Origin of the sequence: Streptomyces mangrovisoli (genome assembly GCF_000974985.2) — a bacterium.
Taxonomy (GTDB): domain Bacteria; phylum Actinomycetota; class Actinomycetes; order Streptomycetales; family Streptomycetaceae; genus Streptomyces; species Streptomyces mangrovisoli.
The window spans coordinates 1-44,430 of the sequence record NZ_LAVA02000118.1 but is presented as its reverse complement, the minus strand read 5'-3'; the positions used below and the strand labels follow the sequence as shown (position 1 = coordinate 44,430).

Genomic DNA, 44,430 nt, shown 5'->3' with positions numbered 1-44,430 from the left:
CGCCGTCAACAAGATGGACCTCGTCGACTACCGGGAGTCCGTGTTCGCGGCGATCGCCGAGGAGTTCACGGCGTACGCGACGGAGCTGGGTGTCCCGGAGGTCACGGCGATCCCGATCTCGGCACTGGCCGGCGACAACGTGGTGGAGCCGTCCGCCACGATGGACTGGTACGGCGGCCCGACCGTCCTCGAGCACCTGGAGACGGTCCCGGTCACCCACGACCTCAGCCACTGCCACGCCCGGCTGCCCGTGCAGTACGTGATCCGGCCGCAGACCGCCGAGCACCCGGACTACCGGGGCTACGCCGGCCAGATCGCCGCCGGTTCGTTCCGGGTCGGCGAGGCGGTGACGGTGCTGCCGTCCGGCCGCGGCTCGCGGATCTCCGCGATCGACCTGCTCGGCGAGCCGGTCGACGTGGCGTGGACGACGCAGTCGGTGACGGTCCTGCTGGAGGACGACATCGACATCTCGCGCGGCGATCTGATCGTGCCGACCAAGGACGCGCCGCCGACCACGCAGGACGTCGAGGCGACCGTCTGCCACGTCGCCGACCAGCCGCTCACGGTCGGGCACCGGGTGCTGCTCAAGCACGGCACCCGCACGGTCAAGGCGATCGTGAAGGACATCCCCTCCCGGCTCACCCTCGACGACCTGTCCCTGCACCCGCATCCGGGACAGCTCGCCGCCAACGACATCGGCCGGGTGAAGATCCGCACCGCCGAGCCGCTGCCGGTCGACTCCTACGCGGACTCGCGGCGCACCGGCTCGTTCATCCTGATCGACCCGAACGACGGCACCACGCTCACCGCGGGCATGGTCGGCGAGTCGTTCGCCTCCCCCGAGCCGGTCCGGGACGAGGCCGAGGACGACGGGTGGGACTTCTGACATGACCACCACGGACTTCTACTCGACGTTCGCGAAGGAAGGCGGCCGCGTCGGCAGCGGCGCCCTCGGCAGCGGGCAGGGCGGGGTCGCGCGATGTGCGCTGTGACGTACGCGCACCGCTTGCGCGCCCTCACCCCCCACCCGCACCGCCGAAGACCTGCCGATCTCCCGGCCACGACCTGAGAGACCGTGACCGCCGGGCCAACGAGAGGAACGCCTCCCGTGCCTGCCAACCGCCTTGCCGGTTCAGCCGCCAGTTCAGCCCGCTCGAAGTTCTTCCGCCGCGGCATAGCCGCCGTCGCCGCCCTGCCCCTGCTCGCCCTCGCCGCCTGCGGCTACGGGTCGGACGCCAAGAACGACACGGACGCCAAGCAGAAGGTGGCCGCCGGGTCCACGAAGATCGACGGCCTGGACTCCGTGAAGATCGGCTACTTCGGCAACCTCACCCACGCGACCGCGCTGGTCGGCCGTGAGGAGGGCCTCTTCCAGAAGGAACTCGGCGCCACCAAGGCCGAGTACGCCACCTTCAACGCCGGCCCCGCCGAGATCGAGGCGCTCAACTCCGGCTCCATCGACATCGGCTGGCTCGGCCCCTCGCCGGCCATCAACGGCTACACCAAGTCCAAGGGCACCAGCCTGCGGATCATCGGCGGTTCGGCCTCCGGCGGCGTCAAGCTGGTCGTGAACCCGAAGAAGATCAAGTCCCTGAAGGACATCAAGGGCAAGAAGATCGCCACGCCGCAGCTGGGCAACACGCAGGACGTGGCGTTCCTCAACTGGGCCGCGGAGCAGGGCTACAAGGTCGACGCGCAGAGCGGCAAGGGCGATGTCACGGTCGTCCGCAGCGACAACAAGGTGACCCCGGACGCCTTCAAGGCCGGTTCCATCGACGGCGCGTGGGTGCCGGAGCCGACCGCGTCCAAGCTGGTCGCCGAGGGCGGCAAGACGCTGCTCGACGAGTCCTCGCTGTGGCCCGACGGCAAGTTCGTGATCACGAACATCGTCGTGTCGCAGAAGTTCCTCAAGGAGCACCCGAAGGCCGTCGAGGCGGTGCTGAAGGCGTCCGTCGAGACCAACAAGTGGATCAACGCCAACCCCGACAAGGCGAAGGCCGCGGCGAACAAGCAGCTGGAGGCCGACTCCGGCAAGGCGCTGCCCGCCAATGTGCTGGACCCGGCGTGGAAGTCGATCCAGATCACCAATGACCCGCTGGCCTCCACCCTCAACACCGAGGCGGACCACGCGGTCAAGGCCGGGCTGCTGGACAAGCCCGAGCTGAAGGGGATCTACGACCTCTCGATCCTGAACAAGGTCCTCACCGCCGAGGGCGAGAGCACGGTCAGCGACGCCGGACTCGGCGCGAGCTGACCCGACCCCACGAGATCCCCAGGAGGTGACGACCATGGCCACGACCCTTGCCAAGGCCGCTGAGGCGGTCGAGACCGCCGCGCGGCTGGAGCACGTCTCCAAGTCCTTCGCCGGACCGGGCGGGCAGCAGCTCGTCCTGGACGACATCAGCCTCGATGTCGCGCCGGGCGAGTTCGTCACTCTCCTGGGGGCCTCGGGCTGCGGCAAGTCCACGCTGCTGAACCTGGTGGCGGGCCTGGACCGGCCGACCGCCGGCTCCATCACCACGGACGGGCGCCCCGCCCTGATGTTCCAGGAGCACGCGCTCTTCCCGTGGCTGACGGCCGGCAAGAACATCGAACTCGCCCTGCGTCTGCGCGGGGTGCCCAAGAACGACCGCAAGGACAAGGCCGAGCGCCTGCTCGAACTGGTGCGGCTCAAGGGCGCGTACGGCAAGCGGGTGCACGAGCTGTCCGGCGGTATGCGCCAGCGCGTGGCGCTGGCCCGCGCGCTCGCGCAGGAGAGCAATCTGCTGCTGATGGACGAGCCGTTCGCGGCTCTGGACGCCATCACGCGGGACGTACTGCACGACGAACTGACCCGCATCTGGGGCGAGACCGGGGTGTCGGTGCTGTTCGTGACGCACAACGTGCGCGAGGCGGTGCGGCTCGCGCAGCGGGTCGTGCTGCTGTCCTCGCGTCCGGGCCGGGTGGCCCGCGAGTGGACGGTCGACATCCCGCAGCCGCGGCGCATCGAGGACGCCCCCGTGGCCGAACTGTCCCTGGAGATCACCGAAGTCCTGCGTGGGGAGATCCGCCGCCATGGCCAGCACTGAGACGACGACGGCGTCCGGCGCCGAACCGGCCGACGCCCGGACGAGCGACACCGCGGCGAGCGACACCGCGACGAACGGCGCCCGGACCACCGGCACCCGGCCGGCCGATGCCGAACTGCCCGGCATCGAGGCGGGACTCGACGCGCTGGAGACCGAGCAGAGCGGCCGGCCGTCGCTGCGGCAGACCCTGGTCGGCAAGGTCCTGCCGCCGGTCACCGCGATCGTGGTGGTCCTGGTGGTGTGGCAGGGCCTGATCACCTTCAAGATCGTCGACGACCCGACCAAGCTGCCGTCCCCGTCCGACGTGGCCCAGGCGTTCCACACCGACTGGCTCAAGGGCGACCTGCTCGGCTACATCTGGACCAGTGTCTCGCGCGGCCTGCTGGGCTTCTTCTTCGCGCTGCTCATCGGCACCCCGCTCGGCCTCCTGGTGGCGCGGGTGCGGTTCGTGCGCGCGGCGATCGGCCCGATCCTGTCCGGGCTCCAGTCCCTGCCGTCGGTGGCCTGGGTGCCGCCGGCCGTGATCTGGCTCGGCCTGAACAACTCGATGATGTACGCCGTCATCCTGCTCGGCGCGGTCCCCTCGATCGCCAACGGCCTGGTGTCCGGCGTCGACCAGGTGCCGCCGCTGTTCCTGCGGGCGGGCCGCACGATGGGCGCGACCGGACTCAGGGGCACCTGGCACGTCACCCTGCCGGCGGCGCTGCCCGGCTATGTCGCCGGCATGAAGCAGGGCTGGGCGTTCGCCTGGCGCTCGCTGATGGCGGCGGAGATCATCGCCAGCTTCCCCGATCTGGGCGTGGGCCTCGGCCAGTTGCTGGAGAACGCCCGCACCGCGAGCGACATGGCGATGGTGTTCGAGGCGATCCTGCTGATCCTCTTCGTCGGCATCGCGATCGACCTGCTGATCTTCAGCCCGCTGGAGCGGTGGGTGCTGCGCAGCCGCGGCCTGCTGGTGAAGAGCTGAACCATGCGCGCGCAGCCCGTCCTCCTCGTCATCGCCCACGGCAGCCGTGATCCGCGGCACGCCGCGACCGTGCACGCCCTGGTGCGGCGCGTACGGTCGCTGCGGCCCGGACTGCGGGTGGAGACCGGCTTCCTCGACTTCAACATCCCTTCCGTGCAAGGGGTGCTGGAGTCGCTGGCGGCCGAAGGCGTGCGGGACGTGGTGGCGCTGCCCCTGCTGCTGACGCGCGCGTTCCACGCCAAGGCGGACATCCCGGCGGTGCTGCGGGCGGCGCCGCGGCGGCTGCGCGTCCGCCAGGCGGAGGTGCTCGGCCCCTCGCCGCTGCTGCTGTCGGCGCTGGAACGGCGCCTGTGGGAGGCGGGGCTCACGCCCGCCGACAAGTCCTCGACCGGGGTCGTGCTGGCCTCGGCGGGGTCCACCGACCCGGAGGCGATCGCAGTGATCGCAGACATCGCGCGGGAGTGGCGGCACACCGGCTGGTGCGCCGTGCGGCCTGCGTTCGCCTCCGCGGCCCTGCCCCGCACCGAGGACGCCGTACGGGAACTGCGGGAGATGGGCTGTGCGCGGGTGGCGGTCGCGCCGTACGTCCTCGCGCCCGGGTTCCTGCCCGACCGCATCGCGCGGGGCGCGGCGGGGGCCGATGTGCTCGCGGACGTGCTCGGCCCGGCGCCGGAGGTGGCGCGGGTCCTGCTGGAGCGGTACGCGGCGGCCTGCGTCCCGGCTCTGCGTGCGGGCGTGGGACCGCTGGACGCCCTCGGAGCGTGAACGCCTGCGGCGGGCTCGGCGATTGAACCCGGCGGGGCCTTGCTCGGTGGCTCCGTGCGGGTGCGTCCCGGCCGGTCGCGCAGTTCCCCGCGCCCCCAAGAGGATGGTGCCCTGCGGGTGCGTCGTGGCCGGTCGCGCAGTTCCCCGGGCCCCTTGAGGTCTGCCCCCGTCACGGTGTGACATCTCCGCCGCTCCCGACGCAGAGAGAACGGACCCGTGGCCCGGCGTCACAGGGGAACGCCGGGCCACGGGCGCGCCTTTCAGGGGCGCGGGGAACTGCGCGACCAGCCACGACGGACCCGCGCGGTCTACGACTCCGCGGCGTCCGCGCGGCGGATCAGTTCGGCCAGCGGCAGCGAGCCGGGAGCGCGGCGTTCGCGCGCGAAGGTGTCCGCGAGGCGTTGCAGCAGTTCGTTCAGCGGGGTCGGCACGCCGTGCAGGCGGCCGAGCAGCACGATCTCGCCGTTGAGGTAGTCGGCCTCGATGGTGCCCGTGCTGCGCGCCAGGGACTGCCAGGAGGACCCGCCACCGCGCGGTGCGCCGTCCAGCGGGACGAGGGTGACCTTGTCGCCGCGGGCGGCCCGCTGCTCGGCCTCGCCCGCGTACACGATCCCGGCGGCGTCCAGGACGGCCGCGCCCTCCGCCCGTACCCGCGCGAACAGCGCGAGGCTCTCCTCGTCGCCGAGCGGGCCGCTGATCGCCTCGATCGCGTTGCCCAGGTTGCCGAGGAGCTTGGCGTACTGCCACCGCGCCACGTCCGGCACCACGGGCGCCTCGAAGCGGGCCTTCTCCAGGTCGGCGGCGATCAGCCGGGCCGTCTCGTCGGTGCCGTAGGGGAAGCGGCCGAGGTGCAGGATGCCGGTGAGGGGGGTGCCGGCGGCGGAGACCACGCCGGACTCGACGAAGCCCGCGGGCAGCCACACGCAGACGCCGTACACGTGCCGGAAGCGGCGCAGCGCGAGGCGCTGGCTCTCCACGCCGTTCTGGGCGCACAGCACCGGCAGCCGCTCGCCCGCCGTGCCGCCGCCCGCGACCGGGGCGCTCGCCCAGGCGTCCAGGGCCCTCTGGGTGTCCTGGGTCTTCACCGCGAGGACGAGCACGTCGTCCGCGCGCAGTTCACCGAGCGGCTCCGGGCCCGCCACGACGGGCAGCTCGTAGGTCAGTTCGCCTTCGGGCACCCGAAGGCGCAGTCCGGCCTCGCGTAAGACGGTCCGGTGCTCGCCGCGGGCGACGAGGACCACGTCCTGCCCCGACTGGGCCAGCCGTCCGCCGACGGCGCCGCCGATCGCACCTGCCCCGATGATGATGTAGCGCATACGACGAGCCTCGCACAGCTGTACGCACCGTTGATCCGTGCCGACGGAAACTGTTGACCTCGACACCCAGGACAAATCCGAGAGTTGGCGGTCAAGTTGCCTGATTTGAAAAGAAGTTGACGATCCGTCAATCGACGGTCAGCTCGGCCAGCCTGACGACCGTGTTCCAGTTGCGGGTGGTGGCGATCAGGCCCTTGGTCAGCCGGGCGCGGGAGAGCTGCTCGGCGAGCTTGGAGCGGCCGAGGCCGTCGGGGGCGTAGAGGTAGAGCGCGCGGTCGCCGAGGCGGAACTCCTCCGGCAGGTACGCGGACCGGTCGAGCTGCGCGTACCGCTCCTCGGTGACCGGCGCGTCGAAATAGGTCACGTGCAGCTGCTTGGGCTCCAGTTCGGCGGCCGGGAACGGACAGGCCGCCACGGTCGCCGCCAGATAGGCGTGGTCGCGCACGATCACGTCCACCGCGAAGCCGAACCGCTTCTCGATCGCCGCGGCCAGCGCGGCGGCCAGGGACCGCTCGTCGCCCTCCTCGGCCGTGAACACGGCCTGCCCGCTCTGGAGATACGTCTGTACGCCGCCGTACCCCGACTCGGTGAGCAGTGCGCGCAGTTCGGCCATCGGGAGCTTCCTGCTGCCACCCACGTTGATTCCGCGCAACAGCGCCGCATAGGTCGTCACCCGGCCACCTTAGATGGGCCGTCGTGCCCCGTGGGGGTGGGCACGACGGCCGCGCCCGCGAGGCGGACTGCGCGAAACTCTCGCCGATGTGACGGCCCGTCGGCAAGCACTACACGCAGCTGTGACTTGTTCAACAAACTTTCGTAATCACAAAGAGGATCTCTGCCGACGGACCGGACACCGGCCCGTCGGCACGCCGGGACGCGGCTCGCGCCACCCTGATCGTCGGCCCCGAGAAGCCCCGATAGGTGTAAGGGGCCACGGTCCTCCCCAGTGCGGAGGGCACGCGGTCCGGACGGAGGAGCCCGGCCCGCCGCGGCTCACCGGAGAGCACGACGAGACGGCCGCGCACGGCCCCTACCGTCGAAGCGGAAGGTGGTGGCAGGGGCCGCCGCCGCGACAAGGGGGGCAAGCCCGTCATGGGGAACCAACAAGCGCGGGTACGAGGGCTCGCCGCCCGGGCCGGCGGCTGGAGCGCACGGCACCGATGGGCGGCCGTCGGCATCTGGGTGCTGTTCGTCGTCCTGGCCATGGGGCTCGGTTCGGCGGCGGGCCGGGTCGACGTCGACGAGGCCGACCAGCTCAAGGGCGAGACGCACACCGCGGCCCGGATCATCGACGACGCGGGGATCAAGGAACCGGCCGGGGAGACGGTCCTGATCCAGGCGAAGGACGGCACGACGAAGGCCACCGACGCCGGGTTCCGCTCCGCCGTCGCGGACGTGGTGAAGGCGGTCGGCGCAACCGGCAAGGTCACCGACGTGACCTCGCCGTACGACACGAAGACGATCTCCAAGGACGGGCGCAGCGCGCTCGTGCAGTTCGACATGCGCGGCGACTCGGAGACCGCGTCCGACCGGGTCGCACCGGTGCTGGACGCCGTCGCGGGGGTGCAGAAGGCGCACGGGTCGCTGCGGATCGAGGAGATCGGCAGTGCCAGCATGGCCAAGCAGTACGACGACGCCTTCGGGGACGACTTCCAGAAGGCCGAGCTCTCCGCCGTGCCGGTGGCCCTCGGCATTCTGCTCATCGCCTTCGGCGCGCTGGTCGCGGCCCTGCTGCCGGTCGCTCTCGCGATCACCGCGATCGTGGCCACGATGGGCCTGATGGGCCTCGTCAGCCATCTCCAGCCGATGAGCGACACCGCCAACTCCGTGATGCTGCTGGTCGGCATGGCGGTCGGCGTCGACTACTGCCTGTTCTACCTGCGCCGGGAGCGCGAGGAACGCGAGGCCGGGCGGGACGCCGGGTCTGCGCTGCGGATCGCCGCCGCGACCAGCGGCCGCGCGATCATCGTCTCGGGCGTCACGGTGTGCGTGGCGATGGCGGGCATGCTGTTCACCGGGCTCGCCGAGTTCGAGGCGATGGGCCTGGCCTCCCTGATCGTCGTGGCGGTCGCCATGGTCGGGTCGGTGACGGTGCTGCCCGCGCTGCTGTCACTGCTCGGCGAGCGGGTGGAGAAGGGCCGCATCCCCTTCCTGCGCCGCCGGCGCCGCGGCTCGGGCCCCTCGGAGAGCCGGTTCTGGTCGGCGGTGCTGCGGCGCGTGCTGGCCCGGCCGGGGGTGTCGGTGGCGCTGGCCGCCGGCGCGCTCCTCGCGATCGCCGCGCCCGCGCTCGGCATGAAGACCTCGCAGCTGACACTGGACCAGGAGTTCGGGAACAAGCTGCCGATCGTGCAGACCTACAACCGCGTCAACGACGCCTTCCCCGGGGGTTCCGAGCCGGCCGAGGTCGTCGTCAAGGCCAAGGACATCTCGGCGCCCGAGGTACGGGAGGCGCTGGCGCGGTTCGAGGACGCGGCGATCAGCTCCGGCGCCTCGCGCGGCCCGATCGACGTCAAGGTGCACGCGGCGCGGAACGTGGCGCTCGTGTCGGTGCCGCTGGTCGGCGGCTCCGACATGGACAAGGCCGGCAAGAGCCTGGAGAAGCTGCGCGACGTCGTGCGGCCCGCCACGCTGGGCAAGGTCGACGGGGTGCAGGCGCCGATCACCGGCAACGTCGCCGGTGACCACGACTTCAACGACCAGTTGCTCGGCTCCGTGGTGCCGGTCTTCGCGTTCGTGGTCGTGTTCGCCTTCCTGCTGATGCTGCTGTCGTTCCGCTCCCTGACCGTCGCGATCACCTCGATCGTGCTGAACCTGCTCTCGGTCGCCGCCGCCTACGGCATCCTCGTCGCGGTCTTCCAGCACGGCTGGGGCGCCTCGCTGGTCGGCGCGGAGGGGGTGGGCGCGATCGTGACGTGGCTGCCGCTGTTCCTCTTCGTCATCCTGTTCGGGCTGTCGATGGACTACCACGTGTTCGTGGTCTCCCGGATCCGGGAGGCGCGGCTGCGCGGGCGGTCCACGCGGGACGCCATCCAGCACGGTGTGGTCACCACGGCGGGCGTCGTCACCAGCGCCGCGGTCATCATGGTCGCCGTGTTCGCGATCTTCGGGACGCTGTCCATGCAGTCCATGAAGCAGATGGGCGTGGGCCTCGCGGCCGCGGTGCTCATCGACGCGACGGTCATCCGGGGTGTGCTGCTGCCCGCGGTGATGGCACTGCTCGGCGAGCGCAACTGGTATCTGCCGAAGTGGTTGCACCGGCTGCCGGATCTGACCCACGACGAGTCGCCGGAGGCGGCGGCCCCGGCGGGGTCGCCTTCGGCGGGACCGGCGAGCGAGGCCGGAGCCTACGCGCCGACCTCACCGTGACCGACCGCGCGGTTCCCCCACGCCCCTGAAATCCGCGGCCGAGTGGGGCCCCTTCGCGCAGTTCCCCGCGCCTCTCGAGGGGCGCGGGGAACTGCGCGAGCGGCCACGACGGGCCCGCGGGCAACCACCGACCGGAACCGCCCCGCAAAAGAGGGGCGCGGGGAACTGCGCGAAAAGGCCCACCGGCCCGCGAGCGGATACCCGGGGTGGCCCGACCCCTACCCGGCCGCCGCTGATGCGAGACTGGGCGGTGGATCTTGCAGGGACCGACACGGAGGCAGGCGGCGGCGATGGACGAGGCACGGGCGCGGGGCGTCCTGGCGGCGGCAGGCGTGCTGCCCGGACCGGCGCGGGACGCACAACTGCTCGCCCTCGGTGAGAACGCCGTGTTCGCCGCCGGCGACCTGGTCGTCAAGATCGGCCGCGACGCCGAGCTCCTGGACCGCGCCCGCCGCGAGCTGGAGATCGCCCTGTGGCTGGCGAAGGCGGACGCCCCGGCCGTCCGGGCCGCCCGCGACGAGCCGCTGCTCGTGGACGGGCACCCCGTGACCGTCTGGCACCGGCTGCCCGACGCCGTACGGCCGGCCGAACCGCGGGACCTGGCCGAGCTGCTGCGCGTCGTGCACGCCCTGCCCGCGCCGCCGTTCGCCCTGCCGCGCCGTGAGCTGCTGGGCGGGGTGGAGCGCTGGCTGCGGCTCGCGGGCGACGCGATCGACCCGGCGGACGCGGCGTACCTGCGCGAGCGCCGCGACGGCTTCGCGGCGGCCGCGGCACAGCTCGTGCCCCACCTGACGCCGGGCCCGATCCACGGCGACGCGCTGCCCCGCAACGTGCACGTCGGGCCGGACGGCCCGGTCCTGGTCGACCTGGAGACCTTCTCCGCGGACCTGCGCGAGCACGACCTGGTCGTCATGGCCCTGTCCCGGGACCGCTACGGCCTGCCCGCCGAGGCCTACGACGCCTTCACCTCGGCCTACGGCTGGGACGTCCGCGCGTGGCCGGGCTGCTCCGTGCTGCGCGGCGCCCGCGAGACGGCGAGCTGCGCCTGGGTCGCCCAGCACGCGCCGAGCAACCCGAAGGCCCTGACGGAGTTCCGCCGCCGGGTGGCCTCCCTGCGGGACGGCGACGAGACGGTCCGCTGGCACCCGTTCTGACCCGGACGCCGAGCACGGACCCGGACGCCGAGCACTGCACGGGCCCCGAGCACCGCACGAGTCCCGGGTGCGGGACACGCGCCCCGGTGTCGGACCGATTCGGACGCTGTCAGGCCGGTTCGGTCGTGAGTTCGCGCAGCGGCCACATGCCGTCGACCACCGCCGTCTCGTCGCCCTTGCGGCGCAGGAAGGCCTGGAAGTCGGCCGCCCAGGCCGCGTACCACTCGATCTGGCGGCGGTGCAGTTCCGCCGGGCCGAGGGCCGCGACCTTCGGGTGGCGGCCGGCTATCGCGGCGGCCAGCCGGGCCGCGGCAAGGGCGTCGGCCGCCGCGTCGTGCGCGGACTCCAGCGCCACGCCGTACTCCCCGCAGACCGCTTCGAGGGTGCGCTTGCCGCGGCGGTAGCGGTCCACCGAGCGGTCGATCGTGTACGGGTCGACGACGGGGGCCGGGTCCAGGCCGCCCAGCCGGTCGCGCAGCGACGGCAGCCCGTGCCGGCGCAGCTCCGCGGCGAGCAGGGTGAGGTCGAAGGCCGCGTTGTAGGCGACCACGGGGACGCCCGTGCGCCAGTACCCCGTGAGGACGTCGGCGAGGGCGTCGGCGACCTGGTCGGCCGGGCGGCCCTCGGCGGCCGCGCGCTCGTTGCTGATGCCGTGCACGGCGACCGCGTCGGCGGGGATCTCCACGCCGGGGTCGGCCAGCCACTCGCGGCGCCCGAGCGGCGCTCCGTCCTTGAACTCGATGACCGCGGCCGTGACGATGCGCGCCTCGCGCGGATCCGTCCCGGTCGTCTCCAGGTCGAAGCCGATCAGCAGCTCTCGGTGCCAGCCCATGGCGGCCCCCCTTTCCGTGGTGCTTTCCCCCAGTGCGCTCCACGATCCCATGCGCCACTGACAATCAGAGGACCGCATTCCGCTTCCGCCGCCGAAACGCCGCCTTCCGACCGCCGAAAGCGGATATTTCAGGACACCGGTCGCGCATCCGTCCACATCAGCTCGAACTCCTCGCGGTAGGTGGGGAAGAGCACGCTGTCGTCGAGGGCGCGGGGGTCGTCGGACTTGACGACCTTGCTGCCGTTGCGCAGGACCATCACCGGCACCTCCATCCCCCTGCTGCGGCGCAGGTACGACTGGACCACGGCGATGCCGTCCCGGCCGTCGCCGTCGACCAGGTAGGCGGTGAAGCGGGGCGTGTCGTCGTAGACCTGGATCTCGAAGGCGCCGGGGTCGCGCAGCTGGGCCCGCACCCGCCGCATGTGCAGGATGTTCATCTCCACCGAGCGGCTCAGCTCGCCGCGCTTCAGGCCGAGTTCGCGCTCGCGCCGCTTGACCGCGCTGGAGGCGGGGTTGAGGAACAGCAGCCGCACCCGGCAGCCCGCCTCGGCCATCCTCACCAGCCGGCGGCCGGAGAAGTTCTGCACGAGCAGGTTGAGTCCGATGCCGACGGCGTCGAGCCGCCGGGCGCCGCCGAAGATGTCCTCGGCCGGGAACTGCCGCAGCAGCCGCACCCGGTCGGAGTGCACGGCGACCACGTCCGCGTACCGGTCGCCGACCAGATCCTCGACGGCGTCGACCGGCAGCCGGCGGGCGGAGGGCACGTCGCCGCCGGTGCCGAGGATCTCCAGCAGCCGGGCGGAGGCCCGCTCGGCCTGGTTCAGCACGGCCTCGGACAGGGCGCGGTTGCGGGAGACGACGTTGCGCGTCACCTCCAGCTCGTCCAGGGCGAGTTCGACGTCGCGGCGCTCGTCGATGTAAGGCGCGAAGCACGGCCAGTGCTGCACCATCAGCTCGCGCAGCTGCGGCAGGGTGAGAAAGCTGATGACGTTGTCGTCGGCCGGGTCCAGCAGATAGCCCTTGCGGCGGCTGACCTCGCGCACGGCCACCGCGCGCTGCACCCACTCCTGCCCGGCCGGTCCGGCCGCGGCCACCACCCACTCGTCGCCGTGGACGGGCTCGTAGACGGGGCGCAGCACGGCGGCCACGACCGCCCGCAGCCGCTGCTCGACGAGGTTCAGCCATATGTAGGCCCGGCCGGCCCGCTGGGCGCGCGTACGCACCTCGAGCCAGGCGTCGGCGTCCCAGTCCAGCTCCGGTCCGATGGAGCCCGCGTCCATCGGCCGGGCCAGGGACACCGCGCCGGGCGGGATGTTCGCGGAGCTCCCCTCGTGACCATCGTCACCAGGGGGCAACTCCAGCCCTCCCGAGCCCACCCGTGCACCGCCTTCCGCTCCCCCGAGCACTCCCCGTGTCAACGATCAAGGAAGGGTACTCCGGGAGCGGCGGGCGGTGCAGCCGGATGGACAGGGTGACTCTCAACTGCCGCCGACGACATGCCCGTTCTGATCGGCCAACTCGGCCGGAGTGAGCGGATTCATAGCGGTCACATCACGTGGGGCGATGGCGAAACCCTGCCAGTGCACGGGCATCGGCTGCTGGTCCTCGTCCCGGGCGATGTGGTGGAACCCCACGTTGACCCAGACCACCGGATGGGTGAGGGTCTGGCCGTTCACCCACTTGTCGACAGATGTGCCGTGTCCCGTACCGCAGTTGAGGGGGTTGCCGCTGGCGTACTGCTCGCACTTGTTGTACTGGGTGAAGTACACGTCGTGCTTGGTGAAGGGACGGCCGGGGTACTTGGCGGTCGGGCCCGGCACGATCTCGTACGACCTCGGGTGGCCGTCCTTGTTCTTGCCGGCCGTGCTGACCACCCGCCACCAGCGCATGTCCTTGGCGTCGCCCGCCAGTTCCTTGGTGACCGGGGTGAGCGTGGTCCTGTTGGTGGGGGCCTGCTGGCCGTGGACGGGGGCGCTGACGACGGAGTCGTACTGCTCGACCTTGGTCTTCGAGGAGCCGTCGAGGCCGAAGTCGAGCCGCCAGAAGATGTTGTGGCTGTGACTGGTGGCGTACGCCTTCGCGCCCTTGCCGAGCGGCCAGCCGCGGCCGTCCCCGGCGTCGTAGTCGCCGGGCGAAAGGCTGCCCGTGGCGCCCGCGTTCATGCCGATGGTGCCGTCGTCCTGGAAGCGCCACTCGGTGATGTACTCGTACCAGCCGACCTTGTTGACCGTGTAGAGGAGCAGGTCCTTGCCCTGTGCCTGGTAGGTCTTGCCGCCGGTGTCGGACAGCAGGTGGTAGGCGTGTCCGCGCGAACGGGTCGTGGCGCAGAGGCCTTTGACGTTCGGTGAGGTGGAGTAGTACGGCTCGGCGACCTTGACGGTCTTGATGGTGCCGCCGGGGCATTCGGCGGGCGTGAGGTTGACCAGGCCGTTGCCGAAGTTGTAGTCCGTGACGTCGTTGTACTCGACGCTGCCGTCGTCGTAGGGCACGTCGATCTGGGCGAGCTTGGCGCTGTTGAGGACCTTGATGGGCTTGGTCTCGCCCGGCGGCTGGTAGGAGATGTCGTCGAGGACGACGCCGGAGCGGGCCTCGAAGCGCCAGCACATCCGCCAGGTGGTGCCGGTGGAGAGCTTCTGCTCTATCCGGTAGGCGGCGCTGCACTCGGCGGCGGGCGCGGGGGCCGTCCGCGGCTGGGCGGTGGCGGGGCCCGCGCCGGTCGTGACGCCGGCGGCCAGCGCGGCCAGGGACAGCCCCATGGCCGTCCGCCTGCGGGCACGGCTGATGTCGTTCACGCGCATGGAGATGGGTCTCCCTTGTCGGAGATACCGGAGGTTCGGGTGGGGGGGTGGGCTGCCGGTCCGCGAAGAGGGACCGGGCGCGTCGCACGGTCGCCGGGCCGCCGAGGGGGCCGGGCGCGGGACGCCGTCGCGCTCAGCCGAGCCTGACGACCTTGCGGGCGCTCAGGTCGATCACGAAGTCGCGGGTGTCGATCCACGCGCCGTTCTTGATCTTCGGGAAGAGCCGGGTGCAGCGGTGTTCGCCGCACTGGTCGAGCGCGGCCGACTGGGCGCCCGGCGAGGCCCGGTAGATCATGCTGGTGAGGCTCAGCTGGTCCGGGGAGGTCAGTTCCCGGCCGGTCGCGTCCTTGTAGTCCGCCTTCAGACCGGCGCCGAGCGGGTCGGCGATCAGCAGCCGGGCCGCCTCGGTCTGCTCGGCGAGGCTCAGCGGCGGCTGTACGTCGTGCTGGGTGGCGGTCGCCGCGACCTTGCCCGTGGCCAGGTCGACGGTCTTGGTGACCACGGTGTCGTCCCGGTAGTCGTAGAACGTCACGTCGGCGCGGCGGGGCGCGCCCGGGTCGTCCGACTCGCCGGTGTCGGGCTCGGACAGCTCGACACCGAGCCGCTGCGGGCCGCGGGCGCCCCTCACGTTCTCACTCGAGTCGAACAGCTGCCGGTTCAGGGCCGCCCGCTCGGCCCGGCCGATCTCGTCGTCGGTCAGCGGATCGAGGCCCTGGCCCTGCTCGCCCTGGGCCGGGGCCCGCTCGACGACGCCGGGCGCCGGGGCGTCCAGCCCCACCGCCGCCTGGTCCCCCGCCTGCCGGGCCGCCGCGCCGCCGGTTCCACCCGAGGTCTGCGCCCCCGCCGTGCCCGGCAGGGTGATCGCGACCATCGCGGCCGTCCCGGCCACCGCGACAGCCGTCCCGGCCACCACCTTCCCCAGATGGCGGCGCACTGTTTCGCGCACGTGTTCCCCCTACTCCCCCGGTCACCGGGGAGTATGTGATGTATGCCCCACAAGTACGGCATACGACGTATGCACTGGTCGATCGGTAAGAGGGACGTAAGTCAGGGGTGGTTCCATCACTTTCGGGGAGACTCGAAGCCAAGGAGCCACCGCGGCGCCGCTCACCTGAAAGAGTCATATCCATGCAGGTCTGGCCTGGAGAGGCGTATCCGCTCGGCGCCACGTACGACGGCGCCGGAACCAATTTCGCGGTCTTCACGGAGGCCGCGGACCGAGTAGAGCTGTGTCTGCTGCACGACGACGGCTCGGAGACGGCGGTGGAACTGCGCGAGAGCGACGCGTTCGTCCGGCACGCGTACGTGCCCGGTGTCATGCCCGGACAGCGCTACGGCTTCCGGATGCACGGCCCCTACGCGCCCGAGCGCGGGCTGCGCTGCAACTCGGCGAAACTCCTGCTCGACCCCTACGCGAAGGCGGTCAGCGGCACGATCGGGTGGGGCGAGGAGGTCTACGGCTACCACTTCGACCAACCCGACCGGCGCAACGACCTGGACTCGGCGCCGCACACGATGACCTCGGTCGTGGTCAACCCGTACTTCGACTGGGGCGACGACCGGCGCCCGCGCGTGGAGTACCAGAACACCGTGATCTACGAGGCGCACGTCAAGGGCCTCACCATGCTGCACCCGGGGCTGCCCGAGGAGCTGCGAGGAACCTACGCGGCACTCGCGCACCCCGCGGTCATCGACCATCTGACCCGGCTCGGCGTCACCACGCTCGAACTGATGCCGGTGCACCAGTTCGTCAACGACCACCGCCTGGTCGACATGGACCTCAACAACTACTGGGGCTACAACACCATCGGCTTCTTCTCGCCGCACAACGCCTACGCCTCCTGGGGCGACCGCGGCCAGCAGGTGCTGGAGTTCAAGTCGGCGGTCCGCGCCCTGCACGAGGCGGGCATCGAGGTCATCCTCGACGTGGTCTACAACCACACCGCCGAGGGCAACCACCTGGGCCCGACGCTGTCCTTCCGGGGCATCGACAACGCGCGCTACTACCGGCTCACGGACGACCCGCGCTACTACATGGACACCACGGGCACCGGCAACTCGCTGCTGATGCGCTCGCCCCACGTGCTCCAGATGATCATGGACTCGCTGCGCTACTGGGTCACCGAGATGCATGTCGACGGCTTCCGCTTCGACCTCGCGGCGACACTGGCCCGCCAGTTCCACGAGGTGGACCGGCTGTCGTCGTTCTTCGACCTGGTGCAGCAGGACCCGGTGGTCTCCCAGGTCAAGCTGATCGCCGAGCCGTGGGACGTGGGCGAGGGCGGCTACCAGGTGGGCAACTTCCCGCCGCTGTGGACCGAGTGGAACGGCAAGTACCGCGACACCGTACGGGACCTGTGGCGGGGCGAGCCACGCGCGCTCGCGGAGTTCGCCTCCCGCCTCACCGGCTCCTCCGACCTCTACCAGGACGACGGCCGCCGGCCGCTGGCCTCCATCAACTTCGTCACCTGCCACGACGGCTTCACCCTGCACGACCTGGTCGCCTACAACGACAAGCACAACAGCGCCAACGGCGAGGACAACCGGGACGGCGAGAGCCACAACCGGTCCTGGAACTGCGGCACCGAGGGCGACAGCGACGACCCCCGGATCCTGGAGCTGCGCGCCCGGCAGATGCGCAACTTCCTCGCGACGCTGATGTTGTCCCAGGGCGTGCCCATGATCAGCCACGGCGACGAGTTCGCGCGCACCCAGCGCGGCAACAACAACGCCTACTGCCAGGACAACGAACTGGCCTGGGTGCACTGGCCCGAGGACGGCAGCGGGCTGCTGGAGTTCACCCGCGCGATGGTGTGGCTGCGCAAGGACCATCCCGTCTTCCGCCGCCGGCGCTTCTTCCACGGCCGGCCCGTCGAGGGCACCCACGACGAGCTGTCCGACATCTCGTGGTTCACCCCCGACGGCCGGGAGATGACCCAGCGGGACTGGGACTCCGCGCAGGCGTCGGCGCTGTCGGTGTTCCTCAACGGCAACGCCATCTCCGAGCCCGGACCGCGCGGCGAGCGCATCAGCGACGACTCCTTCCTGCTGCTGTTCAACGCCTCCCCGAAGGAGCTGGACTTCGTCGTCCCGGTCGACCACGGGCGGCAGTGGCAGATCGTGGTCGACACCGCCCTTCCGGAGGGGGTCGCGCCCGGGACGGGCGCGAAGGTGGAGGCGGGCGAACGGCTGACGCTCCCGGACCGGAGCATGACGGTGCTGCAGCGGCCGGCCTGACCGGCCGGAGGGGGCGGCGTGCCCGGCACCCCGGGAGGGGCGCGGGGCACTGCGCGCCGGCCCCCACCGGGCCGCGGCCGCCCCACGCCCTCCGCCGTTGCGGTGATCACCGGAGGGTACGGGGCGGCCGCACCCCGGAAACCACGGCATCCCCGGCGGGAGCGGGTGGGCGGCGGATGACAGAAAACCCGCGAGGCGGGTACGTACCCCTTCATGACACCTGAGCACCCCGTACCGGCCGTGCCCACCGCCACCTACCGGCTCCAGCTCCAGCCCGCGTTCCCCTTCGCGGCCGCCGCGAAGGCCGTGCCGTACCTGGCCTCGCTCGGCGTCTCGCACCTGCACCTGTCTCCCGTCCTGGAGGCCGTGCCGGGTTCCGCGCACGGCTACGACGTCGTCGACCCCGCGCGCGTGCGCGAGGAGCTCGGCGGCGAGAAGGGGCTGCGCGCGCTCTCCCTCGCCGCGCGCGAGCACGGGCTCGGCCTGGTGGTGGACATCGTGCCCAACCACATGGCGATGGCCCCGCGCCACAACCGCGCCCTGTGGGAGGTGCTGCGCGAGGGCCCGAAGTCGCCGTACGCGCGCTGGTTCGACATCGACTGGGAGGCACAGGGCGGCCGGCTGCTGCTGCCGGTGCTGGGCGGACCGCTGGGGGACGAACTCGGCCGGCTGGAGGTCGACGGCAGTGTCCTGCGCTACTACGACCAGGAGTTCCCGCTGCGCGAGGGCACCGAGGACCTGCCGCTGCCGCGGCTGCTCGACGCCCAGTGGTACCGCCTGGCATGGTGGCGGCTGGCCCGCACCGAGCTCAACTACCGCCGCTTCTTCAGCATTTCGGAGCTGATCGGGGTACGGGTCGAGGACCCGGAGGTCTTCGAGGCCACCCACGGCAAGATCCTCGCGCTGCTGCACGAGGGCGTGGTCGACGGGCTGCGGATCGACCACCCCGACGGCCTCGCCGACCCCGGCGGCTATCTGGTACGGCTCAACGAGGCGACCGGGGGCCGCTGGACGGTCGTGGAGAAGATCCTCGCCGACGGCGAGCCGCTGCCCGCGTCCTGGCCCGTCGCGGGCACCACCGGCTACGACGCCCTGCGCCAGGTCGACGGCCTCTTCGTCGACCCGGCGGGCGCGGGCGAACTCCTCGGCCAGTACCGGCGGTTCGCGGCCCCGCAGACCGACCGCGGCGGCGAGTGGGAGGCGACCGTCCGGCGGGCGGCGTACAAGGTGATCACGCACGAGCTGGCCACCGAGATGGACCGGCTGACCCGGGTGGCGGGCACCCTGTGCGCCACGTCCCCCGACCCCGCGCTGCGCGACCGGGCGCCCTGGGCACTGCGCACCGCGCTCCAGGAGCTGCTGGTACGCCTGGAGGTCTACCGGCCCTACGGCCCCGGCGACGCGGCCGCCCTCCTCACCGAGGAGACGGCCGCCGAGGCCCGGCTCGCGTTCGTGGTGCCCGAGGAGGCGGGCGCCGTCGACGTCGTACGGGAGCTGCTGACGGGGCGGCCCGGCGAGGCGCCGGAGGAGGCGCCGGCGCTCGCGGAGTTCCGCGCGCGGTTCGCGCAGACGTCGTCCGCGCTGCGCGCCAAGTCCGTCGAGGACACGGCGTTCTACCGCTACGTGCCGCTGCTGTCGGCGACCGAGGTGGGCGGGAACCCGGGGAGCCCGGCCGTCCCGCCCGAGGAGTTCCACGCCTACTGCGGGCGCGTGCAGCGCGACTGGCCCGCCACCGGCACGGTGGTCTCGACCCACGACACCAAGCGCAGCGCCGACGTGCGGGCGGCGCTCGCGGTGCTGACCGAGTGCCCCGAGCGCTGGGCCGACGTGCTGACCGAGGTCACGCGCACCGGCGAGGGAGTGCCCGACGCGCAACTGGCGTGGGCGGCGTGGCAGACGGTGTTCGGGCTCGGCCCCGCGTCCGCGGAGCGCGTCCAGGACGCCCTGCTGAAGCATGTGCGGGAGGCCGGTCTGTACACGAGCTGGACGGAGCAGGAACCGCCCTACGAGGAGGCGGTGACGGCGTTCGTCGCGGCGGGCCCCTGCGGGGTGCCCGGCGAACGGGTGACCGCCTTCCGCGCCTCCCTGGAGCCGTACATCCGGGCCAACGTCCTCGGCACGGCCCTGGTGCACCTGACGATGCCGGGGGTGCCGGACCTCTACCAGGGCACGGAGGCGGAGTATCTGGCGCTGGTCGACCCCGACAACCGGCGGCCGGTGCCGTTCCCGCCGGACGCGCCCGGCGAGAAGGCCGCCGTGACCACCGCGGCGCTCCGGCTGCGGGCCCGCCGCCCGGCGGCCTTCGGCGAGTCGGCGACCTGCGCGCCGCTGACCGCGTGGGGCCCGGCGGCGGCGCACTGCGTGGCCTTCGCGCGCTCCGGGGACGTGGTCACGGCGGTCACCCGGCTCTCGCTCCGGCTGGCGGAGGCGGGCGGCTGGCGGGACTCCGTACTCCCGCTGCCGCCCGGCCGGTGGGCGGACGTACTGCGCCCGGAACGGGAGTTCGAGGGCGAGGCGCTCTTGGCGGACCTCTTCGAGACGGTTCCGGTGGGGCTGCTGGAACGGGTCGGGTGAGTCTCGGGCGAGGAGGCGCTCGCCCCGGGCCACCGGTTCGTCCCCCGGTTCTCCGGCTCCGCCCGCGTCTGTACGGCAACTCCCGCGGCCGTACGGCAACTCCCGCCCGCATAAGGGGAGTTGCCGGAGGCGTTCGGTCGGTTCCGGGGGCGGTGGGCGTCGCGCGGTCGCGCCCGGTGGACACCGCGCGCGCCGGGGCGCTCCTGGAGGCTCCCCGGAGCGTCCTTGACAGGTCTCCGAGTCCGTGGGGTACTGCGGGTGGCGACGCCGGGCGGACAAGTCGGGGGTGAGTCTCCTGCCGGAGCTGCGTTACCCCAGTGTGGCCGAACTGGTCACTGCCGCACGGGCGTTGACGGCCCACCGGCCGGCCCTGTGCAGCCTCCGTCAGGTGGGCACCAGCCGGGCCGGCCGCCCGCTGCACCTGCTCTCCGTCGGCCGTGCCACGCGCTCCGTCCTGGTGGTGGCCGGCGCGCACGCCAACGAACCCGTCGGCGGCGCCACTTCGCTCGCGCTCGCCGAACGGGTCCTACAGGAACCGGAGTTGCGGGCGGACACCGCCTGGCACTTCCTGCTCTGCGCGGACCCGGACGGCGCCGACCTGCACCGGACCCCGGCGCCGCGCAGCCTGCTCGACTACCACCTCGGGTTCTTCCGGCCCGCCGGGTTCGAGCAGCCGGAGTGGTCGCCCGCGGTGCTGCCGCCCGACCGGCTGCCGCCCGAGACGCACGCCCTGACCCGGACCATCGCCGAACTGCGGCCCTATCTCCAGGTCACCCTGCACGGCACCGAACTGGGCGGCAGCTGGGTGCAGTTGACGCGAGCGGTGCCGGGGCTCGCCGAACCGTTCGCCAAGTCGGCGGCCGAGCTGCACATCCCCGTGGAGACGGGCCCGGCGGACGCGGCGGGCTGGCCCGGGTGCGGGCCCGGCGTGCACGTGATGCCCGCGCCGGGCGCGACCGCCGCCTACCCGAGCCTGCCGGACGACGCGCGGCGGAGCACCTGGTACCACACCCATCACCACGGCGGTCTCACCGCGGTCGTGGAGGTGCCGATGTGGGCCAGCGACCTGGTGGACGATCCCGCCCAGCACCCCGCTCCGGCCGCGGCGATCCGGCGCCTGGCGGAACGCCTGCAACGCGACGCCTGGCAGGTCGAACGGGTCCTGACGGCGGCCGGGCCCAGGCTGGCGGGCGTGGACGACCCCCGGCTGCGGGCCGCCCGCTGGGGCCTCGAACTGGTGCCGGGCCTGGCCGCGGACTGGACGCGGACCGCGCCGGCCGACACCACGATGGCGTACGTCGGCAGCGTGGACGCCTTCGGGCGGCGGGTGCCGCTGCGCGCGGCGGCGATGCTGCTGCGGGTGCTGCGGGACACCGGCGACCCCGCGGCGGCCCGGCTCGAACACCTGGTGGCGCTCTGGAGCGACGCCTTCGCCGAGCGCTTCCGGGCCCGCTGGGTGCCGATCGAGAACCAGGTGGAGCACCAGTGCCGCACGGTCCTCGCGACGGCCCGTCACGCCCGCGAACAGGCCGGGTGAGCGGGCTCGCGGGCGGGTCCGCGGCACGCCGCGTGGACAGGTCCGCGGGCAGGTCGCATGGACAGGTCCGCGGGCATGTCCGGCCCCGCGCTCGGCGTGGCGCCCGCGGAGCCGGACGCCCTACGCCGCACGCCGCACGCCCCACGCCCCGCCCCACCGTCACCCGTCCAGCGCGAACACACTCCCCGTGCGCGCGTTCAGCTCGCACCGGTTGGCGAAGGTGTGGCGGTAGGTGACCGGCCGCCCGTGCCAGCGGCCGCGCGCCTCGGCGGTGACCGGGGCGTAGATCATCGGGCACATGACGTCCTGGGTGGGCAGGGCGGCGATGTCGCCGTGGGCCGTGGCCAGCTCCGCGCAGGCGTCGGCGGCGCGCGCGTGGCCGCGGGGCGGGTCGCAGGTCAGCAACGCGCCGCGGGTGCCGCCCGCGGTGACGGCGACGTACATCCAGTCACCGGCGAAGCCCGCGCCGGACGCCGTACGGGAGACGGCCCGTACCGCTCCCGCGCGCGCGACGCGGGAGACGGGCCTGACGGGCGCGTCGGGCGCGGTGCGGGCGACGGCCCGGACGGGTGCCGCGGGGCCGGTGAGGCCGGCGGCCTGGGCGGTCGTCGGGATCGCCGCGAGAAGGGCGGCCGCCACCGGCAGCGCGCCCCGGACCGCCGTCGTTCTGGTGAAGTGGGTCATTCCAGGTGCATCGGCACACCGGCCTGCGCACCCAACTCCGGCTCACCCGAACGGGCAAGGGCGCGCGCCCGCCGTTCGGCGAGTTCGAACGCGTCGAGGACCACGGCCGCCTGGTACTCGGTCTGGCGCGCGACCGGGATCCAGCGCGCCCGGAAGCCGTCGCGGTACTCCGCGCACCACACGTCGATGATCCGGTCCAGCTCGGGCAGGACCCCGGCCCGGTCGCGTCCGGTGCCGCGCACGACCTGGTGGAGCAGGCCCGCCGTGCGCAGCGCGAGCCGGCGCCCCGCGATGCGCAGCCCGGCCAGGTGGCCGGCGCTGAGCGGGGGCAGCGGGCGGGCCGCGGCGGCGTCGGAGTCGGGGTCCCAGGCGTCGGCGAGCCCCGGGCAGACCAGCAGGTAGTCCTCGACGGGCGCGAGCAGCCGGGTGGCCTCCGGCACTTCCGCGAGGTGCGGCGCGATCCGCTCCAGGAGCCGTTCGAGCAGCCGCATGTCGGCGCGCAGGGCACGGCTGACGGCACGCAGCACGGCGTCCGCGTCGGCGGGCGGCGCGGCGTCCTCCACGGCGGTCACCCCCCACATGGGCGCCTCCACGATCGCCGTGAAGGTGCCGTACGGCTGCGGGTGGAACCAGGTCGACTCGACCGCGGCCTCCGTGATGGCGGCGGCCAGGTCGCCGCGGTGCGGCGGCGGGATGCGGTACACGGCGGGGCCGAGGCAGGGCCAGTACAGGGCGTCGCAGGGGCCGACCTCGCGCGGGACACCGAGGCTCCCGGCGATCCGGGCGACGCGCGGCGCGAGGCCGGGCAGGTCCCGGGTGAGTTCGACGAAGCCGCCGCCGACGTCGACGCCGTGCAGCGAGCACTGGAACAGGGGCCGCAGTTCGTCCTGTACGGCGAGCAGCGCGCGGGTCTCCGGCAGCGCGGCGGCCGCCGCCCCGTCGGGCAGCCACTCGGGCTGTTCGGCGAAGCCGGGGCGGAAGAAGTGCCGGAAGTAGTGGCCGAGTTCGTACGGTCCCGACAGCCAGCCCTCGTTGCGGCGGGAGCCGTCGGGGTCGAGACACAGCAGCAGGTTCCAGGTGACGTCGGCGCCCTCGGTGAGCCGGGGGTCGGCGAGGGCGCGTTCGGCGAGGCGGAGGACGGTGGCGCCGCCGACCGGCTCGTTCGCGTGCGGTCCGGCGACGACTAGGGCCTGGCGGCCGCCGTGGCCGATGGACAGCAGCCACAGCGGGGTGCCCGCGCGGGAGGTCCCGACGCGGCGCAGCCGCGCGTCCCGGGGGCGACCGTCGACGAGCGCGGCGGCGCGGGCGGCCAGCTCGTCCACGGTCGGGTAGCGGAGGGGAGGCGGCAGGGCACACCTCCACAAAGTGGTGCCGTCGGTTCACCTGGTGTGCATGGTGTACGCACAGTCAGTCACGGCTCGGGGGGTACGTCAACACCGCGGCCGGAACGGGATGATGAGCCGATGCACACGGTAAATCCCAGGCCAGAGGTGAGGTCGCACTTGGCTCAGTGCGTGGCGAGCCGGTACGCCATGCGTCCGAAGCCCACCTGGTCGCCCTCGCGGACGACGGCCGCGCCGATCACGCGCCGCCCGTTCACCGTCGTGCCGTTGGTGGAGCCGAGGTCCCTGAGGACCCACATGCCGGCCTGGTGGCGCAGTTCGGCGTGGACCCGCGAGACCGTCTCGTGGTTCAGCCGCAGCCCGTTGGCCGGATCGCGGCCGTTCCGCAGCGGATGGCCGACCGCCGGGTTCGGCAGCAGCAGCTTGGGCAGCCGCTCCGCCTGCCACGCGGAGCGCAGCCGTACGGTGAAGCCGGACACCGCCTCGACCGCGCCGAACACCACGCGCGCGACACGGTTGTCCTGCGGCAGATCCGCGGTGAGCGCGGCGAGTTCGTCCGCGCGGCGGGCGGCGAGCGCCAACTCCATGCGCCGGAGGAACGTGTCGTGCGACAGCCGCCCTCGGGCGACTCCGTCACGGAGCACCTCCAGCGCCTTGTCGCGCTCCGCGTCGGACAGCCGCGCGGGGTACACAGGGAACTCGAAGGACGACGTCACGCTGGTGATTGTCGGTCAGTGAACGTCGGGTGTCCAGAAAACGGGGAAACGGCCCGCCAGGGGCGCACACATGGCGACACCCGCCGGGAAATGGGGTGATGCAAACGCGGATCGATCTCGTTTGAAGGACGATGGACGGGCTACATCACGGTGAGCAGACGAAGGGGAACCGTCCGTGCAGTTCGAGGTGTGGGCACCGCAGGCAGACCGGCTGACGCTCCACTGCGAGGGAGTCGCGCGCGCGATGGAGCGCGACACGGAGCGGGAGGGATGGTGGATCGCGGAGGCGGACGCGGGCGACGGCACGCGCTACGCCTTCGCGGTGGACGACGGCCCCCCGCTGCCCGACCCGCGTTCGCGCCGCCAGCCGGAGGGACCGGACGGGCCGAGCGCCGTCGTGGACCACGGCCGGTACGCCTGGCGCACCGCCGACCGGCCCGGCCGCCCGCTGCCGGGCGCGGTCCTGTACGAGCTGCACGTGGGCACGTACACCCCCGAGGGCACCCTGGACGCGGCCGCGGACCGGCTGCGCCACCTCGTCGAACTCGGCGTCACACACGTGGAGTTGATGCCGCTGTGTCCCTTCCCCGGCCGCCACGGCTGGGGTTACGAGGGCGTCTCGCTGTGGGCCGTGCACGAGCCGTACGGCGGCCCGGAGGCGCTGAAGCGGTTCGTCGACCGGGCGCACGAACTCGGCCTGGGCGTCGTCCTGGACGTGGTGCACAACCACCTCGGCCCGTCCGGCAACTACCTCCCCGCGTTCGGCCCGTACTTCACCGACACCCATCACACGCCCTGGGGCGCCGCGGTGAACCTGGACGCGCCCGGCTCGGACGAGGTCCGCGACTTCCTGGTCGGCAGCGCGCTGGCCTGGCTGCGCGACTACCGCCTCGACGGGCTGCGTCTGGACGCCGTGCACGCCCTCCAGGACACCCGCGCCCGTCACTTCCTGGAGGAACTGACCGCGGCCGTCGACGCGTTGGCGGCGGAACTGGGTCGGCCGCTGTTCCTGGTCGGCGAGTCGGACCTCAACGACCCCCGGCTGATCACCCCGCGCGCGGAGGGCGGCCTCGGCCTCGACGCGCAGTGGAACGACGACTTCCATCACGCCCTGCACACCGCGCTCACCGGTGAATCCCAGGGCTACTACGCCGACTTCGCCCGCTCGCCGTTCGCGGCCCTCGCCAAGACGCTCACCGGCGGCTACTTCCACGACGGCACGTACTCCAGCTTCCGCGGCCGTCACCACGGCCGCCCGCTGGACCGCGCGCGGGTCGCGGCGCACCGGCTGCTCGGCTACGGCCAGACCCACGACCAGATCGGCAACCGCGCCCAGGGCGACCGGCTCGCGGCCACCCTCTCCCCGGGCCTCGTGGCCTGCGCGGCGGCGCTGGTGCTGACCGCGCCGTTCACGCCGATGCTGTTCATGGGCGAGGAGTGGGCCGCGGGCACGCCGTGGCAGTTCTTCACCGACCACACCGATCCGGAGCTCGCGGACGCCGTACGGCGGGGCAGGCGGCGGGAGTTCGCCGCGCACGGCTGGGCCGAGGAGGACATCCCCGACCCGCAGGACCCGGCGACCCGCGACCGTTCCTGCCTGGACTGGTCCGAACCCGAGCGTGAACCCCACGCGCGCGTTCTCGACTGGTACCGGCGGCTGATCGCCCTGCGGCACGACCAGCCCGACCTGTTCGACCCGGACCTGGCCGACATCCGGGCGGCGTACGACGAGAACGCGCGGTGGTTCGCCTTCCGGCGCGGCGACATCCGGGTGGCGGTGAACCTGGGCAAGGAGACCGCCGCGATCCCGCTCGGGCCCCGCCCCGCGGAGGTCCTCGCGGCCTGGGAACCGGTCACGGCGCCCGGCGCGGACGGGCTGCTGCACGTGCCGGCCGAGTCGTGCGTGGTGCTGACGCAGTCCTAGCGCGGGGGCGAGGCGGCCCCGGTTCCCTACGACTCCTCGTCGAGGGGCTCGTCCTTGCCCCGCAGCTCCGTCACCCGCTCCAGCAGGATCGCCTCCCAGGCGTGCCGCAGTTGCGCCCGGAGCACCGGCAGGGGCGGACCGTCGCGGCCGTCGAGGCGGGCGCCGAGCTGGAGGACGCCGTCGCAGCGGGCCAGCCACAGTCCGCGCAGGCAGGGGCGGGCGCCGTACCCGGCGAGGGTGGCGGCACGGACGGCGGCACCCGAGCCGACCGCGAGGGCGAGACAGGCGATGTCCTCGGCGGGGTCGCCGACGGCCACGTCGGCCCAGCCGAGGACGCCGCGCACCCGGCCGTCGGCGCTGACCAGGAGGTGGTCGCCGCGCAGCCCGTGGTGCACGAGGACGGCGGTGCCGTGCTGCGCGGCGAGCTGCGCCGCGCCGGGCGAGGTCAGCTGCCGCAGCAGTCCGGGCTCGAACTCGTCGGCGGAGCCGAGGCGCCCGGCGGCGTGCAGGGCCATCCGGCGCAGCGCCTCCAGGGACCGCGGCGCCGCGCGCGGGACGCCGAGCGCCTCGGCCTGGCGCAGCGGCACCTCGCGCAGCCCGCCGAGGAGCCCGGCGAGGTCGGCCTCGCCGACGGCGGTCACGTCCTGTTCCTGCGCGGTGCTGCCGGGCACCTTGGAGTCCAGCGTGTACGCGAGGCCGGGGGCCCAGTCGCCGTGCGCCACGCTGACCGGCACGGTGACCGGCATGTGCGCCCGGACGAGGTCGCGCAGGCGCAGTTCGCGGCGGAGCCGGGCGGAGGCGTCGCGGTCCGGGGCGAGCCGCAGCACGTGCCGGGTGCCGACCCACCAGGTGGAGTGCACACCGGCTGCGCCGCCGTCCGCTCCCTCGCCGCTCTCGCCTTCCTCGCCCCCAGAACCCCCGGAACCTCCAGAACCCCCGGCGCCCTCGGCGCCCGCGCGGGAGACCGGCCGGACCTCCGCGGCGGGCGGACCGTCCGTGCCGTCCCCGAGCAGGGAACGGACGAGTCTGCGGACGATGTCCGGGGTGGGCGTCGGTGCCTGGGTCATGAGCGCGCCGTTGTCGTCGGTGGGTGATCGGGGCGGTGGGCCGTGCCGGTGGCGGTGACCGTGGCCGTCAGTCCACGATCACCATCTCGCGGGTGGTGTCGTTGAGGCGGCGGCCGCCGTCCTCGGTCACCGTGACGATGTCCTCGATCCGCACCCCGAACCGGCCGGGCAGATAGATGCCGGGCTCGACGGAGAAGCACATGCCGGGAACGAGGGGCTGCTCCTCCCCCTCGATCATGTACGGCGGCTCGTGCGTGGTGACGCCGATGCCGTGGCCGGTGCGGTGGATGAAGTACTCGCCGTAGCCCGCCTCCGTGATCACCGCGCGGGCGGCGCGGTCGACCTCCTGGCAGGGCACGCCGGGGCGGACGGCCCGGAACCCCGCCTCCTGCGCCGCGCGCACGATGTCGTGGACCGTGCGCTCCTCGTCGGTCGGCTCGCCCACGTGGACCGTGCGCGAGGTGTCGGAGCCGTAGCCGCCCTTCAGGCCGCCGAAGTCGAGCACGACCATGTCGCCGCGCCCGATGACCCGGTCGCTGACCTCGTGGTGCGGGTTGGCGCCGTTCGGGCCCGAGGCCACGATGGTGAAGTCGACCTGGGAGTGCCCGAAGCGGCGCAGCAGGTCGGCGAGGTCCTGGGCGACCTCCGCCTCCCGGCGGCCGGCGAAGGGGACCTTGCGGATCTCCTCGAAGGCCGCGTCGGCGGCGGCCCCCGCGGCGGCGAGGAGGGTCAGTTCCGCCTCGTCCTTCACGGCGCGCAGCATCGGCAGCGCCTCGGTGAGGGAGGCGTAGGAGGTGCCGGGCAGGGTCCGCTGGAGGCCGAGCAGATGCATCGCCCAGGCGTTGTCGCTGATCCCGAAGCGGCCCACGCTGTCGAGCAGGTCGGCGGTGACGGCGTAGGGGTCCTTGCCGTCGGTCCAGTCGCGCAGGGTGAGGGCGGGGGCGCCGGTGGCCCGCCGGGCGTCGGGGGCCTCCAGCGTGGGGACCACCAGCATGGGGTCCCGGCCGGGCGCGAGGACCAGCAGGGTGAGGCGTTCGGTGATCGCGGTCGGGGCGTAGCCGGTGAGCCACACCATGTCGGGGCCGGGCGCGACGAGCAGGCCCGCGAGGCCCGCGTCGGCCGCGGCGCCCGCGGCACGGTCCATCCGGGCCCGGTACTCGTCGGCGGTGAAGGACTCGGGTGTGCTGCCGGACATCGGGGCCTCCGTGGACGTGCGAAGGAACACTACGGGCAGCATCCTGCCCGTCCGTGAGGGCCCGCGCGAGCCGGTATGGCGGGTGTCGGCGGGCCGGGTCAGGTCACGACCGCGGGGGTGGCCGTCAGCTGCTGGTAGCCGCCGCCGCGGTGGCGCACGGTCAGGACGACGCCGGTGCCGGGGCGGGCGGCGGCCACGGCGCGGGCGAGGTCGGCGGCGTCGTCGACCCGGGCGCCGCCGAGGGTGAGGACCACGTCGCCGCGGACGAGCCCGGCCGCGTAGCCGGGGCCCGGCACGTGCACGCCGACGATCAGGGCGCCGGGCCGGGTGTCGTCCACGGCCTCCACGCCGAGGGTGGCGGCGGGTGCCGCCGGGGCGGTGGGCGAGGCGGCGGCCGTGGCGGGATGCGCCGGGGCGGTGGGGCCGGGCCGCCCGGTCCGTGCGGTCCGCGGACCGGCCGCCGCCTGCCGCTGTACGTCGGCGAGCTTGCCGTAGCCGATGACCGTGGCCCCCACCGTGCCCAGGCCGACGCCGGTGAGGACCAGGACCGTACCGGCGAACAGTGCGAAGAGCAGGGTCCGCAGACGCCTGCCACGACGGCGTGCGGCGTGCGGCCGCCGGGCCGGGGCGGGCGTGGTGGACGGGGTGCCCGAGGTGGACGGAGTGGCCGAGGTGGACAGGTCGGACGGGGTGGCGCCGGGGTGTTCCCGGCCGGGCATCGGCTTGGGACGCAACGCTGTCTGTTCCATGGATCGCCTCCGTCAGGTGCCTACCCGGCGGCCCGGCGGGGGACGAGCCACGAACGAGTGAGACTGACCGAGGTCACGGCTGCCGCAACGCCTCCACCAGGTCCGCGGCCGCGCCGCGCGGCGGGCCCCCGTGGAGCAGCTCGCCGCGGTGGACCACGCGGGGCTCGGCGAGCGGTACGGCGACGGTCCCCGGCACCCCGTCGGCCACCGGCGCGGGCAGCAGGGCGAGGCCGTGGCCCGCGGCGGCCAGCGCGGTGAGGGTGTGCAGGTCGATGCCGTCGTAGCGCAGGGCGGAGCGGAAGCCGCCGCCGCCGGTCGCGGCACGCAGCTGGGCGAGCGGCAGTCCGGCGTCGGGCGCGTCGATCCAGCGGGCGTCGGCCAGGTCGGCGAGGCGCAGTGCGGGGCGGCCGGCCAGCGGGTGCCCGGCGGGCAGCAGGACGCGGACCTGCTGCTCGCCCACGGCGTGCGCGGTGAGCGGGGCGACGTCGGGCAGCCGCAGCGGGTCGCTGGGCGCGGCCAGACCGTCGACGAGGCCGAGGTCGGCGGTGCCGGTCGCGACGGCCGCGGGCACCTCGTCCCGGGCCAGGACGCGCAGGGTCACACCGGCCGGGGGCAGCGCGGCCAGGACCCGCGGCCCGAGGGAGGTCGGCGTGGCGGCGAGCGTCAGGCCCTGCACGGGCGCGGCGGCGAGCCGTACGACGTCGGCGCGGGCCGCGGCCAGCCGCAGCAGCAGAGGCCCCGCGTGGTCCAGCAGCCGCTCGCCCGCCGCCGTGGGCACGACCGGGCGGCGGGCGAGCAGGGGCGTGCCGAGGTCCTGTTCGAGGGCGGCGATGTGCTGGGAGACCGCGGACTGGGTGTAGCCCAGCTCGCGCGCGGCCGCCGAGAAGGAGGCGAGGCGCGCCACGGTGACGTACGTGCGCAGCAGATGCGGATCCATGCGGCACAGCATCCCCCGACGGACCCGTCCGCCTCCGCGCCCCGGTGCCCGCCACGGACCCGTCCGCCACCGCGGCCCCGAGCCCGTCACGGACCCGTCCGCCTCCGACCCTCCGAGCCCCGAGCCTGCTCCATCAGGATCACTGATGGACCGTCCAGAAATCATCGTTGGACGTGAATCCGCCGCGGCCCGCAGGATGAGGGACATGACCAAGACCCCAGTCCGCACCGCCAGGATCGCCCTGGTCGGGGACCGCTCCCCCACCGTCGTCTCGCACACCCGCGTCCCGTTGCTCCTGGAGGCGCTCGCCACGCGGGACCGGCTCGTCCTCGACGCCTACTGGGTCCCCTCCGAGGACGCGGAGGCCGAGGACGCGGTGCGCGGCTTCGACGCCGTGTGGGTGCTGCCGGGCAGCCCCTACCGCAGCGAGGCGGGCGTGCTGTCGGCGATCCGTACCGCGCGGGTCGAGGGCATCCCGTTCCTCGGGACGTGCGGCGGGTTCCAGCACGCGCTGCTGGAGTTCGCCCGGGACGTGTGCGGGCTCACCCGTGTCGCGCACGCCGAGAACGACCCGGACGCCGAGGACCCGCTGATCGAGGCGCTGTCCTGCTCGCTGGTGGGCCACCAGGCCGCGGTGCGCCTGGAGCCCGGCTCGCTCGCGGAGTCCGTGATCGGCTCGGAGCGCACCGTGGAACGGTACTTCTGCGCCTACGGCCCCTCCCGTCACCTCGACACCCTGCGCGCCCACGGGCTGCGCTTCTCCGGCCACGACGAGGACGGCCACCCCCGCGTCGCCGAACTGCCGGACCATCCCTTCTTCCTGGCCACGCTGTTCCAGCCGGAGCTGTCCGGGGACGGTTCGCGCCCGCACCCGGTGGTGCGGGCGCTGGCCCGGGCGGCGGTGGAGCACGCGGCGACGCCGGTGCGCACCGGCTGAGGCTCAGGCGCGGAAGCCGCCCACCGGCAGCCGGTCGGGCACGAAGGCGTGGGTGCGGCCGGCCAGGTAGGACGCCCGGTAACGGTCGACCTCGCGGTGCCAGTTCAGGATGCCCGCCATCCAGTGCCGCAGGTCGGCCACGTACTCCTCCACGACCCCGCGGGCCTCGTCCGACAGCCCGAAGTCCTCGTACAACACGGGCAGTTCGCGGGTGGAGACATGCTGGAACTGCTCCATGCGCCGGGTCATCAGATCGTGGACGACGCGCAGGCCGGTCGGGTAGTCGACGCCGAAGAAGTTCTGCACGACGAGGATCGCGTTGTGGATCTCGCCCTCGTACTCGATCTCCTTCTGGTACGAGAACACGTCGTTGACCAGGCACGCGTAGTCGGCCGCCGCGTTCTCCAGCGAGCGCACGGGTCCGCTCGCGTACACCTCGGGCGGCACGGCGGGACCGTGGCCCATGCGGCACATGCTCATGGTGAGGTCGGAGCCGAAGGTGGCGCGGCGCATCTCCAGGTAGTCGACCGGATCGGGGATGCGGTTCTGGAGCTGGTTGGACAGCTCCCACACCCAGCTCTCGGTCATCTTGTCCACGGCCGTGCGCAGGGTGCGCCGCTGGTCGGGTGTCATGGCCACGGTGGTGCGCGCCCACAGGTCGGCCAGCGCGCGTTCCATGGCGTTGACGGGGGCGGGCACCGGCTCGCCGTCGAGCGGCATGCAGCCGGAGAGCCGCGCGGTGGTCGCACGGGCGGCGGCGAGGTCGCGGCGGTGGCCGTACACGAGCGGGTAGTAGTCGTCGCCGTACGTCCCCCAGGCGAGCCACTGCGAACTGAGGTCCAGGGCCTCGGGGGTGGCGTCCGGGTCGATGCCCGCGGCGCACAGCGGGAGGTCGGCGGCGGCGAGCCGGTCCTCGTCCCAGACCCCCTCCGCGAGGATGCCCATGGCGTGCGACCAGGCGCGCAACCGGTGGCGGGCCTCGTCGAGATGGGGGCTGAGCTGCACCTGGAACGGCATGACGAACGCGGGCAGCAGGGACGGGCCGACCTTCTGGAACGGCAAGTGGCGGTAGGCGCGCAGGCGTTCGGCGGCGGCCGAGGCGAGCAGCGCGCCCACGTCGGCCGCCGAGGCGCCGGGGCCGCACGGCGTGCGCCAGGGGGCGGTGGGCAAGGCGCCCTCGTTCATGTACCGGCTGGAGCGCAGATGCCACTCGTGGCCGCCGGACTGCCAGTCCTGAAGTCCCTTCGCGTACGCCGCCACCGCGGTGGTCTCGGCCGGGGTGAGACCCCGGTCCAGGGCGAGCGCGGGGACCTCGGTGAGCGCGGTGTGCTCGAACTGGTGCAGCCGCGAGGTCAGGACGTCGTTGACGAGGTCGGCGGCCTGCTGGGTGGTGCAGTCGAAGAAGGTCTCCAGGACGAGGACGCCGTTGCTGAGTTCGCCCTCGTCCTCGACCTCGCGCTGGTAGGAGAACAGGTCGTTGCGCAGGTGCACGGCGTCGGAGAAGGTCTCCATCAGCACCCGCAGGGGCCTCGACTCCGCTACGGACGCGGGCACTTCGGCCGTCGCGTACTCCACGAGCCCCGCCGACCAGGGGGCGCCGCCCACCTTGCGGCGCATCTCGATGTACTCGACGGGGTTGGCGATCCGCCCCTCGTCGATGTTGGACAGCTCCCACAGGGACTCGTTGAGCAGGTGCTCGGTGGCCACGGCGAAGCGGCGCCGCCAGTCCACGGACATCGCGGGCACCGTACGCGCCCACAGGTCGCCGAGCCCCGCCTCCACCGGGTTCTCCGGCGCGGGCACGGGGGTCGCCGGGTCGGCGGGCATGAACAGCGGGAGCCGGTCGAGATGGGCCTTGCCGGCGGCGCGGTCCTGGGTGCGCTTGTACTTCTCCAGGAAGTGGTCGTCGAAGAAGAACACCCACACGTACCAGTCGGTGATCAGGGACAGCGCGGGACCGTCGCAGTCGGGGTGCGTGTACGCGCACAGCAGGCCGTAGTCGTGCGCGTCGAGGTCGTCCTGGTCCCAGACCCCCGAGCCCTCCAGCATCCCCATCTCGCGCGCCCACCGCGTCGAGTGGGCGCGCGCCTCGTCGAGGTACGGGTTGAGCCGCGCGGGATACGGCATGTAGAAGTGCGGGAGTTCGAACGGCTGCGTCATGGCCGGGCCCTACCCGGGGCCCCGGCGGGCCATCCGCGGCGCCGGACATGATCACACCATCGCGTGAATCATCCCGAATCCCCGGAACTCGGGCGCCCGCACCCGGCGTTCACTCAGGACCGGGCCTCCCGCAGGTGGCGTTCACCTGGATCAGCGCATGGGTGCCGCCGGTGCGCCAGCGCGATCCCTCCGCCGCGTCCAGCGCCTTCACGGTGGCCGGGTCGAGCCCGGTGACGACGTCGGACTTCAGGGTGCGCAGCGCGACCACCGGACCCGGGAACCGGGCGGTGACGTCGGCGAACGGTGTGGTCGGCGGCCAGCGCCGGTCGCCCACCAGGCGCCGGTAGTTGAGGTCGCCCTTGACGACGGTGACGACGGCCGACGCGAACTCCTCGCGCAGGTCGCCGGGGAGTTCGGCGAAGGGCAGCGGCGCGGCGGAGAAGGCGTGCGCGCGCGGCACGAGCCGGCCCTCGGTCATGGCCTGCCAGAGCACGCGTCCGTACGACGCCGCCGCGCCCGGCGCGGCGCCGATCCGGCGCACCGCGTCGAGGACGTCGGCGGTGGTCGCGTCGGAGACGTAGTAGGGGTACGGCTTGACGTGCAGGACGACGCGGTCGATCCGGCCCTGTTCGAGCAGATGGGCGATGAGCAGCAGGTCGGGGACGAGTTCGCGGCCGGCGTTGTCGGCCACCAGGCAGAGCGTGCCGGAGCCGGGCAGCAGCGCCCAGAACGCGTCGCTGTCGTCGGCGACCAGGTCCGGTACGGCGGCGCCGGGTCCGGTGCCACCGGCGGAGAGGCGGAAGCCGAGGTCGGCGCGGTTGCCCCAGAGCGAGCCCGCCAGCAGGGCCCGGTCCCGGTCGGCGGGCGGCAGGTCCGCGAGGGCGTCGAGCGCGGCCAGTTCCCGGTCCGTCTCGGGCGCGTCGAGTTCCCTGAGCTTGGCGGGGCGGAAGGGGTCGACACCCTGCCAGGCGCCGGGGGCGAAGTAGCCGACGGCTTCGAGCAGGCACCGGTAGAACCAGCTCTCGGACCAGAGCCAGGGCAGGTCGAACCAGGACCGGCCGGCGTAGGAGGCGGCTCCCCAGTCGTCCCAGCGGTCGCGGTCGTGGGCGCCGGCCGGCAACGGCTCGACGACGCCCCGCGTGCAGTTGGCCAGCAGCGCGTCGAGGGCGCGGCGGGGCCCGGGGCCGTAGGGGAAGGAGTCCCGCACCTGCCGGATGATCGCGGGGTGGCGCTCGGCGAGGACGCTGTGCGGGAAGGAGCCCGGTTCGTTGCCGAGAAGCAGGGGCGCGGCGGGTGGGGTGGGCATGCGCCTCACCGTACCGCGCGGGTCACGCGGTTCTGATCTCCCGCTCCAGATGGGTGGCGAGGGTGAGGTAGCGGGCGCGGCGGGGCACGGGTACGAGGCCGCGGACGATCAGGTGCCACATCTCGGCCAGTCGGCGCGGGTGACGCGCCACCGGTTCGAGGGAGCGGCCGACGAGACGGGTGCCGACGAAGAAACAGACCAGGGAGTGGGCGGCGGCGTCGACGTCGATGTCGGGGTGCACGTCGGACTCCCGGACCGCGCCGAGCAGTCTGCGCGAGGTGATGTCCAGCCACTCGGTGTAGGGGTGGCGCAGCGGTGGCCGCACCTCGACCTCCCCGGTGGCCAGCCGCAGTCCGGCCCGCGGGATCGGGCCCTCCACGGCGAGGCGGGCGTAGGCGAACGTGGTGCGCATCAGGGACTCGAGCGAGGAGTAGCCGCGTCCCTCCATGTCACGGGCGATCTGGCGGGACTGCTGGGCCTGGAGTTCGAGGATGGCCTGGGCCAGGTCCTCCTTCGCGGCGAAGTGGAAGTAGAGCGCGCCCTTGGTCACGCGGGCGTGGTCGACGATGTCGCTCAGGCTCGTCGACTCGTAGCCACGACGGTCGAACAGGTCTGCGGCGGCCGTGATGATCGTCGCGCGGGTCTGCTCGGCGCGTAACTGCCTCGCCATCGACTGGACTTCCTCTCGCGAAAAGAACGGGACACGCCGTTTGTTTTTTCGGACCGTCTGTACACGATAGCCCACGATCCGCCCAAGGCGCCTGCCCTGTCCGGGACTTCCGCATCCCCCGCCGCGCCGCACCTTTCGGCCACGACGAACGGGCGTTCACCCGCAGATTGTTCGAAAGACACGTGTAACTAGGGCGCCGATGGCTTCAGTTGCCACATGCTTCGCGGACGCCCGTGATCACGGCATATGCCCCACCTCATTCCGCTCCGACCCGACGACCGCCGGAACGGCCGCCCGATGATCGCCAGGTTACGAGCCGAACGGTTTGTTTTCAATGCGGATATGGGGGAGCGCGAGGCATACGAAAGGGCCGGCCGATGCACCTCGCACCGGTCGGCCCACCCTCCGCCGAGCCGCGCCGACGGGTCGCAAGTCGGCCGTCGGCGGCGGGGGTCCCCCGTCGCCCGGCCCGAGCGCGGGACGCACCCTCGGGCGGCGGTACGACGCTCGCGCGAGCCCGACGCGACGGCCGCGGCCCCGGTACGACGCTCACGCGTGCCCAACGCGACGGTCGCGGCCCCGGACCACGCTCGCGCGACCCGGTCTGAACGCGCCGCGCGCCGCGCCCGTACTGAAGGCGAGCAGCATCGATGTCCACGCCCGCCGAGGAGCCGTCCCCGATGAGTCGCACGACCGCACGCCTCAGAGTCACGGGGGCCGCCGCGGCGGCCTCGGGCCTGCTTCTGCTGTGCTCGGCGAGGCCCGCCCAGGCGCACGGTGCGCCCACCTCCCCCGTCAGCAGGAGCTACGCCTGTTCCCCCGACGGCGGGTCGTACACGAAGACCGCCGCCTGCCGGGCGGCAATCGCCGCGAACGGCGCGCCCTTCACCTTCTTCGACGACGTACGCGTGCCGAACGTGAACGGCCGCGACCGGCAGACGATCCCGGACGGGAAGCTGTGCGGCGGTGGACTCGACGCCTACAAGGGGCTGAACCTCGCCCGCACCGACTGGCCGTCCACCCGGTTCGCCGCGGGCGCGCGGATGACGATGACGTATGCCGCGCCGATCCCGCACGAAGGCAGCTTCCGGCTCTATCTGACGAAGCCCGGCTACGACCCGACGAAGCCGCTGACCTGGTCCGACCTGCCCACCCAGCCGTTCGCCACGGTCAAGGACCCGGCGCTGAGCAACGGCGCGTACCACTTCACCGTCACGCTGCCCGCGGACCGCACGGGACACCAGGTGCTGTATACGGTCTGGCAGACGAGCAGCACGCCGGACACCTACTACTCCTGCTCGGACGTGGTGTTCCCGGGCGGCGGGTCGACCGCGCCGGCGGCCTCGAAGAAGGCGACGGCACCGGCGCACTCGGCGAGCGCGTCCGCGAGCCCGAAGCCGTCGAAGTCGTCGACGCCGAGCGCGTCCGCGAGCCGGTCGAGTGCGCCGAGCGCGTCCTCGGCCCCCGCCGAACCGGCCGCGGCGCAGGCCGAGAGCACGCCGGTGGCCTCCGCCACCGGCGCGCGGTCCGGGCCCTCGGCCCCGCTGTGGGCGGGCGGCGCCGCCGCGGTGCTGGTGCTCACCGGGGGCGCCGCCCTCGCCATGCGCCTGCGCAGGCGCTGACCTTCATACGGTCGCACCTGCGCAGGCTTTGAACTCGATTGCCCTGAACGTCAGTTGACGAAGACGGAGGCCGTCCCGTCGGTGACCGGGGCGTACTTGGCGGTGAAGTAGCCGTTCGCGAAGCACAGCGACGAGCCGGAGACCTTCGTGAACTGCTGGCTCGCGAAGTTGATGCTGCTGTCGGCGTTGTCGGCGGTGCCGCTGAGGGCCGATGCCTGGTAGACGCAGGTGATGGAGCCGAGCAGGGTCTTCAGCTTGACCGTGGTCTGGATCGCTCCCGCGCTGCCCGCGGTGACGGACACGGTGCCGTCCGAGGCCACCGTGGAGGTGTAGGGCAGGTTGTCGACCGTGATGCTGGTGACGCCGGTCACACCGATCACGTTGGTGGAGCAGGTGCTGGCGTCGAAGGTGTGCCCGGTCACCGACTCCGATGCGGTGCCCGGGGCGGCCGGGTTGTCGGTGACGCCCGCGGTGAACTGCGAGCTGGTGCACGAGACACCGCTGGTGCCGGTGGCGCTGGAGTAGAGCGTGGCCTTGGTGCCGGTGGCGAGCGGGGCGGTGACGACGTCCCCGACCGCGACGGCGGCGCCGCCGGCGCTGCCCGTGGTGAGTACGGGAACGTCGTCGGCCGACGCGGGAACCGCGGCGAGCGAGAGGGCGGCGACGGTTCCGGCCAGGGCGAGCAGAGTGCGGGTGCGCATGGGGGGTGCCTCTTTCTCTCGGGTGTGGGGGTCCATGAGTGGACGAGCACGAGTGGACGAGCTGGACGTGGGGGGTTGATGGCGCGGTGCGAACGGGGTCGGCCGTTGCCGGCCCGTGACGCCTTCTCCGTACGTGACGGACCGGCAACGGCTTCAGGCCGGACTCCGGCCGAGGGCCCTCGGGGGGAAGGCCCTCGGCCGGGCCGGTAGGAGGCGGCGGGACACGGGACTTGGGGGAAGCGACCGTGGTCCGGTTGCCGCATGAGGTGATCTCGGGGTGGCTTGCGCCCCGGTGAACGGAGGAAATGCTCCGGGAACACGGCCGGTTCGCCGTGCGAGCAGGATCCGGCGCCACGGACCCTGGGGAAGCCAGGCAGAGTTGTAGACCCGTTCAGCGGTCAACGTCAATACGCAGCAACGGAGTTGACTGATAGTCAACTCACGAAGCCCTGCTGACACACAATCAACACCCGTTTTTCACATCCGCCTTGACCCTGAAATGTAACCACCGGTAACTTCCTCGTTGGCTACTGCTGCGTAACCAGAAAGCCCTTGCGACGCCGGGAGTCGCAAGGGCGTGCGCCGCAGCCGCTGTCCGCGCCAGGACAACACGCCGCCTGAAGCCCAACTCGCACTTGACCTATGCACATGGGAGCAGACATGGCCTCGTCCTCGGACCTCTCGTCCGCCGACAACACCCCGGAACCACCGGACAGCGGTTCCGGGACCACCGACGCCACCGGCAGACGTGGACGGATCCGGATGCGCCGGGCCGCCGTGCTGGCGGTGCCGGCCGCGGCGGTGACCGCGGGACTCGCGATCCTCACGGCCCAGGGTGCCCTGGGCGTCCAGTTCGCCATCTCCGGAATGCCGTTCGTGGTCACCGCGGACCAGCTCAACGGAACCGGGTTCGAGCAGTACGGCGCGCTGGACAACATGATCGAGAACAGCCCCAACGCCGGTGACACCGGCGGCCAGGAACTGGTCGTCACCTCGGTGGTGAAGAACGGCACGATCACCAACATGTGCCAGAGCGTCGACCTCGGCGGCATCCAGCTGGTGCTCACCGCGGGCACCGGGTCCACGCCGGTCAGCGTGTCCAACCTGGCCATCGACTCCGACGACATCAAGGGCGACGCGTCCTTCAACAACATCGAGATCGGCCGCGACGCCAGCACCTTCGACAAGGCCGGCGTGCAGGGCCCCGAGGGCGTCTACGGCCAGCAGGCCGACGGCGTCGTCATCAACCACCTCTACCAGCACAACTACGCCGCCACCGCGGCCGTGTTCAAGCTCCCCGGCCTGCACATGAAGTTCGACAGCGACGGTTGCTCGCAGTGAGCCGCGTGGGCCGGTGGCGGCGGGACTTCCGGGAGTGGCGGGGCGGGCGGCCCTTCCTGGGCGGTCTGCTGCTCACCCTCGGCGGTGCCGAGATCCTGGTGACGATGAAGGCCCCGCTCCCGGTCATCCTGCATGTCGGGATGCAGGGCCTCGCCGGATATCTGCTGCCCGCGCTCATGCTCGTCTGCGGACTGCTGATCCTGTTCAACCCGGCGCAGCGCCTCTTCTACTGCCTGCTCGGCATCCTGCTGTCCCTGGGCACCTGGCTGACCTCCAACCTCGGCGGCTTCCTCGTGGGCCTGCTGTTCGGCGCGGTCGGCAGCTGCGTCACCTTCGGCTGGCTGCCGGACCAGGAACCGCGGATCAGCCGCCGCAGGCGCAGGCAGGCGGCCCGCGAGGCCGCCTCCGTGGGAGTGCCCCCCACCGAGGCGGCCTGACGCTCCGGCCGGCCTGACGCTCCGTCCGGTCCGGCCGCCGTGCGTCCCGCCGCCCGGGGGTGAGCGGGACGCACGGCCGTGCCCCGGCCGCGGTGGGCCGCGGTCCCGTCCTGGCCGCCGCGTCCCCGTCCGGGCGACCGCGCCTCCGTCCTGGCTGCCGCGTCACTGTCCGGGCCCGCCGATGCCTCGGGCGCGTCGCCCGATCGGGTGAGCTGGGAACTTCCCCGCCGTCGTGCACAGTTCAGTGGACAGCCGGGCGGCACGCACGCCGTCCGGTCCGATGACGGTGCGGCGGGTGAAGGAGCGACGGCGGCATGGTGTTCAGACGACTGCTCGGGTCGATGGGGGTGGGCGGTCCCCAGGTCGACACCGTCCTCGCGGGCGGCGCGGTGGTGCCCGGCGGGACGTTGTCCGGCCAGGTGTGCCTGCTGGGCGGCGAGAGCGCCGAGCGGATCGAGCACATCGGCCTGGAGCTGCTCGCCCGGGTCGAGGCGGAGCACGACGACGGCGAGAGCGAGGGCGCGGTCGTCTTCGAGCGGTTCACGGTCGGCGGCGGCTTCGTGCTCGGCCCGCACGAGGAGCGCGCCGTGCCGTTCTCCGTACCCGTGCCGTGGGAGACCCCGGTCACCGAGCTGTACGGCCAGCCGCTCGGCATCGTCCTCGGCGTGCGGACGGAGCTGGCGGTGGCCGGCGCCCGGGACAAGGGCGACCTGGACCCGCTGGTCGTCCGTCCGCTGCCGGTGCAGGAGGCGGTCCTGGAGGCGCTGGGACAGCTGGGCTGCGGCTTCCGCTCGGCCGACCTGGAGTACGGGCACATCGGCGGCACCGGGCAGACGCTGCCGTTCTACCAGGAGATCGAGCTCACCCCGGCGCCGCAGTACGCGCACGCGGTGAGCGAGTTCGAGCTGACCTTCATCGCCTCGCCGGCCGGCTGCCAGGTGGTCGTCGAGGCCGACCGGCGCGGCGGCCTCTTCTCCTCCGGCCACGACGAGCTGAGCCGCGTCTCGCTCGGCCACGCCGACGCGCACACGCTGGACTGGAACGCCGAGGTCGACGGCTGGCTCCGCCGCCTGACCGACCGACCGGCCCACCAGCCGTCCCTCGGTCACCAGGCTGCCCCCTACGCCTGTGCCCCGCCCGTCCACCACGACCCGTACGGCCACGGCGCTCATGGCCACCAGGACCCGTACGGCCACCAAGGCCACCACGTCGACCACGGACATCACGTCGGCCACGGGCATCACGGCCATCACGACCCGTACGACAGACACGACGGGCACGGCTCCCACGGCTCGTACGACTCCTACGACCCCTATGACAAGGACGACGACCACCGCTCCGGGCCCGGCGTGGGCACGGCGATCGCGGCGGGGGCGGCGGGTCTGGCCGTCGGCTTCGTCGGCGGGATGGTGGCCGACGAGATCGTCGACGAGATCGGGGACTTCTTCGACGGCGACGACGACTAGGGCCCAGGGACGGCGGCACCGGAACCAAACGGGTGTCCCGGCAGTTCCTACGGAGCGCGGGCACGACCACGCATACGCCTACGAACAAGACTACGCACAATGGGAGTTCTCATGGCCCTCTGGGACCGCGTCAAGGAGTCCGCGTCGCAGATGCAGACGCAGCTCGTCTCGAAGAAGAACGACCTGAAGAGCGGTGCCTTCCGTGACGCCAGCATGGCGATGTGCGCGCTGGTGGCGGCGGCCGACGGGACCGTAGACCCCTCCGAGCGGCAGCGGGTCGCCCAGCTCATCGCGACCAACGAGGTGCTGCAGAACTTCCCCGCGGACGATCTGCGCCGCCGGTTCGAGGAGAACCTGAACAAGCTGACCGCCGACTTCGCGTTCGGCAAGGTGAGCGTGCTCCAGGAGGTCGCCAAGGCGAAGAAGAAGCCGGCCGAGGCGCGCGCCGTCATCCAGATCGGCATCGTCATCGGCGGCGCGGACGGCGACTTCGACAAGACGGAGCAGGGTGTGGTGCGGGAGGCCTGCTACGCCCTGGACCTGCCGCCGCACGAGTTCGACCTCTGATCCGCCGACCGGTGTCCGCCGCCCGGCCGATCCGGGCGGCGCCACCGCCAACTGCGGTGCCGCATAAGGCTTTTTGCCGTACTTGAATGACAACTCAGCGCGCCCGGTCGGCACGCGTCGGCCGGCGGGGGCCTTCCGACCCTCTTGCTCGGCTGCCAGGACGAGAGCGTCGCCGGGCGGGCGGTCGGCGACAAACTCGACGGCCTCGGGGCCCGGCACGCCCTGTGCGTGATCCACGAGCGCGGCAACGTCGCCCTGGAGGCGCGCTGCGCGGGGGGGTGAAGAAGGACTTCGGCGGGCAGACGGACCTGCTCTACGTCGACGGCACGGACATGACCTCGGTGACCGAGACGATCGCGGCCCGGCTGCGGCAGGACCCCGGGATCGACGAAGTGGTCACGCTGGGAGCCCAGTTCGCGCTGGCCGCGGTGACGTCGGTGCGGCAGGCCGGGAGCCGGGCGAAGGTCGCCACGTTCGACCTCGACAAGGAGCTGGTGAAGTCGGTGCGCGACGGCGACGTGCAGTTCGCGGTGGACCAGCAGCCGTATCTCCAGGGCTATCTCGCGGTGGACGCGCTGTGGCTGTACCGGACGAACGGGAATGTCAGCGGCGGCGGGGTGGCGCCGGTGCTCACCGGTCCGGCGTTCGTGACCAGGACCAACGTGTCGTCGGTGGCCGGGTTCGCCGCCGCCGGCACCCGCTGAGCGGGCCCCCGCGGCCACCCCGTCGCGGGAGATTGGCGCACTCACGGTGCGGGCGGTCACCGGGAGGGCTAGCATCCTGCGCACACGTACGGGACATGAAGGACGACGATGTCTCCACGGACCGGTTCCCGGCGCCGTCTCGGCTCCATCCGGCTCTCCCTGACCCTGCTGGCACTGGTACCGGGCGTCACCCTGGCCGCGCTCTGGTGCGTGACGACGACGCAGATGTTCGCGGAGGGGCTGCGGCTGCGCTCGCAGACGGAGCTGAGCCGCTCCACCGGCGCGATGGGCACCGAGGCGACGCTCGCCCTCCAGCGGGAGCGCAGCCTCTCGGCGGTGTGGCTGGCCTCCCCGACGGGCTCGCGGACCACGCTGGACGCGCAGCGCCGGCGAACCGACGCGGCGGTCGCGAAGCTGACCGGCCGGGCGGCGGAGATCCGCGGGGCGCCCGCCCGGATCAAGGAGCGGCTGTACTCGGTGCTGGCCTCCGTCGGCAGCCTGGAGTACTACCGCGGACAGGTGGACCACCCCACCGACATCACGGCCGCGCAGGCCCTCGGCCAGTACACCTCGATCATCGACGACCAGATCCAGGGCTTCCAGGAGCTGTCCCAGGTCGACGACGGCGACCTCACCTCGCAGGCCGGTCCGCTGGTCGCGCTGGAGCACGGCGCCGAGCTGGTCTCCGAGGAGGACACCCTGCTCACGCTGGCGGGCCCCGCCGGATCGATGGACGAGAAGACCTGGTCGCAGTTCACCCAGCTGGTGAACGCGCGGCGGTGGCTCGTCGACAACCAGATCGAACCCGTCCTCACCGGCAGCGCGAAGACGGAGACCGAGGCGATCCTCCGGAGCGCCGACTGGAGGACGCTGGAGTCGGTCGAGGACCGGGTCCTCGCGGCCCGCGCGTCCTCGGACGGCGCCGGCGCGCGGATCCCCCTGCCCGATGTGCACAAGCAGTGGCGGGCCGCGCTGGGCAGGGTCACCGACCGGTACGGGGCCCTGATCGACCGCGAGACCGGCGCACTGCTCGACCGCAGTGCCGCCACCGCGCACGGGCTGCTGGTCACGGCGGCCTCGTCGAGCGCCGGCGGTCTGGCCGCCCTGCTGCTGAGCGTCGGCATGTCGTGGCGGATCATCCGCTCGCTCTCCCGGCGGCTGCGCGGGCTGCGGCTCGCCACCCTGGGCCTGGCCGAGGAGCGGCTCCCCGACGTGGTGAGCCGGCTCGACCGGGGCGAGAAGGTCGACGTGGAACTGGCCACCCCGCCACTGGACTACGGCGACGACGAACTCGGCCAGGTGGCAAGGGCGTTCAACACCGCGCAGCGCACGGCGGTGCGCACCGCCGTCGAACTGGCCGACACCCGGCGGGGGTTCCGGAAGGTGATCCTCGGGATCGCCCGGCACAGCCAGAACCTGGTCAACCTCCAGCTGACCCGCCTCGATCTGTTGGAGCGCGGCCAGGACGACCCGGAGATCCTCAGAGGGCTCTACGAACTCGACTCCACCGCCAGCCAGTTACGCCGCTTCGAGGAGAACCTGGTCATCATCAGCGGCGAGCAGCCGCGCCGCAGCTGGACCGAGCCGGTGGCGCTGATCGACATCCTGCGCAGCGCCGTCGGCGAGGTCGCCGAGTACCGGAGGGTGGAGGTACGCGCCGAGGAGGCGGTGTCGCTCGCGCCGCCCGCGGTGGCCGACGTGATCCATCTGCTGGCCGAGCTCATCGACAACGCGACCGCCTACTCGCCCCCGCCGAGCCCGGTCGGGGTGCGGGCGGCACTGGTGGCCCGGGGGCTCGCGGTCGAGGTCGAGGACCGGGGCCTCGGCATGTCCGACGAGGACTACGCGGTGCTCAACGCCCAGTTGGCGGTGGCCCCGCAGTTCGACGTGGTGGCGCTCGCCGACGACCTGCGACTCGGCATGTTCGTGATCGCGCGGCTCGCCCACCGGCACGGCATCGGGGTGACGCTGCGCCCGTCGCCGTACGGCGGGACGACGGCGATCGTGCTGCTGCCGTACGACATCGTGGTGCGCGAGACCCCCGGCGCGCGCCGCCCCGCCCCGGAGGGCGGGGGTACGGAAACCGGCGTCGAGGCGACCGCCGTGCCCGGCCGAACCGACACCGCCGTGCCCCGGCAGGCCCGGGCCGAACCCGTACCGGACCTCCCGGACCCCGTACCGGACCTCCCGGACCCCGTTCCGGACCTCCCGGACCCCGTTCCGGACCGCCCCGACCCGTTGCCGGACCGCCCCGCACCCGTATCGGACCACCCCGAACCCCGCCGCACCC

At 73.0% G+C, this 44,430-nt stretch carries 35 protein-coding genes and 1 pseudogene; 19 read left to right on the top strand and 17 right to left on the bottom strand.

Annotated elements, in window-relative coordinates:
- The 5 genes from WN71_RS36260 to WN71_RS36240 form a co-directional block, all read left to right on the top strand.
- Positions 1–886, top strand: an 886-nt coding sequence (locus WN71_RS36260; protein ID WP_071369924.1) for an elongation factor 1-alpha C-terminal domain-related protein, incomplete at its 5' end; no start/stop codon positions are given.
- A gap of 222 nt (positions 887–1,108) precedes the next feature.
- A complete protein-coding gene (locus tag WN71_RS36255) occupies positions 1,109–2,254 on the top strand; it encodes an aliphatic sulfonate ABC transporter substrate-binding protein (protein ID WP_046592031.1) in 1,146 nt (381 codons plus the stop codon).
- A gap of 34 nt (positions 2,255–2,288) precedes the next feature.
- The gene (locus tag WN71_RS36250) at positions 2,289–3,068 is read left to right on the top strand and encodes an ABC transporter ATP-binding protein (protein ID WP_046592030.1); all 780 of its coding nucleotides are present in this window, start codon (positions 2,289–2,291) and stop codon (positions 3,066–3,068) included.
- Positions 3,055–4,035 carry an ABC transporter permease gene (locus WN71_RS36245; protein WP_079178388.1) on the top strand — a complete coding sequence of 327 codons (981 nt, stop codon included), beginning with the start codon at positions 3,055–3,057 and terminating at the stop codon, positions 4,033–4,035. Before WN71_RS36250 ends, WN71_RS36245 begins: the two co-directional genes overlap by 14 nt.
- Before the next feature lie 3 nt (positions 4,036–4,038).
- Positions 4,039–4,800 (top strand): sirohydrochlorin chelatase, encoded by a 762-nt coding sequence (locus tag WN71_RS36240; protein ID WP_046592029.1) that lies wholly within the window; start codon positions 4,039–4,041, stop codon positions 4,798–4,800.
- 308 nt (positions 4,801–5,108) lie between these two features.
- Here WN71_RS36240 and WN71_RS36235 read toward each other — a convergent pair whose 3' ends face one another.
- Together WN71_RS36235 and WN71_RS36230 are read right to left on the bottom strand one after the other, a co-directional pair.
- Positions 5,109–6,116 carry a ketopantoate reductase family protein gene (locus WN71_RS36235; protein ID WP_046592028.1) on the bottom strand — a complete coding sequence of 336 codons (1,008 nt, stop codon included), beginning with the start codon at positions 6,114–6,116 and terminating at the stop codon, positions 5,109–5,111.
- A gap of 127 nt (positions 6,117–6,243) precedes the next feature.
- Complete coding sequence (locus tag WN71_RS36230; RefSeq protein ID WP_046592027.1) at positions 6,244–6,789, bottom strand: DUF1697 domain-containing protein; 546 nt, start codon at positions 6,787–6,789, stop codon at positions 6,244–6,246.
- Between the two features lie 419 nt (positions 6,790–7,208).
- Here WN71_RS36230 and WN71_RS36225 point away from each other — a divergent pair, with 419 nt between their 5' ends.
- Positions 7,209–9,482 (top strand): MMPL family transporter, encoded by a 2,274-nt coding sequence (locus WN71_RS36225; RefSeq protein ID WP_046592026.1) that lies wholly within the window; start codon positions 7,209–7,211, stop codon positions 9,480–9,482.
- Positions 9,483–9,772: 290 nt separating this feature from the next.
- Positions 9,773–10,636 (top strand): phosphotransferase enzyme family protein, encoded by an 864-nt coding sequence (locus WN71_RS36220; protein WP_046592025.1) that lies wholly within the window; start codon positions 9,773–9,775, stop codon positions 10,634–10,636.
- Positions 10,637–10,745: 109 nt separating this feature from the next.
- On the opposite strand, the gene WN71_RS36215 is transcribed toward WN71_RS36220, so the two are convergent.
- The 4 genes from WN71_RS36215 to WN71_RS36200 all read right to left on the bottom strand — a co-directional run bounded on the left by WN71_RS36215 (position 10,746) and on the right by WN71_RS36200 (position 15,212).
- Positions 10,746–11,468 (bottom strand): 3'-5' exonuclease, encoded by a 723-nt coding sequence (locus WN71_RS36215; RefSeq protein ID WP_046592024.1) that lies wholly within the window; start codon positions 11,466–11,468, stop codon positions 10,746–10,748.
- Positions 11,469–11,596: 128 nt separating this feature from the next.
- Positions 11,597–12,874: an SAV2148 family HEPN domain-containing protein gene (locus WN71_RS36210; protein WP_206300236.1), complete on the bottom strand. Its 1,278-nt coding sequence runs from the start codon at positions 12,872–12,874 to the stop codon at positions 11,597–11,599.
- Between the two features lie 72 nt (positions 12,875–12,946).
- On the bottom strand, positions 12,947–14,266 hold the full coding sequence (locus tag WN71_RS36205) for a copper amine oxidase (protein WP_046592022.1): 1,320 nt from the start codon (positions 14,264–14,266) through the stop codon (positions 12,947–12,949).
- A 133-nt stretch (positions 14,267–14,399) separates the two neighbouring features.
- Positions 14,400–15,212 carry a Tat pathway signal sequence domain protein gene (locus tag WN71_RS36200; RefSeq protein WP_046592021.1) on the bottom strand — a complete coding sequence of 271 codons (813 nt, stop codon included), beginning with the start codon at positions 15,210–15,212 and terminating at the stop codon, positions 14,400–14,402.
- Positions 15,213–15,394: 182 nt separating this feature from the next.
- On the opposite strand from WN71_RS36200, the gene glgX reads away from it, so the two are divergent.
- From glgX to WN71_RS36185, 3 genes are all read left to right on the top strand, one after another.
- Positions 15,395–17,503, top strand: a complete 2,109-nt coding sequence (gene glgX / locus WN71_RS36195; RefSeq protein ID WP_046592020.1) for a glycogen debranching protein GlgX — start codon at positions 15,395–15,397, stop codon at positions 17,501–17,503.
- 213 nt (positions 17,504–17,716) lie between these two features.
- Positions 17,717–20,077 carry a malto-oligosyltrehalose synthase gene (gene treY, locus WN71_RS36190; protein ID WP_046592019.1) on the top strand — a complete coding sequence of 787 codons (2,361 nt, stop codon included), beginning with the start codon at positions 17,717–17,719 and terminating at the stop codon, positions 20,075–20,077.
- A 286-nt stretch (positions 20,078–20,363) separates the two neighbouring features.
- Positions 20,364–21,614, top strand: coding sequence for a M14 family zinc carboxypeptidase (locus tag WN71_RS36185; RefSeq protein ID WP_046592018.1), 1,251 nt, complete (start codon positions 20,364–20,366; stop codon positions 21,612–21,614).
- A 159-nt stretch (positions 21,615–21,773) separates the two neighbouring features.
- Here WN71_RS36185 and WN71_RS36180 read toward each other — a convergent pair whose 3' ends face one another.
- The 3 genes from WN71_RS36180 to WN71_RS36170 all read right to left on the bottom strand — a co-directional run bounded on the left by WN71_RS36180 (position 21,774) and on the right by WN71_RS36170 (position 24,357).
- Entirely contained in the window at positions 21,774–22,298 is a 525-nt protein-coding gene (locus tag WN71_RS36180; RefSeq protein WP_046592017.1) for an SSI family serine proteinase inhibitor, read from the bottom strand.
- Positions 22,295–23,620, bottom strand: a complete 1,326-nt coding sequence (locus tag WN71_RS36175) for a M14 family zinc carboxypeptidase (RefSeq protein WP_420856560.1) — start codon at positions 23,618–23,620, stop codon at positions 22,295–22,297. The genes WN71_RS36180 and WN71_RS36175 overlap by 4 nt, the downstream gene beginning before the upstream one ends.
- Before the next feature lie 185 nt (positions 23,621–23,805).
- On the bottom strand, positions 23,806–24,357 hold the full coding sequence (locus WN71_RS36170) for a DUF1707 and FHA domain-containing protein (RefSeq protein WP_046592015.1): 552 nt from the start codon (positions 24,355–24,357) through the stop codon (positions 23,806–23,808).
- Between the two features lie 175 nt (positions 24,358–24,532).
- On the opposite strand from WN71_RS36170, the gene treZ reads away from it, so the two are divergent.
- A complete protein-coding gene (treZ, locus tag WN71_RS36165) occupies positions 24,533–26,281 on the top strand; it encodes a malto-oligosyltrehalose trehalohydrolase (RefSeq protein ID WP_046592014.1) in 1,749 nt (582 codons plus the stop codon).
- 26 nt (positions 26,282–26,307) lie between these two features.
- Here treZ and WN71_RS36160 read toward each other — a convergent pair whose 3' ends face one another.
- From WN71_RS36160 to WN71_RS36145, 4 genes are all read right to left on the bottom strand, one after another.
- Positions 26,308–27,348 (bottom strand): aminoglycoside phosphotransferase family protein, encoded by a 1,041-nt coding sequence (locus tag WN71_RS36160; RefSeq protein ID WP_046592013.1) that lies wholly within the window; start codon positions 27,346–27,348, stop codon positions 26,308–26,310.
- Between the two features lie 67 nt (positions 27,349–27,415).
- The gene (locus tag WN71_RS36155) at positions 27,416–28,543 is read right to left on the bottom strand and encodes an aminopeptidase P family protein (RefSeq protein ID WP_046592012.1); all 1,128 of its coding nucleotides are present in this window, start codon (positions 28,541–28,543) and stop codon (positions 27,416–27,418) included.
- Positions 28,544–28,641: 98 nt separating this feature from the next.
- A complete protein-coding gene (locus tag WN71_RS36150) occupies positions 28,642–29,292 on the bottom strand; it encodes a PDZ domain-containing protein (protein WP_079178386.1) in 651 nt (216 codons plus the stop codon).
- Positions 29,293–29,365: 73 nt separating this feature from the next.
- Positions 29,366–30,229, bottom strand: a complete 864-nt coding sequence (locus WN71_RS36145; protein ID WP_046592011.1) for a LysR family transcriptional regulator — start codon at positions 30,227–30,229, stop codon at positions 29,366–29,368.
- A gap of 205 nt (positions 30,230–30,434) precedes the next feature.
- Here WN71_RS36145 and WN71_RS36140 point away from each other — a divergent pair, with 205 nt between their 5' ends.
- A complete protein-coding gene (locus WN71_RS36140) occupies positions 30,435–31,166 on the top strand; it encodes a CTP synthase C-terminal region-related (seleno)protein (protein WP_046592010.1) in 732 nt (243 codons plus the stop codon).
- A gap of 3 nt (positions 31,167–31,169) precedes the next feature.
- On the opposite strand, the gene cyc2 is transcribed toward WN71_RS36140, so the two are convergent.
- From cyc2 to WN71_RS36125, 3 genes are all read right to left on the bottom strand, one after another.
- A complete protein-coding gene (gene cyc2, locus WN71_RS36135; RefSeq protein ID WP_046592009.1) occupies positions 31,170–33,326 on the bottom strand; it encodes a germacradienol/geosmin synthase Cyc2 in 2,157 nt (718 codons plus the stop codon).
- 109 nt (positions 33,327–33,435) lie between these two features.
- Positions 33,436–34,632: a damage-control phosphatase ARMT1 family protein gene (locus tag WN71_RS36130; protein ID WP_046592008.1), complete on the bottom strand. Its 1,197-nt coding sequence runs from the start codon at positions 34,630–34,632 to the stop codon at positions 33,436–33,438.
- A 22-nt stretch (positions 34,633–34,654) separates the two neighbouring features.
- The gene (locus WN71_RS36125) at positions 34,655–35,302 is read right to left on the bottom strand and encodes a ScbR family autoregulator-binding transcription factor (protein WP_046592007.1); all 648 of its coding nucleotides are present in this window, start codon (positions 35,300–35,302) and stop codon (positions 34,655–34,657) included.
- A gap of 680 nt (positions 35,303–35,982) precedes the next feature.
- Between WN71_RS36125 and WN71_RS36120 the strand changes: the two genes are divergently transcribed.
- Positions 35,983–36,924: a lytic polysaccharide monooxygenase gene (locus WN71_RS36120; RefSeq protein WP_046592033.1), complete on the top strand. Its 942-nt coding sequence runs from the start codon at positions 35,983–35,985 to the stop codon at positions 36,922–36,924.
- Between the two features lie 50 nt (positions 36,925–36,974).
- Here WN71_RS36120 and WN71_RS36115 read toward each other — a convergent pair whose 3' ends face one another.
- Positions 36,975–37,625, bottom strand: a complete 651-nt coding sequence (locus WN71_RS36115; protein ID WP_046592006.1) for a hypothetical protein — start codon at positions 37,623–37,625, stop codon at positions 36,975–36,977.
- Between the two features lie 660 nt (positions 37,626–38,285).
- On the opposite strand from WN71_RS36115, the gene WN71_RS36110 reads away from it, so the two are divergent.
- The 6 genes and pseudogenes from WN71_RS36110 to WN71_RS36085 form a co-directional block, all read left to right on the top strand.
- The gene (locus WN71_RS36110; RefSeq protein ID WP_046592005.1) at positions 38,286–38,966 is read left to right on the top strand and encodes a DUF6230 family protein; all 681 of its coding nucleotides are present in this window, start codon (positions 38,286–38,288) and stop codon (positions 38,964–38,966) included.
- Positions 38,963–39,403: a DUF6114 domain-containing protein gene (locus tag WN71_RS36105; protein ID WP_420856559.1), complete on the top strand. Its 441-nt coding sequence runs from the start codon at positions 38,963–38,965 to the stop codon at positions 39,401–39,403. The genes WN71_RS36110 and WN71_RS36105 overlap by 4 nt, the downstream gene beginning before the upstream one ends.
- A 314-nt stretch (positions 39,404–39,717) precedes the next feature.
- A complete protein-coding gene (locus WN71_RS36100; protein WP_046592003.1) occupies positions 39,718–40,869 on the top strand; it encodes a sporulation protein in 1,152 nt (383 codons plus the stop codon).
- A gap of 111 nt (positions 40,870–40,980) precedes the next feature.
- Positions 40,981–41,436, top strand: coding sequence for a tellurite resistance TerB family protein (locus WN71_RS36095; RefSeq protein WP_046592002.1), 456 nt, complete (start codon positions 40,981–40,983; stop codon positions 41,434–41,436).
- A gap of 156 nt (positions 41,437–41,592) precedes the next feature.
- Positions 41,593–42,140: pseudogene (locus tag WN71_RS36090) on the top strand (substrate-binding domain-containing protein); the annotation flags it as partial.
- Between the two features lie 108 nt (positions 42,141–42,248).
- A partial coding sequence (locus WN71_RS36085) for a sensor histidine kinase (protein ID WP_107469860.1) occupies positions 42,249–44,430 on the top strand: 2,182 nt, incomplete at its 3' end.

What these genes read in the sequence shown, in the direction of transcription:
- WN71_RS36250 (WP_046592030.1), top strand. Translation starts at nt 2,289, where the DNA reads ATGGCCACGACCCTTGCCAAGGCCGCTGAGGCGGTCGAGACCGCCGCG.
- WN71_RS36115 (WP_046592006.1), bottom strand. Translation starts at nt 37,625, where the DNA reads ATGCGCACCCGCACTCTGCTCGCCCTGGCCGGAACCGTCGCCGCCCTC.
- WN71_RS36095 (WP_046592002.1), top strand. Translation starts at nt 40,981, where the DNA reads ATGGCCCTCTGGGACCGCGTCAAGGAGTCCGCGTCGCAGATGCAGACG.
- WN71_RS36125 (WP_046592007.1), bottom strand. Translation starts at nt 35,302, where the DNA reads ATGGCGAGGCAGTTACGCGCCGAGCAGACCCGCGCGACGATCATCACG.
- WN71_RS36205 (WP_046592022.1), bottom strand. Translation starts at nt 14,266, where the DNA reads ATGCGCGTGAACGACATCAGCCGTGCCCGCAGGCGGACGGCCATGGGG.
- WN71_RS36245 (WP_079178388.1), top strand. Translation starts at nt 3,055, where the DNA reads ATGGCCAGCACTGAGACGACGACGGCGTCCGGCGCCGAACCGGCCGAC.
- glgX (WP_046592020.1), top strand. Translation starts at nt 15,395, where the DNA reads ATGCAGGTCTGGCCTGGAGAGGCGTATCCGCTCGGCGCCACGTACGAC.
- WN71_RS36235 (WP_046592028.1), bottom strand. Translation starts at nt 6,116, where the DNA reads ATGCGCTACATCATCATCGGGGCAGGTGCGATCGGCGGCGCCGTCGGC.
- WN71_RS36155 (WP_046592012.1), bottom strand. Translation starts at nt 28,543, where the DNA reads ATGTCCGGCAGCACACCCGAGTCCTTCACCGCCGACGAGTACCGGGCC.
- WN71_RS36180 (WP_046592017.1), bottom strand. Translation starts at nt 22,298, where the DNA reads ATGACCCACTTCACCAGAACGACGGCGGTCCGGGGCGCGCTGCCGGTG.
- WN71_RS36130 (WP_046592008.1), bottom strand. Translation starts at nt 34,632, where the DNA reads ATGCCCACCCCACCCGCCGCGCCCCTGCTTCTCGGCAACGAACCGGGC.
- WN71_RS36215 (WP_046592024.1), bottom strand. Translation starts at nt 11,468, where the DNA reads ATGGGCTGGCACCGAGAGCTGCTGATCGGCTTCGACCTGGAGACGACC.
- WN71_RS36140 (WP_046592010.1), top strand. Translation starts at nt 30,435, where the DNA reads ATGACCAAGACCCCAGTCCGCACCGCCAGGATCGCCCTGGTCGGGGAC.
- WN71_RS36120 (WP_046592033.1), top strand. Translation starts at nt 35,983, where the DNA reads ATGAGTCGCACGACCGCACGCCTCAGAGTCACGGGGGCCGCCGCGGCG.
- cyc2 (WP_046592009.1), bottom strand. Translation starts at nt 33,326, where the DNA reads ATGACGCAGCCGTTCGAACTCCCGCACTTCTACATGCCGTATCCCGCG.
- WN71_RS36220 (WP_046592025.1), top strand. Translation starts at nt 9,773, where the DNA reads ATGGACGAGGCACGGGCGCGGGGCGTCCTGGCGGCGGCAGGCGTGCTG.
- WN71_RS36110 (WP_046592005.1), top strand. Translation starts at nt 38,286, where the DNA reads ATGGCCTCGTCCTCGGACCTCTCGTCCGCCGACAACACCCCGGAACCA.
- WN71_RS36240 (WP_046592029.1), top strand. Translation starts at nt 4,039, where the DNA reads ATGCGCGCGCAGCCCGTCCTCCTCGTCATCGCCCACGGCAGCCGTGAT.
- WN71_RS36160 (WP_046592013.1), bottom strand. Translation starts at nt 27,348, where the DNA reads ATGACCCAGGCACCGACGCCCACCCCGGACATCGTCCGCAGACTCGTC.
- treY (WP_046592019.1), top strand. Translation starts at nt 17,717, where the DNA reads ATGACACCTGAGCACCCCGTACCGGCCGTGCCCACCGCCACCTACCGG.
- WN71_RS36150 (WP_079178386.1), bottom strand. Translation starts at nt 29,292, where the DNA reads ATGGAACAGACAGCGTTGCGTCCCAAGCCGATGCCCGGCCGGGAACAC.
- WN71_RS36145 (WP_046592011.1), bottom strand. Translation starts at nt 30,229, where the DNA reads ATGGATCCGCATCTGCTGCGCACGTACGTCACCGTGGCGCGCCTCGCC.
- WN71_RS36225 (WP_046592026.1), top strand. Translation starts at nt 7,209, where the DNA reads ATGGGGAACCAACAAGCGCGGGTACGAGGGCTCGCCGCCCGGGCCGGC.
- WN71_RS36100 (WP_046592003.1), top strand. Translation starts at nt 39,718, where the DNA reads ATGGTGTTCAGACGACTGCTCGGGTCGATGGGGGTGGGCGGTCCCCAG.